This is a genomic window from Pseudomonas sp. GW458-11-26-14-LB4 (assembly GCF_059423925.1).
The window spans coordinates 173015-230685 of sequence record NZ_JBWKYU010000006.1; the positions used below are offsets into that span (position 1 = coordinate 173015).

At 61.0% G+C, this 57671-nt stretch carries 45 protein-coding genes and 1 riboswitch (2 of these 46 running past the window's edge); of the genes, 14 read left to right on the forward strand and 31 right to left on the reverse strand.

Annotation, left to right across the window (positions count from 1 at the left end):
- Nucleotides 1–565, forward strand: partial view of an RsiV family protein gene (locus AC07XZ_RS10300; protein WP_085701039.1) — the 3' portion only. 182 nt of this gene lie to the left of the window's left edge; 565 of the gene's 747 nt are visible here — the last part of the coding sequence; its start codon lies off the left edge, out of view; the stop codon is at nucleotides 563–565.
- Here the strand turns inward: AC07XZ_RS10300 and cytX are convergent.
- Together cytX and thiC are read right to left on the reverse strand one after the other, a co-directional pair.
- Complete coding sequence (cytX, locus tag AC07XZ_RS10305; RefSeq protein ID WP_102686801.1) at nucleotides 534–1826, reverse strand: putative hydroxymethylpyrimidine transporter CytX; 1293 nt, start codon at nucleotides 1824–1826, stop codon at nucleotides 534–536. The genes AC07XZ_RS10300 and cytX overlap by 32 nt on opposite strands.
- Before the next feature lie 108 nt (nucleotides 1827–1934).
- Entirely contained in the window at nucleotides 1935–3824 is a 1890-nt protein-coding gene (thiC, locus tag AC07XZ_RS10310; RefSeq protein WP_011332157.1) for a phosphomethylpyrimidine synthase ThiC, read from the reverse strand.
- A 146-nt stretch (nucleotides 3825–3970) separates the two neighbouring features.
- Nucleotides 3971–4076, reverse strand: a riboswitch (TPP riboswitch).
- A 196-nt stretch (nucleotides 4077–4272) separates the two neighbouring features.
- On the opposite strand from thiC, the gene AC07XZ_RS10315 reads away from it, so the two are divergent.
- Complete coding sequence (locus AC07XZ_RS10315; protein ID WP_102686802.1) at nucleotides 4273–5706, forward strand: TolC family outer membrane protein; 1434 nt, start codon at nucleotides 4273–4275, stop codon at nucleotides 5704–5706.
- A 30-nt stretch (nucleotides 5707–5736) separates the two neighbouring features.
- On the opposite strand, the gene waaA is transcribed toward AC07XZ_RS10315, so the two are convergent.
- Both waaA and AC07XZ_RS10325 read right to left on the reverse strand, forming a co-directional pair.
- Nucleotides 5737–7017 (reverse strand): lipid IV(A) 3-deoxy-D-manno-octulosonic acid transferase, encoded by a 1281-nt coding sequence (gene waaA, locus AC07XZ_RS10320; protein ID WP_102686803.1) that lies wholly within the window; start codon nucleotides 7015–7017, stop codon nucleotides 5737–5739.
- Between the two features lie 11 nt (nucleotides 7018–7028).
- A complete protein-coding gene (locus tag AC07XZ_RS10325) occupies nucleotides 7029–7931 on the reverse strand; it encodes a LysR family transcriptional regulator (protein WP_007952236.1) in 903 nt (300 codons plus the stop codon).
- 102 nt (nucleotides 7932–8033) lie between these two features.
- Here AC07XZ_RS10325 and AC07XZ_RS10330 point away from each other — a divergent pair, with 102 nt between their 5' ends.
- From AC07XZ_RS10330 to AC07XZ_RS10345, 4 genes are all read left to right on the forward strand, one after another.
- On the forward strand, nucleotides 8034–8366 hold the full coding sequence (locus AC07XZ_RS10330; protein ID WP_007952237.1) for a DMT family transporter: 333 nt from the start codon (nucleotides 8034–8036) through the stop codon (nucleotides 8364–8366).
- A 126-nt stretch (nucleotides 8367–8492) separates the two neighbouring features.
- Nucleotides 8493–9668: an NAD(P)/FAD-dependent oxidoreductase gene (locus AC07XZ_RS10335; protein ID WP_102686804.1), complete on the forward strand. Its 1176-nt coding sequence runs from the start codon at nucleotides 8493–8495 to the stop codon at nucleotides 9666–9668.
- Entirely contained in the window at nucleotides 9665–10477 is an 813-nt protein-coding gene (locus AC07XZ_RS10340) for an aldo/keto reductase (protein ID WP_102686805.1), read from the forward strand. The genes AC07XZ_RS10335 and AC07XZ_RS10340 overlap by 4 nt, the downstream gene beginning before the upstream one ends.
- Nucleotides 10478–10508: 31 nt before the next feature.
- Nucleotides 10509–11477, forward strand: coding sequence for a metal ABC transporter ATPase (locus tag AC07XZ_RS10345; RefSeq protein WP_102686806.1), 969 nt, complete (start codon nucleotides 10509–10511; stop codon nucleotides 11475–11477).
- 66 nt (nucleotides 11478–11543) lie between these two features.
- On the opposite strand, the gene hldE is transcribed toward AC07XZ_RS10345, so the two are convergent.
- From hldE to AC07XZ_RS10370, 5 genes are all read right to left on the reverse strand, one after another.
- The gene (gene hldE / locus AC07XZ_RS10350; protein WP_007952241.1) at nucleotides 11544–12968 is read right to left on the reverse strand and encodes a bifunctional D-glycero-beta-D-manno-heptose-7-phosphate kinase/D-glycero-beta-D-manno-heptose 1-phosphate adenylyltransferase HldE; all 1425 of its coding nucleotides are present in this window, start codon (nucleotides 12966–12968) and stop codon (nucleotides 11544–11546) included.
- Between the two features lie 102 nt (nucleotides 12969–13070).
- Complete coding sequence (cysC, locus tag AC07XZ_RS10355; protein ID WP_085746477.1) at nucleotides 13071–13682, reverse strand: adenylyl-sulfate kinase; 612 nt, start codon at nucleotides 13680–13682, stop codon at nucleotides 13071–13073.
- Nucleotides 13675–14379, reverse strand: coding sequence for a sulfotransferase family 2 domain-containing protein (locus tag AC07XZ_RS10360; protein WP_085746476.1), 705 nt, complete (start codon nucleotides 14377–14379; stop codon nucleotides 13675–13677). Before AC07XZ_RS10360 ends, cysC begins: the two co-directional genes overlap by 8 nt.
- Before the next feature lie 189 nt (nucleotides 14380–14568).
- Nucleotides 14569–16374, reverse strand: a complete 1806-nt coding sequence (msbA, locus tag AC07XZ_RS10365; protein WP_085746475.1) for a lipid A export permease/ATP-binding protein MsbA — start codon at nucleotides 16372–16374, stop codon at nucleotides 14569–14571.
- Between the two features lie 15 nt (nucleotides 16375–16389).
- A complete protein-coding gene (locus AC07XZ_RS10370; protein WP_102686807.1) occupies nucleotides 16390–17562 on the reverse strand; it encodes an O-antigen ligase family protein in 1173 nt (390 codons plus the stop codon).
- Between the two features lie 110 nt (nucleotides 17563–17672).
- Here AC07XZ_RS10370 and AC07XZ_RS10375 point away from each other — a divergent pair, with 110 nt between their 5' ends.
- A complete protein-coding gene (locus AC07XZ_RS10375) occupies nucleotides 17673–18278 on the forward strand; it encodes a BUD32 family EKC/KEOPS complex subunit (RefSeq protein ID WP_102686808.1) in 606 nt (201 codons plus the stop codon).
- Here AC07XZ_RS10375 and AC07XZ_RS10380 read toward each other — a convergent pair.
- From AC07XZ_RS10380 to AC07XZ_RS10460, 17 genes are all read right to left on the reverse strand, one after another.
- A complete protein-coding gene (locus tag AC07XZ_RS10380) occupies nucleotides 18273–19364 on the reverse strand; it encodes a glycosyltransferase (RefSeq protein WP_102686809.1) in 1092 nt (363 codons plus the stop codon). The two genes, AC07XZ_RS10375 and AC07XZ_RS10380, sit on opposite strands and share 6 nt — an antisense overlap.
- Nucleotides 19365–19412: 48 nt before the next feature.
- Entirely contained in the window at nucleotides 19413–20174 is a 762-nt protein-coding gene (locus AC07XZ_RS10385) for a hypothetical protein (RefSeq protein ID WP_085746471.1), read from the reverse strand.
- A gap of 55 nt (nucleotides 20175–20229) precedes the next feature.
- Nucleotides 20230–21186, reverse strand: coding sequence for a glycosyltransferase family protein (locus AC07XZ_RS10390; RefSeq protein ID WP_102686810.1), 957 nt, complete (start codon nucleotides 21184–21186; stop codon nucleotides 20230–20232).
- Nucleotides 21187–21270: 84 nt separating this feature from the next.
- Nucleotides 21271–22671, reverse strand: a complete 1401-nt coding sequence (locus tag AC07XZ_RS10395; protein ID WP_102686811.1) for a PIG-L family deacetylase — start codon at nucleotides 22669–22671, stop codon at nucleotides 21271–21273.
- 8 nt (nucleotides 22672–22679) lie between these two features.
- Nucleotides 22680–23576: an antimicrobial resistance protein Mig-14 gene (locus AC07XZ_RS10400; RefSeq protein WP_102686812.1), complete on the reverse strand. Its 897-nt coding sequence runs from the start codon at nucleotides 23574–23576 to the stop codon at nucleotides 22680–22682.
- Nucleotides 23576–24706: a glycosyltransferase gene (locus AC07XZ_RS10405; RefSeq protein ID WP_102686813.1), complete on the reverse strand. Its 1131-nt coding sequence runs from the start codon at nucleotides 24704–24706 to the stop codon at nucleotides 23576–23578. The genes AC07XZ_RS10400 and AC07XZ_RS10405 overlap by 1 nt, the downstream gene beginning before the upstream one ends.
- The gene (locus AC07XZ_RS10410; RefSeq protein ID WP_007952261.1) at nucleotides 24690–26447 is read right to left on the reverse strand and encodes a carbamoyltransferase family protein; all 1758 of its coding nucleotides are present in this window, start codon (nucleotides 26445–26447) and stop codon (nucleotides 24690–24692) included. The genes AC07XZ_RS10405 and AC07XZ_RS10410 overlap by 17 nt, the downstream gene beginning before the upstream one ends.
- A 172-nt stretch (nucleotides 26448–26619) precedes the next feature.
- Nucleotides 26620–26955, reverse strand: a complete 336-nt coding sequence (locus AC07XZ_RS10415) for a YceK/YidQ family lipoprotein (protein ID WP_085746466.1) — start codon at nucleotides 26953–26955, stop codon at nucleotides 26620–26622.
- A gap of 159 nt (nucleotides 26956–27114) precedes the next feature.
- Entirely contained in the window at nucleotides 27115–28566 is a 1452-nt protein-coding gene (locus tag AC07XZ_RS10420; RefSeq protein WP_102686814.1) for a lipopolysaccharide kinase InaA family protein, read from the reverse strand.
- The gene (locus AC07XZ_RS10425) at nucleotides 28566–29318 is read right to left on the reverse strand and encodes a lipopolysaccharide kinase InaA family protein (protein ID WP_102686815.1); all 753 of its coding nucleotides are present in this window, start codon (nucleotides 29316–29318) and stop codon (nucleotides 28566–28568) included. Before AC07XZ_RS10425 ends, AC07XZ_RS10420 begins: the two co-directional genes overlap by 1 nt.
- Nucleotides 29315–30049 (reverse strand): lipopolysaccharide kinase InaA family protein, encoded by a 735-nt coding sequence (locus AC07XZ_RS10430; RefSeq protein ID WP_085746463.1) that lies wholly within the window; start codon nucleotides 30047–30049, stop codon nucleotides 29315–29317. The genes AC07XZ_RS10425 and AC07XZ_RS10430 overlap by 4 nt, the downstream gene beginning before the upstream one ends.
- Entirely contained in the window at nucleotides 30049–30855 is an 807-nt protein-coding gene (gene rfaP, locus AC07XZ_RS10435) for a lipopolysaccharide core heptose(I) kinase RfaP (protein WP_085608461.1), read from the reverse strand. Before rfaP ends, AC07XZ_RS10430 begins: the two co-directional genes overlap by 1 nt.
- Nucleotides 30856–31977, reverse strand: a complete 1122-nt coding sequence (locus AC07XZ_RS10440) for a glycosyltransferase family 4 protein (protein WP_102686816.1) — start codon at nucleotides 31975–31977, stop codon at nucleotides 30856–30858.
- Nucleotides 31977–33038 carry a lipopolysaccharide heptosyltransferase I gene (gene waaC / locus AC07XZ_RS10445; RefSeq protein WP_074689605.1) on the reverse strand — a complete coding sequence of 354 codons (1062 nt, stop codon included), beginning with the start codon at nucleotides 33036–33038 and terminating at the stop codon, nucleotides 31977–31979. Before waaC ends, AC07XZ_RS10440 begins: the two co-directional genes overlap by 1 nt.
- 1 nt (nucleotide 33039) lies before the next feature.
- Nucleotides 33040–34074 (reverse strand): lipopolysaccharide heptosyltransferase II, encoded by a 1035-nt coding sequence (gene waaF, locus AC07XZ_RS10450; protein WP_039766536.1) that lies wholly within the window; start codon nucleotides 34072–34074, stop codon nucleotides 33040–33042.
- Nucleotides 34075–34124: 50 nt separating this feature from the next.
- On the reverse strand, nucleotides 34125–37064 hold the full coding sequence (gene glnE, locus AC07XZ_RS10455) for a bifunctional [glutamate--ammonia ligase]-adenylyl-L-tyrosine phosphorylase/[glutamate--ammonia-ligase] adenylyltransferase (protein WP_085746459.1): 2940 nt from the start codon (nucleotides 37062–37064) through the stop codon (nucleotides 34125–34127).
- The gene (locus tag AC07XZ_RS10460; protein ID WP_255261909.1) at nucleotides 37061–37186 is read right to left on the reverse strand and encodes a hypothetical protein; all 126 of its coding nucleotides are present in this window, start codon (nucleotides 37184–37186) and stop codon (nucleotides 37061–37063) included. Before AC07XZ_RS10460 ends, glnE begins: the two co-directional genes overlap by 4 nt.
- Before the next feature lie 262 nt (nucleotides 37187–37448).
- Here AC07XZ_RS10460 and aceE point away from each other — a divergent pair, with 262 nt between their 5' ends.
- From aceE to msrA, 5 genes are all read left to right on the forward strand, one after another.
- The gene (gene aceE, locus AC07XZ_RS10465; protein ID WP_011332129.1) at nucleotides 37449–40094 is read left to right on the forward strand and encodes a pyruvate dehydrogenase (acetyl-transferring), homodimeric type; all 2646 of its coding nucleotides are present in this window, start codon (nucleotides 37449–37451) and stop codon (nucleotides 40092–40094) included.
- An 11-nt stretch (nucleotides 40095–40105) separates the two neighbouring features.
- Nucleotides 40106–42073, forward strand: a complete 1968-nt coding sequence (gene aceF, locus AC07XZ_RS10470; RefSeq protein ID WP_102686817.1) for a dihydrolipoyllysine-residue acetyltransferase — start codon at nucleotides 40106–40108, stop codon at nucleotides 42071–42073.
- Between the two features lie 278 nt (nucleotides 42074–42351).
- Nucleotides 42352–43749, forward strand: a complete 1398-nt coding sequence (locus AC07XZ_RS10475; protein ID WP_102686818.1) for an alkaline phosphatase D family protein — start codon at nucleotides 42352–42354, stop codon at nucleotides 43747–43749.
- Between the two features lie 239 nt (nucleotides 43750–43988).
- Nucleotides 43989–46685, forward strand: coding sequence for a putative bifunctional diguanylate cyclase/phosphodiesterase (locus AC07XZ_RS10480; protein ID WP_102686819.1), 2697 nt, complete (start codon nucleotides 43989–43991; stop codon nucleotides 46683–46685).
- A gap of 105 nt (nucleotides 46686–46790) precedes the next feature.
- On the forward strand, nucleotides 46791–47456 hold the full coding sequence (msrA, locus tag AC07XZ_RS10485) for a peptide-methionine (S)-S-oxide reductase MsrA (protein WP_074689601.1): 666 nt from the start codon (nucleotides 46791–46793) through the stop codon (nucleotides 47454–47456).
- 51 nt (nucleotides 47457–47507) lie between these two features.
- On the opposite strand, the gene AC07XZ_RS10490 is transcribed toward msrA, so the two are convergent.
- On the reverse strand, nucleotides 47508–48347 hold the full coding sequence (locus tag AC07XZ_RS10490; RefSeq protein WP_085746455.1) for a 23S rRNA (adenine(2030)-N(6))-methyltransferase RlmJ: 840 nt from the start codon (nucleotides 48345–48347) through the stop codon (nucleotides 47508–47510).
- Nucleotides 48348–48469: 122 nt separating this feature from the next.
- Here AC07XZ_RS10490 and AC07XZ_RS10495 point away from each other — a divergent pair, with 122 nt between their 5' ends.
- Nucleotides 48470–48883: a hypothetical protein gene (locus AC07XZ_RS10495; protein WP_102686820.1), complete on the forward strand. Its 414-nt coding sequence runs from the start codon at nucleotides 48470–48472 to the stop codon at nucleotides 48881–48883.
- Nucleotides 48884–49168: 285 nt separating this feature from the next.
- Here the strand turns inward: AC07XZ_RS10495 and AC07XZ_RS10500 are convergent, their stop codons facing one another.
- The 4 genes from AC07XZ_RS10500 to putP form a co-directional block, all read right to left on the reverse strand.
- A complete protein-coding gene (locus AC07XZ_RS10500; RefSeq protein WP_102686821.1) occupies nucleotides 49169–49486 on the reverse strand; it encodes a hypothetical protein in 318 nt (105 codons plus the stop codon).
- A 329-nt stretch (nucleotides 49487–49815) separates the two neighbouring features.
- A complete protein-coding gene (locus AC07XZ_RS10505; RefSeq protein ID WP_102686822.1) occupies nucleotides 49816–50568 on the reverse strand; it encodes a DUF4123 domain-containing protein in 753 nt (250 codons plus the stop codon).
- Entirely contained in the window at nucleotides 50513–52528 is a 2016-nt protein-coding gene (locus tag AC07XZ_RS10510) for a type VI secretion system Vgr family protein (protein ID WP_102686823.1), read from the reverse strand. The genes AC07XZ_RS10505 and AC07XZ_RS10510 overlap by 56 nt, the downstream gene beginning before the upstream one ends.
- A 227-nt stretch (nucleotides 52529–52755) precedes the next feature.
- Entirely contained in the window at nucleotides 52756–54240 is a 1485-nt protein-coding gene (gene putP, locus AC07XZ_RS10515; protein ID WP_085746450.1) for a sodium/proline symporter PutP, read from the reverse strand.
- A 456-nt stretch (nucleotides 54241–54696) separates the two neighbouring features.
- On the opposite strand from putP, the gene putA reads away from it, so the two are divergent.
- On the forward strand, nucleotides 54697–57671 hold the 5' portion of the coding sequence (putA, locus tag AC07XZ_RS10520; protein ID WP_102686824.1) for a trifunctional transcriptional regulator/proline dehydrogenase/L-glutamate gamma-semialdehyde dehydrogenase. It continues 979 nt past the right edge of the window; the window shows 2975 of its 3954 coding nt (coding positions 1–2975); the start codon lies at nucleotides 54697–54699; its stop codon lies off the right edge, out of view.

Genomic DNA, 57671 nt, shown 5'->3' on the forward strand with positions numbered 1-57671 from the left:
GGCAGAACCGGCGCTGGACGGCATCATCGAAAAACGCCTGCTGCAGATGACCCGCACCGCACCGAACGCCCCCGTAGCGCCGACGCTGGCAGCGTATCGCGAGCAGTTCCTGGCCAACGCCGGCCCGCGCAACAGCAGCTATTTGCAGGCGAAAGTACGCGAGCAGCATGACGGTCTGGTGATCATCGAAACGTCGAGCTACCTGGACACCGGCGGCGCCCACGGTACGCCGGGCCGCGGTTTCATCAACTATTCGCGTCAGCAGCACAAGGTACTGACCCTGGCGGATATGTTGCTGCCAGGTCAGGAAGAGGCATTCTGGAAAGCCGCGCAAGTGGCGCACAACAGCTGGCTGATCAGCACCAAGCTCGATCAGGAACCGGAGTTCGTGAAGAGCTGGCCATTCGTTAAAACCCCGAACGTGGCGCTGACCTACGGCGGCGTGATCCTCAAGTACGACGTGACCACCATCGCGCCTTATGCGCTGGGCCACGTCGAACTGAAGATCCCTTACCCGCGCCTGAACGGCATTCTCAAGCCCGAGCTGTTTCCCGGCCGTAACTGAAAGCCCGACCGAGCACCAGTTGCAGCAGCCCTGCCAGCACCAGCGCCGGCAGGGTCGCGCCGACATCCGGATACAGATTGGCCAGCAAGTGATAGGTGCTGATGCCACCCAGCCAGGCCAATAGTGCCGGCCAGCGCAACGCGGCCGACGCCACCTGGGCACTGCGCTTGCGCAGGATGAAGTGATCCACCAGCACCACGCCGAACAGCGGCGCGAACACCGAACCGATCAGCAGCAGGAAGTTCTGGTACTGCGCCAATGGCGCGAGCAAGGCGATCAGGGTGCAGATCACACCGATGGCCAACGCCAGATGCTCGACTTTCAGACGCAACAGAATCCCGCTGGAAACCGCTGCCGAGTGAATGTCGGCGAAAGCGTTTTCCGACTCGTCCAGCAGAATCAGCAGCAGCGGAATCCCGAGGCCTGCACCGGCCAGCGCCAACAGCAGCGCGTTGACTTCACCGCTCGGCGCGAAGGCCAGGGTGTAGGCGACGCCGAGGCTCATCAGCCAGAAGTTGCCGATGAAGAAACCGATCGCCGTACCGCCGAACACGTTCTTCGCCTTCTTGCCGAAACGCGAGTAGTCGGCAATCAGTGGCAGCCACGACAGCGGCATCGCAATCGCAATGTCGAAGCCCACGGCGAGCGACATCGAGCCATCCCCGGCCTGTGCCCACAAGGCGGCAAGATCGGCCTTGGCGAACAGGTTCCAGGTCAGCCAGATGCACGCGGCCAGAATCAGCCAGATGCCCCATTTGCGCAGGATCTTGCGCACGAACGTCAACGGCCCGCTGATCGCGAGCAAGGTCGCCAATGCACCGAAGCACAGCGTCCACAGCATCGGACTGGCCCACAGCGAGCCTTCGCTGAACGCACGGGTGCCGAGCAGGCTGGCCGCATCGCGCATGACGATGATTTCGAACGAGCCCCATCCGATCAATTGCAGCAGGTTGAGCAACGCCGGCAGGCTCGCGCCTTTGCTGCCGAGGCTGAGTTTCAGCGCAGCCATCGACGACAGGCCGGTGTCGCTGCCGATCACGCCGACGGCAGCCAGCAACAGGACACCGACCAGGGTGCCGAGGAAGATCGCCAGCAGCGATCCCGACAGGCCCAGCCCCGGCGCCAGCAGCGCACCGGTCTGCAAGACCATCAGGCCGATGCCGAGGGAAAACCATAGGGAAAACAGATCGCGACCGCCGAACACACGCTGATTGGCGGGCACGGCGAGGTCGGGGGAATAAGTACCGGGTTGAATGCTCAAGGACGTTTCTCACAGAGAAGCAGAAAAAAGCTGCAAGCTGCAAGCTACAAGTCAGAAGCGATATGCGGACTGCTTCTCCTCTTGTAGCTTGTAGCTTGCCGCTCGTGGCTAGACTTTCTTGTACAGCTGACTGCCTTCCTTCTTGAACCGCTCGGCCTGTTCCGCCAGGCCCTGGGCGACGTCCACGTCGACCGCGTCGATCCGCTGGTTGGCCGCGTATTCGCGGACTTCCTGAGTGATCTTCATCGAGCAGAATTTCGGCCCGCACATCGAACAGAAATGCGCGACCTTCGCCGAGTCCTTCGGCAGGGTTTCATCGTGATACGAACGGGCGGTGTCCGGGTCCAGACCGAGGTTGAACTGGTCTTCCCAGCGGAATTCGAAACGCGCCTTGCTCAAGGCGTTGTCGCGGATCTGCGCGCCCGGATGTCCCTTGGCCAGGTCCGCGGCGTGAGCGGCGATCTTGTAGGTGATGATCCCGGTCTTCACGTCATCCTTGTTCGGCAGACCCAGGTGCTCCTTCGGCGTCACGTAGCAGAGCATCGCGCAACCGAACCAGCCGATCATCGCCGCACCGATACCCGAGGTGATGTGGTCGTAACCCGGTGCGATGTCGGTGGTCAGCGGGCCAAGGGTGTAGAACGGCGCCTCGTCGCAGCATTCCAGCTGCTTGTCCATGTTCTCTTTGATCAACTGCATCGGCACGTGGCCCGGGCCTTCGATCATGCATTGCACGTCGTGCTTCCAGGCGATCTTGGTCAGCTCGCCGAGGGTTTCCAGTTCGCCGAATTGCGCTTCGTCGTTGGCGTCGGCAATCGAGCCCGGACGCAGGCCGTCGCCCAGCGAGAAGCTGACGTCGTAGGCCTTCATGATTTCGCAGATTTCGTCGAAGTGGGTGTAGAGGAAGTTCTCTTTGTGGTGCGCCAGGCACCACTTGGCCATGATCGAACCGCCACGGGACACGATGCCGGTGACGCGTTTGGCGGTCAGCGGCACGTAGCGCAGCAGCACGCCGGCGTGGATGGTGAAGTAGTCGACGCCCTGCTCGGCCTGCTCGATCAGCGTGTCGCGGAATAGCTCCCAGGTCAGGTCTTCGGCGACGCCGTTGACCTTTTCCAGCGCCTGATAAATCGGCACGGTGCCGATCGGAACCGGCGAGTTGCGGATGATCCACTCGCGGGTTTCGTGGATGTGCTTGCCGGTGGACAAGTCCATCACCGTATCCGAACCCCAGCGAATGCCCCAGGTCAGTTTCGCCACTTCTTCTTCGATGGACGAACCCAGCGCGCTGTTGCCGATGTTGCCGTTGATCTTCACCAGGAAGTTACGGCCGATGATCATCGGTTCCAGTTCGACGTGGTTGATGTTGGCCGGAATGATCGCGCGACCACGGGCGATTTCTTCGCGAACGAATTCAGGGGTGATTTCTTTCGGAATGCTCGCGCCGAAGCTGTGGCCGGCGTGCTGCTGCTTCAACAGACCGGCAGCGCGGGCCTCTTGCAACTTCATGTTTTCGCGGATGGCAACGTATTCCATCTCGGCGGTGATGATGCCTTTGCGGGCGTAGTGCATCTGGCTGACGTTGGCCCCGGCCTTGGCGCGGCGCGGGTTGTTGACGTGGGCGAAGCGCAGCTTGGTCAGCTCCGGATCGGCCAGACGCTCCTGGCCGAAGTTCGAGCTCAGGCCTGGCAGGCGCTCGGTGTCGCCACGGTCGTCGATCCACGCCGAACGCACGTCGCCCAGACCTTTGCGCACGTCGATCACCACATTCGGATCGGTGTACGGGCCGGAGGTGTCGTAGACGGTGACCGGCGCGTTGATTTCGCCGCCGAAGTCGGTCGGGGTCACATCGAGGGTGATTTCGCGCATCGGCACGCGGATGTCCGGGCGGGAGCCCTGAACGTAGACTTTTTGCGAACGGGTGAACGGTTGAACCGACTGCTCGTCGACCTTGGCCGAGTCACTCAGGTTGATCGCGTTTTTAGATTTTGTAGTCATCACGGGCTCTCCAGACAGCATCCAGGCAGTGGATTGTCGGAGCAGAACCTGAAAGGCACGGACGCACCAGGACTGGTGCTGTGCATCGTCGTCGAGCGTTCGATTGTCGAACAATATCCCGGACGAAGCACAAGAGGACTCGCCGGGTGACGAGAAATCTTGTTCCCTACGCAGGCGCTAACCTGATCAGGTTCAACGGGATCCGAAATTATTCGATCTCAGCCTCATAGCAAGGCACCCCGACAAGAACCCGGCCAGTCTAGACACAACCGGCAAAGAACGCCAACACCGCGGTAAACACCATGATGAATGGCGCAATTGGCAGATTGTTGCCTGCCGCCTGCGCTACTACACTCGCTACGCCATGCTGCGCCTTGACGCTGCATGGGCCGCGCCTTACCTTTGGCGCCCGGATTACTTCCATAATATTCATGCTAGGGATCGCCTCATGCTGCGCAAACTCTCACTGGCTGTCGCCGTGTCTTGTGCGTCCACCGCAACGGCCTGGGCAGCAGAAGCGCCTTTATCGACCAGGACCGATCTGGTCAGCGTCTATCAGGAAGCCGTCGACAACAACGCCGACCTGGCCGCTGCCCGCGCCCAGTACGGTGCGCAGAAAGAAGTGGTGCCCCAGGCCCGCGCCGGGCTACTGCCGAACCTGTCCGGCGGCGCTGAAGTCGCCAACGTGCGCACTTCGATCGACCAGCCCTCGGCCATCGCCAATCGCAGCGCGCACTCCTATCAGGCGACGCTGGCGCAACCGCTGTTCCGCGCCGACCGCTGGTTCCAGTACCAGGCCGCCAAGGACGTCAACGAGCAGGCCGCGCTGCAACTTTCGGCCACCGAGCAGAACCTGATCCTGCAAACCGCCGAAAGCTACTTCAACGTGCTGCGCAGCCAGGACAACCTGGCCTCGACCAAGGCCGAGGAAGCCGCGTTCAAGCGCCAGCTCGACCAGTCCAACGAGCGCTTCGATGTGGGTCTGTCGGACAAGACCGACGTGCTGCAATCGCAAGCCAGTTATGACACAGCACGGGCCAACCGGATCGTCGCCCAGCGTCAGGTCGATGATGCGTTCGAAGCGCTGATCACCCTGACCAACCGCCAGTACAACTCGATCCAGGGCATCGTCCACACGTTGCCGATCCTGCCGCCGGCGCCGAACGACGCCAAGGCCTGGGTCGATACCGCCGCAAAACAGAACCTCAATCTGCTGGCCAGCAACTATGCGGTCAGCTCCGCCGAACAGACTTTGAAACAGCGCAAGGCCGGCCACCTGCCGACCCTCGACGCTGTGGCGAAGTACGAGAAAGGCGACAACGATTCGTTTGGCTTCAGCAACCCGAATGCTTTCGGCACGCCGTATGGCGGCAACGTCGAACAACGCACCCTGGCGTTGCAGGTGAACATTCCGATCTACAGCGGCGGCCTCACCAGCTCCCAGGTGCGCCAGTCTTACGCGCAACTGGATCAGACCGAACAGCAACGTGAAGGCCTGCGCCGGCAGATCGTCGAGAACACCCGCAACCTGCACCGCGCGGTGAACACCGACGTCGAGCAGGTGCAGGCGCGCCGGCAGTCGATCATCTCCAACCAGAGTGCGGTGGAAGCCACGGAAATCGGTTACCAGGTGGGGACGCGCAACATCGTCGACGTGCTCGACGCCCAGCGTCAGCTCTACACTTCGGTACGCAACTACAACAACACTCGCTACGACTACATCCTCGACAATCTGCGGCTGAAGCAGGCGGCGGGGACGTTGAACCCGGGTGATTTGCAGGATCTGACGCGTTATCTGAAAGCCGACTACAACCCGGACAAGGACTTCCTGCCGCCGGATCTGGCCAAGGCTGCGGAAGCGCAGCTCAAGGCCCGGCCTTAAACAAAAAACGCAGCCCTGAGGCTGCGTTTTTTATGGACGGTCGATCAACCTTCCCAGGCCATCGAGCAAGCGTTGCAACGCGCCCTGATTGCGGCGCATCACGCTCAGCCCGGCTTCCGCCATGCGCTGTGCGTCGCGCGGCAACTCGAACAGACGCTGCACTTCTGTCGCCAGACCTTCGGCATCATCCACTTCGGCCAAGGCTCCGGCGCTGCGCAGTTGCGCGGCGATGTCAAGGAAGTTGAACAGGTGCGGGCCGCTGATCACCGGTTTCGCCAGCGCTGCCGGTTCCAGCAGATTGTGGCCGCCGTTGGGCACCAGGCTGCCGCCGACAAACGCGCTATCGGCCAGGGCGTAGAGAAACAGCAATTCGCCCATGGTGTCGCCGAGCAGCACCGACGTTGCAGCATCGACGCTCGCGCCGGTCGAACGACGCACCGTGGCAAAGCCTTCACGCTGGCACAACTCGAACACCGAGTTGAAACGCTCGGGGTGACGCGGCACCAGAATCAGCAGCGCATCGGGATGGTTGGCCAGCAAACGACGGTGAGCGTTCAGCACCACCTCGTCTTCGCCTTCATGGGTGCTGGCGGCGATCCATACCGGTCGCTCCAGCGCCTGCCATTGGCCGCGCAGTTGAGCAGCGCGTTGCAGCAGTTGCGGGTCGATGGTCAGGTCGAACTTGATCGAACCGGTGACTTCGACCGTCTCCGGGCGCGCACCGAGATCGCGGAAGCGCTGGGCTTCGGCCTCGGTCTGCACGGCGAACAGGCTCATCTCGGCGAGCATCGGCGCGGTCAGTTTGCTGAATCGGCCATAGCCTTTGGCCGAACGTTCGGACAGGCGCCCGTTGGCCAGCGCCACCGGAATCCTGCGTTTGGCGCATTGGTGAATGTGGTTGGGCCACAGTTCGGTTTCCATGATCACCGCCAGTTTCGGCTGCACGCGATCCAGAAAACGCGCCGCCGCGCAGGGCAAGTCATACGGCAAATAGCAGTGCTGGATGCGCGGCTCGTTGGCGAACAACGCGTGAATGCGCTCCGAGCCGGTCGGGGTCATGCAAGTCACGGTGATCGGCAGCTGTGGATAACGTTGCAGCAGTGCACGGATCATCGGCGCGGCGGCGATGCTCTCGCCCACCGACACGGCGTGAACCCAGATGCCGCCCGGTTGCAGGCTCGGCATGCCGTAGGAGAATCGTTCGCCAATCCGCTTGGCATACGCCGGCGCCTTGCGCGAGCGCAGCCACAGCCGAATCGCCACCAATGGCAGCCCCAGATAAAACAGCGCGGTGTAGAGAGTTCTATTCATGGCGGCGGAGTTTATCGGCTTTTGCCGCCGATCGCCCGCAGGTGTATGGCAAATCGCTCCGCCAGCCAACGGGCGGCTGGCCCGAGGGGTTCGTCGCGGCGCCAGACCAGCTCCACCACCAGCGCCGGCGGCGTCCATTCGCTGTCGAGTTCCACCATCAGGCCCTGATACGCCGAGTACTGCACCACGTGACGCGGCAGCCAGGCCCAACCGAGATCGCGCACCAGCCATTCGGCCATCACGTAGAAACTGTCGGCACGCCAGACCTGCGGACTGGCCGGTTCGCTGCCGGGATAGACGCTGGTCTGAGTCGACATCAGCAATTGCCGATGCTGAGCCAGTTGCTGGCAGTTGACCCGTGACTGCGCCGCCAGCGGATGATTGACCCCGCAGACGGTGACCATTTCCACACTGCCCAGCACCCGGCGCTCCAGCGCTTCGGGGATTTCGTCGTGATAGAACAGCAATCCGAGATCGGCACGGCGCTCCACCAGTTTGCGCGAAACCTCGCCTTGGGCGGCGCTGGTCAGTTGCACCTCAAGACTGGGAAACTGCTCGGCCAGCGCGCCGAAGCTTTCCACCAGCGCCTGATAAGGCATCGCTTCGTCCTGGGCTACCCGCAGTTGCGCTTCCTGCCCGCGCATCATGGCCACGGCCCGACCGTTCAGGCGCTCGCACTGACGCAACACTTCACGCGCCTCTTCAAGCAAGGCTTCACCCGTTTCGGTAAGACTCGGCTGGCGACCACTGCTACGCTCGAACAGACTGACACCGAGATCGTCCTCGAGCATGGCAATCGCGCTGCTGATCGCCGACTGCGCCTTGCGTTGCTGACGCGCCACGGCGGAAAACGAACGCTGTTCGGCCACCGCGACGAACACCCGCAACTGCTCCAGATTCCACTGCATGCTCATCGGCCAACCCATCTTGCAAACAGATAGGTAATGACTTTACCCCATCTGGGGAGTCACTAGAATGCCGCCTCAGAAAGCAACGCTACACACGAGGATTTGAACATGAACGCTTACGTCTACCTGGCCATCGCCATCTGTGCCGAAGTGATCGCAACCGTTTCGATGAAAGCCGTCAAAGGCTTCAGCACGCCATTGCCACTGGTGCTGGTCATCGTCGGCTACGCCATCGCGTTCTGGATGCTGACCCTGGTGGTGCGCAGCGTGCCGGTGGGCGTGGCCTACGCGGTGTGGGCCGGCATGGGCATCGTGATGGTCAGCGTCGCGGCGCTGTTCATCTACGGGCAAAAGCTGGATATCCCGGCGATGCTCGGGATGGCGCTGATCGTGCTCGGCGTGGTGGTGATTCAGCTGTTCTCGAAAACGGCCGGCCATTGATCCTGACCTGAGCCCTTGCAGGCAATTGCGCCGGCAAGGGCTGCCCTCCCTCCATTGATCATCGACAAATCCCCTTTTCCCCGAGTCTGTATACTGCGCCCTCGTCTTGAACACTGAGGTCGTTGCATGCCATCTCCAATTTCCACCGACGTGCTGATTGTCGGCGCGGGTGTCGCCGGTCTCTGGCTGAACGCGCGCCTGCGTCGCCAGGGTTTCTCGACCGTGCTGGTGGAAAGCGCCAGCCTCGGCGGCGGGCAGAGTGTGAAGTCCCAGGGCATCATTCACGGCGGCGCCAAGTACGCGCTGCACGGTGCACTGACCGGCGCCTCGGAAGCCATCGCCGACATGCCGCGCCGCTGGCGTGAAGCCCTGGCCGGCAACGGTGAACTGGACCTGACCGGCGTGCGCCTGCTGTCCGAAGCCCATTACCTGTGGTCGCCGGGCACCCTCGCTGGCAATCTGACCAGTTTCTTCGCCAGCAAAGCGGTGCGTGGCCGGGTCGATCAGGTCAAGGGCGATCAACTGCCGGCGGCCCTGCAAGACAAGCGTTTCAAGGGCAAGGTCTACCGCCTCGCCGAACTGGTGATCGACGTGCCGAGCCTGATCCAGCGTCTGGCCGACCTGTCGGGTGACGGTCTGCTCGCCGGCCAGACCATCGAGCCGCTGCTGGAAAGCGGCGTGCTGGTTGGCCTGAAAGTCGACGGCCGTGAGATCCGTGCCCAGCGCATCGTCCTCAGCGCCGGTGCCGGTACCGCCGACCTGCTGACTGCTTTGGGCCTGACTCATCCGGCCATGCAACGCCGGCCGCTGCACATGATCATCGCGAAAGGCCCGGGCCTGAAGCCGCTGTACGCGCACTGCCTCGGTGGCGGCACCAAGCCGCGCATCACCGTGACCACCCACCCGGCCGCTGACGGCCAGTGGGTCTGGTATCTGGGCGGCGACATTGCCGAGTCCGAAGGCGTGGCCCGTGAGCCGGCCGAACAGATCGCCACCGCTAAAAAAGAACTTGGCCAGTTGTTGCCATGGATCGACCTGAGCACCGTGCAATGGGCGACCCTGCGCGTCGATCGCGCCGAACCGCTGCAAACCGGTCTTACCCGTCCAGACAACGCCTTCCTCGCTGAAGAAGGTCGCCTGCTGGTCGGCTGGCCAACCAAACTGGCCCTGGCGCCAGACTTCGCTGACCGCGTGATCGCGTCCCTCGAACGCGACGGCATCCAGCCAAGCCACCCGGCTCCGCTGCCCGAGCTGCCAAAACCACCGATGGGTGTTCCCGCCTGGGAGCAACTGCTGCCATGAGCCTGCCGACCCTGCACGATCTGCATCGCCCACTGGGCAGCACCGGCCTGCTGGTTTCGCCACTGGGCCTGGGCACCGTCAAACTCGGCCGCGACCAGGGCGTGAAATACCCCAACGGCTTCCAGATTCCCGACGACGACGCCGCGCGCATGTTGCTCAAGCAGGCGCGGGAGCTGGGCATCAACCTGATCGACACCGCACCGGCCTATGGCCGCAGCGAGGAACGTCTCGGCCCGTTGCTGCGCGGTCAGCGTCAGGACTGGGTGATCGTCAGCAAGGTCGGCGAAGAATTTGTCGACGGCCAGTCGACCCACGACTTCAGCGCCGCTCACACTCGGATGTCGGTGGAGCGCACCCTGCAACGTCTTGAAACCGATTTTATCGACCTGGTGCTGGTGCACTCCGACGGTAACGATCTGGCGATCCTCAACGACAGCGAAGTCTACGCAACCCTCGCGGCACTCAAGGCCGAGGGCAAGATTCGCGGCTTCGGCTTTTCCGGCAAAACCGTCGACGGTGGCCTCAAAGCACTGGAGCAAGGCGACTGTGCGATGGTCACCTACAATTTGAACGAACAAAACGAGAAGGCGGTCATTGACTATGCTGCTGCCCACGGCAAAGCCATTCTGGTGAAAAAGGCACTGGCCAGCGGTCATGTGTGCCTGAGTCCCGGCGTGGATCCGGTGCGAGCCAGCTTCGAGTTGCTGTTCGCCCAGCCCGGCGTGGCCAGTGCCATTGTCGGGACAATCAATCCGCTGCACCTCGCCCATAACGTTGCGACCGTTGCCCAGGTCCTTCGTGGTCACTGACGCCGCCTCGCGGCCTTAAGCAGGAGCCGACATGCCGCGTACGCTCATCAGAAAGAACCCGAGCAACTTCAAGACGCTGCCGCTGTTCGTCGAAGCCACGTCGGAAGGCCTGACCTACCAGAGCGTCGGCATGCCGCTGAATTTCGCCCAGACCCTGCAGCGACGCAAACCGGTCAACGTGGCTGACGCCGAGCGGTTTGCGCTGGAGCTGGCCAACCTCGGCGTCTCGGTGCGCCTGACGCTGCACTGGCAGAATCGCGATTACTGGGTGCTGGTGCGCCAGCGTCGGCAGGATCGCGGCGATGTGGTGCTCAAGCTGATTTCCGGTTACGTGCCGGCCCATGAGCTGAACATTCCGCTGCACACAGCGATCCAGGAGATCGCCGAAGAATGCCTGCTGGAAACCCCGGAAGGCTGGCTCGGCGGGCGCTTCAATGACACCTGGCTGCCGGCGCCGTATGCCTCGGCGCTGCATTATCGCGAGGCTCTGCCCTTTCGCCTGACGCCGCTGTCCGGTTCGGCACGGCCGGTGCGCTGCGCCAATCTGCAATTGCTTGAACGGCCGCGGGCCTACGTGCATTTGCCGACCGCGTCCCTGCAATTGATCTACGACCTGCGGCTGGACGTGCCCAAGGAAGCCAAGAACCTCAGCCTGTTCCATGTCGATGAACGGCTGGAAGGCGATCAACTGGTCGCCCGACTCGACCGCAAGCGCCCCGATCTGTACTTGATGCCGTTGCAGGACGGCGAACCGCTGCCCGAGCTGTACACGCTGAAGAAAGGTCAGTTGTACCCGGCGGGCACTCGCGGTCTGTACCTGGCGGAAAGTTTCGCCCGGCAGGACGGCTGGCTGGTGCGCGACGAGCGTATTCGCTGGAAGGACTGGCTGCGCCAGCAGGGTCTGACCCCACCGCCCAAGGACACCGGGCTGGCGCGCTTGCGCGGCAAGGCCAAGCAACTGCTGAAGAAGATCGTGCCACGCAAGAAAGTGAACTCCTGAACGGCAAAAGACCGCGCCTGCGAGTGACTCCGGAGAGTCATCACAGGCGCGGTCTTTATGTTTGCATCACTCGGATTTGCGGATTTTTTCCACAATCGCCGTGGTCGAGCTGTTTTCCACCAGCCCCAGCACTTTAACGGTGCCGCCGTAGGCTTTGACGATATCCGCGCCGACAACCTGGTCGATGCCGTAATCGCCGCCCTTCACCAGCACGTCCGGCTTGACCTCGCGCAGCAGGTTTTCCGGGGTGCCCTCAGCGAAGCTGATCACCCAGTCCACCGCGCCGAGACCGGCGAGAACCGCCATGCGCCGGTCAACGCTGTTGATCGGACGGCCCGGCCCTTTCAGGCGGCTGACCGAAGCATCGTCGTTGATCGCGACGATCAGGCGATCGCCCTGGGCCCGCGCCTGCTCGAGGTAGGTCACGTGGCCGGCGTGCAGGATGTCGAAGCAGCCGTTGGTGAACACGATTTTCTCGTTGTGCGCACGGGCATCGGCGACTGCCAGCAGCAGTTGCTCCAGACCCAGCACGCCACGCTCGGAACCTTCTTCACGCTGAATGGCGCGACGCAGTTCCGGGGCGCTGATCGCCGCGGTACCCAACTTGCCGACCACGATGCCCGCCGCCAGATTGGCCAGCGCCACCGCGTGCGGCAGTTCTTCGCCAGCGGCAATTGCGGCCGCCAGGGTGGAAATCACTGTGTCGCCGGCACCGGTCACGTCGAACACTTCACGGGCCCGAGCCGGCAGGTGCAGCGCCGGATGATCCGGACGCAACAGGGTCATGCCGTGTTCGCCACGGGTCACCAGCAGCGCGCCGAGATCCAGGTCGTGCATCAGCGTTGCGCCTTTGGTCACCAGCTCGTGCTCATCGGCGCAACCGCCGACGATGGCTTCGAACTCGCTGAGGTTCGGGGTGATCAGGCTCGCGCCACGGTAAATCGAGAAATCTTTGCCCTTCGGGTCGGCCAGCACCGGAATGCCTTTGGCACGGGCGGCCTGGATCAGCGCCTGATGGTTTTTCAGGGCGCCCTTGCCGTAGTCGGACAGCACCAGCACCTTGATGCCTTCGAGCAGATCGTCGACCTGCGCGCCGAGGGCCAGTGCGTCGGTGGCGAACGGTTCTTCGAAGTCGATACGCAGCAATTGCTGGTGCCGGCTCATGACCCGTAGCTTGACGATGGTCGGCTGATGCGCGATGCGCTGGAACAAGGCTCGCACGCCCGCACCCTTGAGGCTGTTGCTCAGGCTGTCGGCGGCTTCGTCGTCACCGGTCACACCGACCAGCGACGCCGGCGCACCCAGCGCGGCAATGTTCAAGGCAACGTTAGCGGCACCGCCCGGGCGGTCTTCGATTTGCTCGACTTTAACGACAGGAACCGGCGCCTCAGGGGAAATCCGTGAGGTACCACCATGCCAGTAACGGTCGAGCATGACATCGCCGACCACCAAGACAGGGGCTTGATCGAATCGCGGCATGGACAACTTCATGGAGCAACCCACATACAAAATGAACAGGGGCGCGATATTAACACAGGGTTGGCGAAGGCTTGTGCGGCGGCTGCAACAGGATGAAACAGCTGGCTTTTTTGCTCATTTTTTAAGCAGAAAAGCCGCCAGCAGCTCGCAGGCTTCTCTCGGCTCGACCGTTTCCGTATCGATCCGGCATTCCGCCGCCGAGGGTTCTTCGTAAGGGCTGTCGATACCCGTGAACTGCTTGATCCGGCCCTCTCGCACGGCCTGGTACAGACCTTTCGGGTCCCGGCGCTCACACACCTTCAGCGACGTGCTCACATGCACTTCGATAAAGTCGCCCTCGGCAAACAGTTGCCGCGCAGCGTCCCGCTCGGCCCGAAACGGCGAGATCGCCGCGACGATGACGATCAGGCCGGCGTCAACCATCAGCCGGGCCACTTCAGCCATGCGCCGGATATTTTCCCGACGACTCGCATCGTCCATTCCCAGGTCCCGGCACAAACCGTTGCGCACGTTATCGCCGTCGAGCAAAAACGTGTGCAGGCCGAATTCATGCAAATGCACTTCCAGGGTGTTGGCCAACGTCGATTTGCCGGCACCGGACAATCCGGTCAGCCACAGGCAGCGAGGATGCTGGGCCTTGAGCGCGGCTCTGTCCCGAGCAGACAGCGTGAAGCTGTATGGGCGAATGGCCGATGCGGTCGCCAGACCGGGCAACACTTCATTCATAACCGAGCAACTCATAGTCACGTTGATAGACCCGACGTACCAGACGCCGGGTTCGCAAGGTACAGAACTCTCGCGCCTTGGTCGGCTGGCGCAGCACGGAAACGTTGACGTGTGGCAGCTGACACACCATCCCCAACTGCTCGCAGACAATCTGAAAATCCCGCTCCAGGTGCTCCTGATAGCCGATGAAATCCATGGCCAGATGGCCCAGCGAGTCGGTCAAAAAATCGCTCTGTGCGGCAAAATGCAGTTGTCGCGAGATCGTCTCCGTATGCAGCCAGCGGGCAATGAAATCGTCGAAGTCCCGGTACTGCCGAACCAGTTGCTGCGCGGCATGATCACGCCCGCTCAACGTATTGCCGTGGAGAAACGCATAAGCCGAATACGCCCGCTCCAGAGGATCTCGTACGAAAGCAAACTTGTACGCAGCGGCATACTGCTCGGGAAACTGCTGCTCGTACCAGTACAGCGGCAGGTGACCCGGAGTCCTGCCGTTGAACATCGCCGTACAGATACTGCTGCCGGCGCATTTGGGCACGTGGATAAACAGACAGGAACGCTGCGCGAACGATGGGGGGTAGTGCCGATTCGCAGACATCGACTTGTTCACGACCTGACGGTCCACGACTGACAGTCGATCCAGCAGAAATTGCCGCTGTGCCTTGGGCAACAGCTTCCAGAGATAACGTTGCAGCATCGCAGTACCCACGCGAAAGGGATGGCCCTCTCGATTGAAGTCAAAGTTCGTTCGAGAACCTTAACAAGCGTGTTACCGGGATTTATTCAAGTTTGGTCAAGAAGCGTAAAGAAACGGATACATATCTCGGAAGCGCATTGCACGCCCCGAAGGGCGACAGGATGGGGCAGTCCCATCCTGTCGTCGGGATCAGGCGATGTCTTCAGCCGGAGCATCCAGGCCCATCGCATGCAGACGCGAGTAGTAGCCGTTCTGCGCCAGCAACTGTGCGTGGGTGCCACGTTCGACAATCTGGCCCTGATCCATCACCAGAATCAGATCGGCCTTCTCGATCGTCGAGAGGCGATGAGCGATGACCAGCGTGGTGCGGCCCTTCATGACGTGATCCAGCGCTGCCTGAATGTGCCGCTCGGATTCGGTATCCAGTGCCGATGTCGCCTCATCGAGAATCAGCAGCGGTGCATTCTTCAACAACGCCCGTGCTATCGCCAGGCGCTGACGCTGACCGCCGGACAGCAACACGCCATTTTCCCCGACCTGGGTGTCCAGGCCTTCGGGCATTTGCGAGATGAAGTCCATTGCGTAGGCGTCGGTAGCGGCCTTTTCGATATCGGCCCGGGGAGCACCGGCCAAGTCGCCGTAGGCGATGTTGTTGGCAATCGTGTCGTTGAACAGGGTCACATGCTGGGTGACCTGTGCAACGTGGCGACGCAGGTTGCGCAATCGGTAATCTTCGATCTCGACGTCATCGAGCAGAATCTCCCCGATATCGTGATGATAGAAACGCGGAATCAGGCTGGCGAGAGTCGACTTGCCGCTACCGGAGCGACCCACCAGTGCGATCATCTGGCCTGGCGCCGCACTGAAGTTGATGTTCTTCAGCACTTCGCGCTCGGTGCCCGGGTAAGTGAAACTGAGGTTGCGTACCTGCAGATGGCCGCTGACCCGGTCACGCTCCACCGTACCGTTATCCACTTCAGGTTCTACGTCCAGTTGCTCGAAAATGCTTTCGGCACCGGCAACCCCTTTCTGGATGGTCGAACTGACCTCCGACAACTGCCGGATCGGCTTGGGCAGCAGACCCGCGGCCGTGATGTACGCCACCAGATCACCGGCCGTGGCATCGCCACGCAGGAACAGCACCAGGAACATCAGCACGGCCATGGCGCTGTAGATCACCAGCTGCAGCATGGGCGTGTAGACCGCTCCGGTCTTGGTCATGCGCAATTGCTTGTCGGTGTTGCTCTGGCTGGCGGCGGCAAAGCGGCGCTCTTCATAGCTCTCGCCACCAAAACTGCGCACCACGCGATAGCCCTGGATGGTTTCGGAAGCCACGTGAGTCACGTCGCCCATGGCCACCTGGATCTTCTTGCTCTGCTTGCGGAATTTCTTGCTGGTACTCCCCACCATTAAGGCAATCAACGGAAGGATCGCCAGCATGACGAGGGTCAGCTTCCAGTTCATCCAGAGCAGATAGGCGAACAGAAACACCACCGTCAGGCCTTCACGGATAACCACCTTGATGGCATCGGTGGCGGCACCGGTCACCATGGTCACGTTGAACGTGATGCGCGAAATCAGATGCCCTGAATTATGGGTGTCGAAATAACGATTGGGCAGCACCAGCAGTTTGTTGAACAACTCGATGCGCAGGTCATGCACCAGTCCCAGCGATACTTTCGCCAGATAAAAGTTGCCGAGAAACGACCCCAGCCCCTGCCAGGCAGCGATCAGAATGATCAGCAGCGGCACGGCCATCAACAACTGCAGGTCCTTGAGATAAGGAACATTGGGAAAGAGCACCGCTTCGGGATTGCTCAGGCCATCGACAAAATATTTGAGTATTCCCGCCAGCATTGGCTGGGTGGAGGCAAAAATCACGAAGCCCACGATACTCAGAAGGAAAAGGCCGATATAGGGCTTTACGTACCCCAACAGCCGAAAGTAGATCTTCAGGCTGGAATCCTGTTCCGCTTTGGGCGGTACGTCACTCATCGTAGGGCTCACTGATTAGGAAGAACGCGAAATTTTATCACAGGCACCGGGATTGGCCCGAGCCCATACCAAAACACTGGCCAGACCAATAGGCAACCAGCTTACAAACCACTCGGCCCTTGGGGTTCCGGTCAGGCTGGCGGCGTCGAATTGCATGGCCAGGCTCGAGAACAGCCAAATGCCAATGATGCCCCGCCCGTAGAGGGTTTCCCGGGCTTTCCATGCCTGGCACAAGACGGCAATCCAGATTGCACACCACAACAGCAAGCCTGGCAGGCCCAGCTCGATAGCGACATGGGTGAACAGATTATGGGCATGGTCAAAATACATGCCCGAAGCAAACACTTTGTAGTCGCCACCAAGACCCAGCCCACGCAGGGGGTGCTCGGCGATCATTTGCAGGCAGGCCATCAGAATCTGCGGCCGGTAGGAAACGCCGCGCGCCATGACCAACGGCTCGAACAACACGAAAGCCAGCATGGCGACAACCAACGCGCACGCCGCAATTGCACGGCTGCGGCGGTCACCGCACCAGATCGGCATGGCAAGCAGCGTGAGAAACAATGCCAATGCGGCGCCGCGACTCTGGCTGAGCAGTACGAACATGCCCAGAAACGTCATCGCGATGACCCAGACAATCTGCATCCGCCCGGTTTGTGTTGGCCACAGAACAAGCCATACCGCCGCCAGGCCGATGACATAGCCCCCGAGGATCGGATGGGCCAACTCGCCCAGGCCTTCCACGCGCGCCATCAGGACATTGCCATCGAGAAGGTAGAATTTGACGATAGCCGCGATTGCCGTGGCCGCCAGCCCGATGCCACCCCATTGCATGATGCGAATCACACGGTCGGGTCTGCCATTGGCGAAAACCGGAAAGAACAGAAGAAAAACCACGATATACAGCAACCGCTTGGCCTCGCGCCCGCTGTCCGCGGCGTTCGTCCATGAAAGACTGATCAAAGACCAGGCCAGAAGCCCGAGCATCGGCAGCCAGATCCAGCGCTGTTCATGAAACATCTCCCTGAGCCGGGCCCGTGCAGACCAGGAAAAGACCAGCGCAGGTATCCAGAGCAATACGACCAGGCCTTGCTGATAGGCTTTGTTGGTAGGCGCAATGGCAATGGCTAACAGAAACCACAACAGACCTGTCGACATCCATGCTTTCGCCCAACGTGTTTCTTGCATCAAACTGCTCCTGATAGAGTTCACCCACCCAGCCCGGCATGGTTAAAGCTGAAACTTTTCGGCATCATTGCCCGCCACAGCGCCCCGTTCTTCCCACAAGGCTTTTCACGATGCAATTTTCCCGGCTGCCAGAGGCCACTTTGAATCAAATGATTGACGGTGCCAGAATCCTGGAGGCCGATAGCTACGGGCCGAAAGTCTACCTGTTGCAGGATGGGAATATTCTGAAACTGTTCCGCCGCAAACGGTTTTTTTCATCCGCACTGTGGCGCCCCTACTCGAAACGCTTCATCGATAACGCCGTCGGACTGCAAAAACTGGGCGTTCCAACCCTTCAGGTCCTGCAGCTTTATAAACTGCAAGCTCCTGGCATGACAGCTGTGCTCTACCAGCCATTGCCGGGAGAGACCTTGCGCCAGATTGCCAGCAAGGATGGTTTTTCGTGGCAGCAGGCATTGCCAGACCTGGCCGGTCTGATCCGCAATCTTCATGAATCGGGAATCTATTTTCGTTCGCTGCACTTGGGCAACATTGTGGTGACGCCCGACAACTGCATGGGCCTGATCGATGTAGCAGACTTGCGTTTTTTGCGGGCGCCGTTGCCCCGGTATCTGGTCAAGCGCAACCTGCAGCATTTCGCTCGCTATATTGAACGCGAGAAGCTGAACGAAACCTTTCCGATGCACGCACTGGAAAAGGCCGTAATGCCTTCATGAAAGCAGGTCGTGGGCAGCCTGGCTGAAATCGAGCCAGGCCTGGTCAGGCGCCAGCGCCTGATATTGCTCGGCGGCGACTGTTTCGGCCGATGCGCTGAACGCCCTCAGGATCGCGTCACGCCAGGCGGCCACATCCTGAACGGGGGCATACCAGCCGGTATCGGCCAACTGTTCGCGAAACACCTCCAGCTCACTGGATAAAACCGGAACACCCGCCATGACGGCTTCCTGCATGATCAGCCCCAGGCCTTCATTCAGCGACGGCATGGCAACCCAATCGAATGCCCGGTAAAGCTGAGCCGCATCATCCAGATGCCCCGGCAGCAAGACCTTGCCACGCAATTGCAACTCATCGATCCGCGCCTCCAGCACAGCGCGCCCCGTGCCTTCACCGAGAATCACCAACTGCAGATCAGGTCGCTGAAGCAAGGCTTCGGCGAAAGCGTCGAGCAGGCAACCAAACCCCTTGCCCGCGACCAGTCGCCCAACAGCTCCCAATACCGGTTTGTCCAGCGCAAGACCCAATCGCGCTCGCGCCTGCTCCCGAGGGAGAAGGTCGGCACGAAACGCCAGAGGATCGAAAGCGCTGCGCAACGTCATGACCTGAATCTGCAAGTCCTGACACAACGACGCCGCGAGGGTGTTCGAGACTGCAACCAGCGTCAGTTGCGAGGAGGGAATTCGTTTGAAGAGCGCGCGATCCACAGGATGAAGCCGCGTCGAACCATGAAAGACCACCACCGCACGAACGTCGGGCATGGCTTCGATGACAGGCAGCAATGTACGTGCTACGCCAAGGCCATCGAGGAGCACCACGCGTGCACCGCTGTTTTTGAGGGCTTTGTGAAATCTGGAACGCATCCAGGGCCTCGTCAGCCGCCAGAAATGCCGCCCTTTCAACCGGGCGGAGGACAGCCCCCACTCCGTCACTTCGCCAACGCTCAGCCCACCTTCGCAGGCGCGGCCTTGAAGCAACCAGGTTTGAACCGGCTCCGACGAAGCGGCCCGAGACAGGATCTGTTGATGCACCTTATGAGTTGAGGCAAACGGAGCACCCCCGGCCCACATGACGTTGAGAATACTCATAGGGAACGAAGCCAATACCTGGGTTTCTGGAAAAAAGCTGCGGTGCATTTAATTGATGAACCAGCCAATACAGACTCCCAACAGCAAAGACAATACGAACTTTATCTGTTCGCGACGACTGCGGCGCGCCTTGCGCTGACGCTCGACAGCCGTTTGCACATGCAGACCGAAACCCGTGTGCATGACGGCGTCCGCTTCCAGCGTCATGGCCGTCAGATTCAAGTCTGCGTAGCGAATGGACAGCGCCTTCTCCCCACTGAATCCGGCAAAAGGTGCGCACAAGCGGTATTCCTTCATCCGGCGCAAGCCAGGATTCAGCGAAAAGCCCTGCCACTCAGGCTTGTCGGACACCAACGGGTAACAAGCTACCCCGCCGACGATCTCCCGCGTCTCCAGCCGAATGTAAGGACTGTGCACCCGCAAGTCATGATTATAGCTACGCAGCCAGACCTGCAGAATTTCCGGGCGCAGGTCGAGAATGGTCCTGGAGTCTTCCACAAATCCCGGGCGATAGAATTCCCAGTCGTCTTCGCAATGGAAGACATAGGGTGTGGTGACATGTGCGTAAGCCAAGTCGATTGATGCCAGCTGCCCCAGCTTCGGGCGATTGATGAATACGGTGCAATGCTCCTTCCAATGAGCAGGAATCACAGCGTGCACACCTTCATCCCCCGCATCCTCCGTGATGAACACTTCACGGATGGGAGCGGTATTGAACCGGTCGAAGCTCTCAAGCGTTATCTTGAGCAGATCCATTCGACCACAGCTGGTGACCACCAGGGTGATGTCACTTTCTTGAGTAAATTGCACCGGAATCTCAATTAGGTAAAAGTCGCCAGCAATATCGATTGCCGGGTAGTGCTTGTCAAATGCCCAGCTTCAGACGCACCTTTTCCAGAAGGCTCAGCGGCGCACGAGCCCGCAGTTCTGGCTTAAGTTCCTCGACGATACGTTGGCCGATTCGTGCAAAGCTGAACTGACTGACCGCGAGCTCGCGACCGTTGCGCGCAATTCGCGGCGCCAGTTCCGGATCGCTGCGCAATACGGCCAGCTTCTCCTGAAGCTGTGCGATGTCCTTGTAGAACACCACGTTGTGCATGTCCTTCAACCCCAGGGCCTGACTTTCCTCTGCCCCCTGATCAAACGCCAGCAATACACAACCGCAGGCCATCGCTTCGAAATTCTTGATCATGAATTCGCCCATGCCAACGTCGGCGCTGACAAAAAAGCGGATCCGGTTGAGCGTGTCGCGGTATTCCTCTCCGGACTTCGTGCGGGTAACCACCAGAGGCTCGACGCGCCCCAACTCGTCGAGCAAGGCTTTGCGACCGCTGTAGGCAACACTGTTGGTGCTACCCACGAAAGCCAGCTCGATATCCCGCTCGCGCCCCTGATCTTCAAGTTGTGACTGGTCGTAGCCCTTGGGCACGAAGACGGCGTCGAAGCCCTCCTGACGAAGGCGCTCAGTGACCACGAAGCCGGAGCTGATCACCCGCGCCCACGGCAAGCGGCGGTAATGCGCGCTGAACTTGCCGGTGTATTTGCACGGAATGTAATTCTGGTAGGCATCGTGTTCCAGAATCACCAGATTGGGGATCGTGCGGATAAATCCGACCTGACGGATTTCCTGCTTGAAACGAAGGAAAAACACGATGCGGTCATATTGCGTAACGTCGACTTCGCGCCGGAAATAGCGACGCAGATTGCGCTGTTCATCGCTGCTCAGCCACCGCAAATCGCACTCGCAATGTGCCGCAACACCTTCGTACAAGCGATCCAGAATCGCCCGCTGATCTTTCTGCACCAGAAATAAAACTTTCATCGTCTTCCTTGCCGCGACAGGCAAACAGAGCAACGCCTGAAGGTCTTTCCGCTCGAAAGCGGACGTACTTCAGGCCCGTACCATCTATAAACGCCAGAACAGTTCATGGCGTCGTACAGCCTTGCGGAAAAATTCGTTTTCACCGTAGGGCGAGCCCGCACGCCCCGCAAGCAGGCGCTGCAGGCCGCGCCGCAGGCGACGCTTGAACGGAGCCGGTGGTTGCAGGTCGTGCATCATGCCCAAGGCCATGGCTTTGTCACGTTGCTGCGAGAGCGTCAACGGCACGCACAATGGCTGCATCGGTTGCGACGAGTCGAATGTCGGCGGCAGGGCGATACCTTGCCCGCTATCACCCATCGGCCAGCGATCGTTATCGTGCAGGTGGTTGGCGTAGCCGAGCAGGACCGGTTGCCAGTCAAGACCACGCAAGACTTCCAGCACGGCGTCCTGGGCGCAGATGTGATCGGGATGCGGATCGAGCGTCGGATGCGGCAGCACGATTACATCCGGGCGCGCGCGGGACAGCACGTCACGCAGGTCGGCCAGCAGATTGTTCCAGGTCGGCGCGCCATCGGCATCACCGGGCAAGGCAAACGGATTCAGCTGACGAAACATCCGTGTATCACTCAAATCAGCTTCCCGCGAACCCACCGGCTGATTCGGCGCAGCCTGCATCGCCGCCAGTTGCAGGCAGAAATACCCGAGCTGCACGCAGTGCTCCTGCGGTACGCCGGCCCAGCGCGGTACGGCAAGACTGTCCCAGGCACGCAGGCGCCCCTTTAGCCGCGCCGCCTCGACCTTGTTCAGGCCCATCTGTTGATAATGTTCGGCTTCGATCTCGCCGGCGGTCAGCGTCACGATCCAGGCTTCACTGGCCTGGCTGTACAGACCGTAGGCGGCGAGTTCGGCATCGTCGGCGTGAGGGGCGATGACCATCACCCGCTGCTGGCGGTAGTCCGGCTGCTCCAGTGCCCACAGCACCGGCTCGCCGGAGACCCGGCAAAAGCGCCCGCGCAGACGCAACTGGCCTTGCGACAAGGCCTGCGCCTGCCCGCTGAGGTTCAGATAACGCAGACCGTTGACGCCACGTTCGAACGTCTGCGCATCGGGATGGGTGCCCCCGGCCAACTCGACCCGAGGATCGAAGAAGCGTCCCAGAAAGCTGCTTTTGACCTTCACCGCGAGGATCAGCGTAGCGTCGTCCATCAGCATCACGCCTTCGTCGAGGCGCAATTGCTCGCCGTTCAAATGCACTTTTGGCTGCGGGGTAAACGGCGGAAAGCTGTATTGGTAATCGTCTTTCGGCGAATAGAACAGGTGATCGGCGAACCACGCTTCGTGGGCGATCCAGCCAACCACTGCCAGCACCAGCGGCAACCACCAGGCCACCAGCACACCGAGAGCGATCAACACGACCAGTGCGATCAACAGGCCGATGCGTTTATTGCGCCGGTGGCGCTTGAGCAATTGCTGTTTGCGACTCATGGGCTGACTCATACGGTGAAGACCGGCACAGGATTGCACCAGCGATCCTTGTATTCACGGTCGGCACGACCGAAGGAAAAGCGCAGCGGCTTGTCCAGTGCCCGCGCATGCTCCCAGGCACTTTGCGTATTGAGGAAACTCAGGACGCTGCCGGGGCTGAATTCGCGGGTTTCGGGGTCGACGCCGCCGTTGATGTATTCGACGCTGATCCATTCCGGGGCTTCAACGCGATACACCAGTTGAATGGCAATCGGCGCGTCGTTGAGGAAGATCACCGAGCCGATCAACAATTCGCGCAGCAATTCGATGACTTCGGCCATGCGTGCCGCGCCAGTGGCCGGAAAACCCCAGCGACGCTGAAACAAGTCGCAGTAGATTGCTGCCAGTTCCGCACTCGAGAAGTCGCTGACCGGCCGCACCACACCGCCCGCCTCTTCCAGCAGGCGCAGTTCACGGCGCTGGTTGTAGCGAAACTTCTTCGACAGTTCTTCGGGGGTACGGGCCATGGCCAGTTGTTCGGTCTGCACCTTGAGGCCGCTGAAGCGGTTTTCGTTGAGCGCCGACAGGTAGCGTCCGCGATGGCGCAGCGGGGCCTGGGCATCGACGGCGGCCGGCAGGATCAGCTCGGCGTTGCCGAGGTCGAACAAGCCTTTCTTGCCGTTGCGCTTGAGCACGTCCTTGGACAAGGCCAGGTCGCGGCCCCAGGTCGGGATCGCGGCTTTGACGTCGCCCCGCTGCTCCCAGGCCAGATAACGCACCGGGATGCCGGCCAGATCCGCCAGACGCTCGACCACCATGGGATGAGTCGCGACGCTGCCGCCGAAACGCTGCCAGGCCTGTGCATAAGTTGAGGCGTCAACGGGCGACCAGCCACGTTCGCGCCAGCCTTGAAATCGGTTGAGCATCAGCCCCTCGGTGCCAGATCGGTAACTTGCGGCAAATGCCAGAAGGTGTCGCGTACAGCTCGGTCGGAGAAGCGCTCGCGCAGACGATCGACCATCATTTCGGCGCATTGACGACGCTGCTGCTCGTCCATGCCGGCCAGATGTTTCAGACCCTGGGCCAGATGCTCGGCGTCACCCAGCGGGAACAGAATGCCCACGCCTTCGACCACTTCCTTCGCCCCGCCACACGCCGTGGCCAGCAACGGCACGCCGGCGGCCATGGCCTCCAGCAGCACCATGCCAAACGGTTCGTGGTCGGAACTCAAGGCAAACACATCGAATGCGCGGAAGTAATTGCGCGCGTCCGGCACCTGGCCGAGGAACAACACGCGATCACCGATGCCCAGTTCACGGGCCAGTTCCTTGAGGTCTTGTTCCAGACGCCCTTTGCCGAGAATCACCAGTTGGCTGTTGGCCGGCAGACCGGGCAATGCCGCGGCAAAACCGTGCAGCAGCGTGGCCTGGTCCTTGTCCGGGTGCAGGCGACCGACGTTGCCGACAATGAAGGCATCCGCCGACAGACCGAGGGTCTCGCGAGCTTCACGGGCCGACACCTGACTCATCTGCAACGCCGAGACATCGATGCGGTTGTAGAGGGTCTGGATGCGCGCCGCCGGCCATTTCGGCAGGCAACGGCGCATGTCGTCGCGCACTGCATCGGACACGCCGAGCAGGCTCAGACGCCTGCGGAAAATCTGCGCAAAGAGTTTGCGCGAGCCGCGTTTGTAATCGCCAAACGCGTGATGCACGCCAATCACCGGCAGCGAAGTGCCGAGCAACGCGATGTAGATCGGCTTGAAGCGATGGGCGATGCAGAAACTGAAATTGCGTGAAGCGGCGATCTTGCGCAGATCGCCGATGGCGCCCAGCTTCAGGCCACGAATGGCCTTGGAGCTGTATTCCATGAACAACACTTCAGCGGAGGCGCAGGCTGCGGCCACCTCGCTATCGGCGGCCCCGGTCAGAAAGACCGTGGTGACCCGATAACGGGTGCCCGCAAACAGGCTGGCGTATTGCCGTGCGCAGTCGAGGAACGGCCCGTCATAGCCGTGACAGAACTGCAGCACATGGCGTTCAGCCGAGCGTGTCATAAGCGTTTGCGCCTTCTTTGACCACCAGGATGTCTTCCATGATCAGGTATTGCAGATCCGAGCCGAAGAACATGTTCAGGGCGTCGGTCGGCGAGCAGATCATCGGTTCACCACGGCGGTTGAGCGAAGTGTTCAGGGACACGCCGTTGCCGGTCAGCACTTCCAGCGCCTTCATCATGTCGTAGTAGCGCGGGTTGTATTCGCGCTTGAGCACCTGGGCCCGGGAAGTACCGTCTTCGTGGACGACTTCCGGCACGCGTGTCTTCCACTCTTCAGCCACTTCGAAGGTGAAGGTCATGAACGGCGCCGGGTGATCGATCTTGATCATCTGTGGCGCAACGGTGTCGAGCATCGACGGGCAGAAAGGCCTCCAGCGCTCGCGGAACTTGATCTGGTGGTTGATGCGGTCAGCCACGCCAGCCACGCTCGGGCAACCGATGATCGAACGACCACCCAGTGCGCGCGGACCGAACTCCATGCGGCCCTGGAACCAGGCCACCGGGTTGCCATCGACCATGATTTTGGCGATCTGCTCCGGCATGTTGTCGAGCTTGCGCCAGGTCGGCTTGTTCTCGTGACGGGCGCACGCGGCGATCACGTCTTCATTGCTGTACGACGGGCCGAGGTAGACGTGTTCCATCTTCTCGACCGGCACGCCACGGGCGTTGGACACATAGGCCGCTGCGCCGACTGCAGTGCCGGCATCGCCGGAGGCAGGCTGTACGAACAGTTCCTTGACGTCGTCGCGGGCGATGATTTTCTGGTTGAGCTTGACGTTCAACGCACAGCCGCCGGCGTAGGCCAGCTTGCCGGTTTCCTTGAGCACGTCGCCCAGGTAGTAGTCGATCATCTGCAACGCGATTTTTTCGAACAGTGCCTGAATGCTGGCGGCGTAGTGGATGTACGGCTCGTCGGCGATGTCGCCTTCGCGCTTCGGACCCAGCCACTCGATCAGCTTCGGCGAGAAGTAGTAACCCTTGCCCTTCTCTTTATAGCGACGCAGGCCGATCACGTTGGCGTAGTCGGTGTTGATCACCAGCTCGCCGTTTTCGAACGAAGCCAGGCGCGAGAAATCGTATTTGCTGGCGTCGCCGTACGGCGCCATGCCCATGACCTTGAACTCACCGTCGAGCATGTCGAAACCGAGGAACTCGGTGATCGCGCCGTACAGGCCGCCGAGGGAGTCCGGATCGAAGAATTCCTTGATCTTGTGGATCTTGCCGTTTTCGCCATAACCGAAGAAGGTCGTGGCGTACTCGCCCTTGCCGTCGATGCCGAGGATCGCGGTTTTCTCTTTGAAACCCGAGCAGTGGTAGGCGCTGGAGGCGTGGGCCAGGTGGTGTTCAACCGGTTCGATCTTGATTTTCTTCGGATCGAAGCCCAGTTGCTCCAGGCACCAGACGATCTTGTTGCGATAGCGCTTGTAGCGACGGTTGCCCATCAGGATAGCGTCGAGTGCGCGGTCCGGGGCGTACCAGTAACGCTTGGCGTACTGCCAGCGAGCCTTGCCGAAAATGCTGATCGGGGCGAACGGAATCGCGACCACGTCAACGTCGGAAGGCTTGATGCCTGCCTGCTCCAGGCAGAACTTCGCCGATTCGTAGGGCATGCGGTTCTTTGCATGTTTATCGCGTACGAAGCGCTCTTCCTCAGCCGCCGCGACCAGCTTGCCGTCGATGTACAAGGCTGCGGAAGGATCATGGCTAAGGGCGCCGGACAGGCCAAGAATCGTCAATGCCACAGGGGTCTAGCCTCTTTAGTCTGCATTCAGGCGCGATGCGCCTTGAAAAATGATGTGCCCTCGCACCGGGCGAGAGACAGCTAAAGGGCGGGATTATAGCGTAAACGTGGCGGGAATGACCCTGTGCGAATTGCCCCATGTCTTTCAACCTACTGAACCCTTGTCCATCGGCCTATCCACGGCCTGGTCGCCAATAAACACTGATATTCCCGTCCACCGTCTGGCGATAGATCGTGTACGGCAGAAAAGCCGTATCGAACACACCGGACAGGGTCAGATCGAGCAGGACAACCGGCACCAGAATGCCGGTAGGATCGGGCGGCGCGTGCAGCAGGCAGAAATCGTGGGCGAGTCCGCTGTAGATACGCGGAATCGACTGACAGTAAGTCTTCTGTTTACGCAGGCCGCGCGTGGCGTCTTCATCGTCCTGCAGCACCGTAACGGCGGTGCCGCAGCCGGACAGTGCCAGGGAAAATGCGCCGATAGTTATAGCGTTTTTGATGCTCAAGATTTGCCCTCCGGGAACGTCGGGGCAAACTAGCATCGGGGTTTTGCGAGGGGCAGTTCATGGGTTCCGGGAAGGCCGTAGGACAAGTCACAAGGATTTGTCGCCACATGCCTCACCCGGATCCAACTGCAGAAATGTCTTACGCGCTGGCGAAAACAATCACGCGGTGCCCGCTACATCTTTGGGCAACCGCTGATCAATCACCTGATACAGCGCGCTGCTCTCAGGCCAGTTGCGCATGAAGCGCGCACGATCCAGGGCATAGGCCGGAGCGAAGCTGCCCAACGAGCCGTGCTGACACATCGAATCCAGATCTATCAGCGCCCAGCGATCTTCCTGCCAGAACAGGTTATGCCCCTTGAAGTCGCCATGGCTGATGCGCTCGGCGATCAACCGCGCAAACAGCTGATCCAGCGCCTGCAACTCGCTTTCCGGCGCCGCACCGCTTTCAACGTACGGCGCAAAGCGCTCGATGATGTCCGGCCCGGCCAGATGTTCGGTGATCAGATAGGCCTTGCTGCGCAGCCAGAGAAAACGGGTTTCCAGCACCGCCAACGGTTTTGGCGTGGCGATGCCGAGGAAGGCCAGACGATTGCCTTCGCGCCAGGAATGCCAGGCGCGGCTTGGACGCCAGAAGCGCTTGAGCCAATGGGCAAAATTCTTGATGTTGTAACGCTTGATCACCAGAGGACGCCCGGCAACCTCGACCTTGCCGACACTGGCCGCGCCGCCGGTCTTGTACAGATGGCCCTGATCGAGCAAGGCATCGGCCTGCTCCAGCACCGGCAACATCGCGGGCTCTTCCTCACGACGAATCGAGCGCAGACCGAACGCGCCGCGCTTGACGCTGAACAGCGTGCACTCACGACCGACCTTGATCAGGTAATCCTTCAAGCGCCAGGCGCGCACCTTGTCGATCTGCTTTTGCAAGGCTTCCAGCGGCAGCGCGTGTTCGCTGTTGCTCAGCAGGTAATACACCAACAATTCTTCGGTGAACGGCTCGAGCGACTTGGGCAACTGGGCGAAGAACACTCCGAGGTTTTCCAGCACTTTCTGCCGGGACAACGGCTGGCCGGCGTTTTCCGCACAGATACCTGCGCCATCGATCAGATACAGCTGACCGCCGTGGCGCAGCAGGTTGTCCAGGTGCAGGTCTTCCTGCCACAGGCCTTTGCCGTGCAATTGACCGATGGCGCCAAGCGCTTCGGCCAGCACCGCCGATTGTTCGTCGGCCAGCACCGGCAAGGATTCGACTTTGTTCCAGGCATCGCCGAGGCTTTCGGCGCCTTCGAGGAATTCAAACAGCAGCCAGCCACCCTCGCCGTCCTTCAGGCCGTCGGCCAGCAGCAACGGTGTGGTCATGCCCTGGGCGGCGAGCAGTTTCACACCTTCCAGTTCACGCTGAAAATGCCGCGCTGCCTTGTTGCCGACCAGCAATTTGGCCAGCACCGGACGCCCGCGCCACACACCGGCACCAACGTAACGCTGCCCCGGCAACACCCGCAGCAGACTGAGCAACTGCAAATCGGCAACGCCCGCCGCATCCGCGAGCGAAACCGTCAACGGCAGACTCGGCGTGCGCCCGGCATTTTTCAAGTCGGACAACTGCATCAGCGGGTCTCCTTGCGACTGCGCCGCGCGGTCAGCCGCGTGATCCAGCTGTCGACCAGCGAACTGTCCGTCGATTGATCGAGATACGCCGCCAGCAGCTCACGCAATTGCGCCTCGCTCCACTCCGGCGCACGGCGCAGCAGCGGTTCCAGATCCTTGACCCGGTCACGCATGCCGAACAGCAACGGGCGGGTCTTTTCCAGGTCGATCAACTGCGCCTGATAGCCATCGCTCTCGGCGCGCAGGAAAATGTGTTTTGGATAAAAGCAGCCGTGCACCTGACGCATACCGTGCAGATGACGCGCCAACAGGCCGCAAGCCTTGAGAATCGCCGACTGCTGCGCGGCATCGAGATCCGACCAGCGCTGCAACAGCGAATCGAGATCATCCCAGCCCTCCAGCGCGCGGGTCAGCAGGATCGCACGGACTTCACCGTTGACCTTGCGCTCACCGAAGAACGCCGCCTGCAACGCCGGAATGCCCAGCTTGTTGTAACGACTGATATTGCGAAATTCCCGGGCGAAGGTCGGCTCGCCGAATGGCGCGTGCAAGGTGCGAGTCAGGTAATTGCACTGGCGCTTGAGGTAATAGCCATGCCCTTCCAGCTCCAGACGAAACACGCTGCTCCAGCCGCCGCCATCGGTGTTGGGCTCATCCACGGCGTCGAGTTGCTTGGACCACAGCGCATCGAACGTGCCGAGACCGTGGCGCTCCAGCAGCGCACGATCTTCAGCGGCCAGAAAATCAGTCATTCGCGTCCCTCGAAAAATCTCACCACGTGGCGAATCCGTTGCTTGTCGGCGGCATTGAGCCGTTCACGTCGGCGATATTGCAGGTAAAAGCGCAGGCGCTGGGTGTTCGACAGGTGATACTTGGCCACCTTGTCGAGACAGGCCAGATCCTTGGTGATCCGGTACTTGAGCCAGAAGCCGCGCCAGAAATCGCCGTTCGGGCAATCGATCAGAAACAGCTGCGCCTGATCGTCGATCAGCAGGTTGCGCCACTTCAGATCGTTATGAGTGAAGCGATGGTCGTGCATGACACGCGTGTAACCAGCCAGTTGCCGGCTGACGCCGTCGACCCAGGCGCGATCCTTGAGCTTGGGATCGTTGCGTTCGGCCAGTGCCGACAGGTCTTCGGTGCGCGGTAGCTCACGGGTGATCATCGCCCCGCGATCGTAGGCCATGCCGTTGCGCTCCAGGCCCCACGCCACCACTTCGGCGGTGGGAATGCCCCACTTGGCGAAGCGCTTGAGGTTCTGCCATTCCATCTTCACCCGGGGTTTGCCCAGATAACGCCGCAGACCCTTGCCGGCACCGCTGTAGCGCTTGACGTAATAGTTGACGCCATTGAGCTGCACGCGAATGACTTCGGACAATGGATCGCGAGTCAGGCGCTCGCCCTGAAGGGCAAATACCGCTTCGAGGCTACCGAAATGCTGCGCAAGTTCACTGTACTCAGGCTCCAGATTCCAACCCGCCATCAGAGCGCATCCCCGTAACGCTGTTTGCGCGCATAGAGTTTGTTGGCCTTGCCTTCGAGCCAGCTCAGCAACGGCGCTTCTTCGGCCAGGATCTGGCGCAGCGGTTGCTGGAAGTAGCCTTTGAGGAAACGCAGCTTGTCGCGGCGGGTCAGGCCGATATCCAGCGCGGAAAAGTACAGCGCCGCCAGATCCTTGTTGCGCCAGCGCTGGGTGATCGCCGGGCGGGTCTGGGCGCGGTGCAGATCGATCACCGAGAGTTTGAAATCCTCCGGGGTCACCGGTTTGTCGGTATGCAGCAGGAAGTGGCAGATGTAGCAGTCGCGGTGGTTGACCCCGGCGCGGTGCATCATGCCGGTCATGCGCGCGACCTCGGCGATCAGCGCCCGCTTGAGTTTCGGCTGCGGCGGTTGCTTGACCCAGTCGATGCTGAAGTCTTCGAGACTGATGGTCGGCGCCAGCTCTTCGGTGACGATGAACGAATGCTGATCCGCCGGGTTGCTGCCCTTCTCGCCGTATGCGACGGCGGTCATGGTCGGCACGCCGACTTCCTGCAAACGCTGGATGGCTTTCCACTCCTGGCCCGCACCGAGTACCGGCAGCTTGGCGGTCAGCAGGTTCTTGAAGATCTCGCCCCAACCGATACCGCGGTGGATCTTGACGAAAAAGCCATTGCCGTCGACTTCCGTGCGCAACGTCCGGCGGGCTTCCAGCTCGCGGTACACCTCGCCCTGCAAGCCTTCGACTTCCACGAACGCATCGCGGCCAGCCCACAGGCTCTTGAACGGTTCAGCCAGCATCAACTTCATTTAAGCGTGCTCCGCCAGAATCACATCGGCCGCGTGCTGCGGCATGCTGTAGAGGTCGGCCGTCTCGGCGAAGGCCAGACCGTTGCGGCTCCAGGCCGCCCGTACAGCGTCGTCGTTCAACATGTCAGTCAGGTATTGCGTCAGTTGCGCCTGATCGAACGGCTCGTCCAGCACTCGCCCGGCGTCGGCCTCGGCGATGTAATGGGCATAACCGCAGACCGCGCTCACCAGTACCGGCAACCCGGCGACCAGCGCCTCAAGCAGCACCGTACCGGTGTTTTCGTTGTACGCCGGGTGGATCAGCAGATCGGCGCCGAGCAGGAAACGCGGGATATCACTGCGCCCCTTGAGGAACGTCACGTTGTCGCCCAGGCCCAGCGTCGCACTCTGCATCTGGAACAATTTGGGGTCATCCTGGCCGATTACAAACAGCCGGGTGCGTTTCTTCAGCTCGGCAGGCAATGCGGCCAGCGCTTTCAGGCTGCGATCGACGCCCTTGGTCTTGAACCCGGAACCGATCTGCACCAGCAGCAGTTCGTCGTCCTTCAGATTGAATTCGGCGCGGAAACCGGCGCGAATCTGGTCGGCATCCGCCGGACGGCGGCGATCCTGGGCGATGCCAGGCGGCAGCAGGTGGAAGCGCTCAAGTGGCGTGTCGTAATACTTGATGAACAGCGGCTGCTGCACTTCGGAAATCATCAGCACTTCGGTCTTCGCGTCTTTGGCGAACACTGCGCGCTCGTACTCGGCGAAGTGGCGGTAGCGGCCCCAGCGGCGGTACAGCGAATGGCGCAGGTTCTGCGCCTTGTCTTCGAAGCAGCCGTCGGCGGCGTAGTAGACGTCCAGCCCCGGCATCTTGTTGAAGCCGATCAGGCGATCCACCGGGCGCCTGGCCAGGTCCGCTTCCATCCACGCGCTGAGCTTTTCGTTGCGCCGGTGATTGAAGAACGCCTTGACCGGCGCCACCAGCACTTCGAAACCGGGCGGCACGTCGCCTTCCCAGATCAGGGTGTAGACGCGGATCTGGTGCCCGCGCTTCTGGCATTCGAGGGCGATGCGCATGAAGTCGCGCTGCAAACCGCCGAACGGAAAATATTTGTACAGGACAAAAGCCAATTGCATCAGCGCAGCTCCTCAGCCATCAACAACGTGCTCAGTCGGCTGGCAACACGCTCGGGATTCAGACGCGTGAAGCACAGGGGCCACTCGCGTTTCAGGTCAAACTGACGGGCATCCTGCGCGGTCGGTTGATACGTACATTTCTTTTGCAGGCACGGCGCACACGGGAAATCGCTGCCGAGGTGAATCTGCAGCTTGCCGTAGGCGCCGGTCAGGCCCGGATTGGTCGGGCCGAACAGGGAAATCGTCGGCACATCCAGTGCCGCAGCCAGATGGCCGAGACCGGTGTCCACCGCGACGCAGGCCTGGGCGCCGGCGAGCACCTTGCCGACCCCGGCCAGGTTCAGCTTCGGCAGCACTTCGGCGTGTTTGAAACCGGCGGCGATGCGCTCGGCCCGGGCCTTCTCCAGCGGGTTGCCCCACGGCAGCTTGATCCCGACGCCGAGGTAGCCGACCCGCTCGGTCAGCTCGCGCCAGTAGGCTTCCGGCCAGTGTTTGGTGTCCCAAGTGGTGCCGTGGAGGAACACCACGTAGGCATTCTTGCGCGGCAACTCGACCAGACGCTCGACATTGAGGCCGTAATCGCCCAGACCTTTGGGCAAGTCATAGCCCAAGGCGATAGCGAACAACTGGCGCACACGCTCGACAGCGTGCTGCCCACGGGCCACCGCCAGTTTGCGATCATAAAAACGCGCGGCGATCGGCTCGCGGGCCGAGCCCTTGTCCAGACCGGCCACCGGCGCTTTGACGTAGCGGGTCAGCCAGGCGCTTTTCAGCAGGCCTTGAGCGTCGATCACCAGGTCATATTTGTTCGCCCGAACGGATTGCTTGAAGCGTTTCCACTCGCCGCTGGTGATGGTTTTCCAGATGTTCTTGCGCCAGCGGCGGATCGCCACCGGAATCACTTTGCCTACGGCCGGGTGCCAGGTCGGAATCTCGGCGAAGCCTTCTTCCACCACCCAGTCGAACTTGATCCCGGGAATCGCCCGGGCGGCGTCGGTCAGCGCCGGCAACGCGTGAATCACGTCGCCCAGCGATGAAGTCTTGATCAGCAATACCCGCAAGTTAATGAACCTCGACCACAGAGCCCTGCAAACGCTGCAAGGCATCGTTGACTGCGTCCGGCATCAGCTGGCGCAGGCAGTTGTAATGGCCGAAACGGCAGGTGCGGTCGAAACAAGGGCTGCAATCGAGGCCCAAACGGACGATTTCCACGTGCTCGGCCAGCGGCGGGGTGAAACCCGGCGAGGTCGACCCGTAGACCGCAACCAACGGGCGATTCAATGCAGCGGCCACGTGCATCAGGCCGGAATCGTTGGAGACCACCGAATCGGCGCAGGACATCAGGTCGATGGCCTCGGCCAGCGAGGTGCCGCCGCTGAGGTTCACGGACTCTTCACGCAGGCCCGGAATCAGCCGCGCGCGAATGTCTTCACCCACCGCGTGATCGTTCTTCGAACCGAACAGCCAGACCTGCCAGCCTTCGCGAATCCGCGCCTCGGCAACCTTGGCGTAATGCTCCGACGGCCAGCGTTTGGCCTCACCGAATTCGGCGCCGGGGCACAGCACCAGCACCGGGCGATCGAGGGTCAGACCGAACTTGGCCAATGCGGCCTCGCGGGTCACCGGATCGATCTGCAGACTCGGGCGCGGATAAGGTTTCGGCAGCTCGGCGTTCGGCTCGTAGGCCAGCGCCATGAAACGCTCGATCATCAGCGGATAACGTTCTTTATCCAGCGTGCGCACGTCATTGAGCAGGCCGTAGCGGAATTCGCCGCGCCAGCCGGTGCGTTTCGGGATGCCGGCGAAGAACGGCACCAGCGCCGACTTCAGCGAGTTCGGCAACAGGATCGCCTGGTCGTACTGACCGGCCAGGGATTTGCCGATCCGCCGACGGGTTGCCAGCTCCAGCGCGCCGTGGCCGAGCGGGAAGCTCAAGGCCTTGCGCACTTCGGGCATGCGTTCGAGGATCGGCCGGCTCCACTCGGGGGCCAGCACGTCGATTTCGCACTGCGGGTGGCGCTGCTTGAGACACTGAAACAGTGTCTGCGCCATCACCATGTCACCGACCCAACTGGGCCCAACGATCAGAATATTCATGTGGTTTCCATAAACGAACCGGGGAGGCTTTACGCCTCCCCGCTCGAGAATCAGCTTAGCCCCAGCTCACGCCAGATCCGCATCACCTGCCGCCGTTCGTCTGCGAACTGATCGCCCGGTATCACCCCGGCGTCCTTCTGCAAGGCCTGCCGGTGGGCGGCGGAACGATAGGCCTTGTAGGCCTCGCGCAACAGGCTGGCGTCTTCGGCCGGCATCAGCCCTTCGTGCTCCAGCTCTTCCAGAATGCGGATATTGTCCGTCCAGCGCAGCAACGGCGGGTGGGTTTGCGACCACGCCAGAGCCGCGTATTGCACCATAAATTCAATATCGACGATACCTCCGGCGTCCTGCTTGAGGTCGAACGGCGCCGTGGCCTCGAAGGCATTCGCCCCGGTACCGGCGGCAGTGCTCTTGCTGCCGAGGTTGTCGCGCATCTTGGCGCGCATCTCGCTCACTTCCTGTTGCAGTTTCGCCAGATCCCGCACTTTGCCCAGCACTTGGGCCCGGACGTTCTCGAACGCCTGGCCGACATCCTTGCTGCCCACCAGCACCCGCGCCCGCACCAGCGCCTGATGTTCCCAGGTCCAGGCTTCATTTTCCTGATAGCGCGCAAACGCGCCGAGCGAACTGACCAGCAGCCCGGATGCTCCGGAAGGACGCAGGCGCATGTCCACTTCGTACAGCTGACCGGAGTTGGTCTGTGCCGTCAGCAAGTGAATGATCCGCTGGCCGAGCCGGGTGAAGAACTGCGTGCCATCGATGGGTTTCGGGCCATCGGTTTCGGCCTGCTGATCGCCATCGTGGATGAACACCAGGTCCAGATCCGAACCATGCCCCAACTCGATCCCGCCGACTTTCCCGTAACCGACAATGATGAAGCCGGGATCGCACAGCGTGCCATCGGTGCGCAGCGGCGTGCCGTACTTGGCCACGGTCTGGCGCCAGGCCAGGGCCAGCACTTGCTCAAGAATCGCTTCGGCCAGCCAGGTCAGGTAATCGCTGACTTTCATCAACGGCAGGCTGCCGGCGATTTCCGAGGCGGCAACACGCAAGCGGTGCGCCAGTTTGAAATGGCGCAGCGCTTCCATCTGTTGTTCGAGGTCGTCTTCCGGGATCCGCGTCAGGCGCTCGCGCAACTCGGCGGCCAGTTCCGGCGCCAGCGGCGGCTTGAACAGCCGGCCTTCGTTGAGCAATTCATCAAGCAGCAACGGGAAGCGGGTGATCTGCTCGGCGATCCACGGACTGGCGGCGCACAGCGTCAGCAAACGCCGCAGCGCGCCGGGGTTTTCCGTCAGCAGCACCAAATAAGCCGAGCGCCGGGCTACCGCTTCGACCAGCGGCAACACCCGCTCGAGCACCAGATCGGGATTTTCATGCTCCACCGCCTGGGCGAGCAGGCGCGGAATAAAGGCATCGAGACGCTCGCGCCCCAGACGCTGCATCGCCCGCAACTGCGGACTGGCGCGCAGGCTCGCCAGTGCCTTCAGGGCCTTGGTCGCGTCGGCGAAACCGCCCTCCTCCAGCTGGCGACAGGCCGCTTCTTCGTCTTGAGCCTCTTCCCACAGCGGCAGCCATTCACCGCCGACCACCACTTCGCTCTCGACGCCTTCGTCCTCATCGGGATCGGCGATCACTTGCGCAAAGTGCCAAGCTACCCGGCCGCGCCAGAACATCAGCTTCTCGTGGAACGCCTCCCAGTCGGCGAAACCGAGCATGAACGCGATACGCGCCTGATCCTGAGCGCTGTCCGGCAGCATCTGGGTCTGGCGGTCGGCAATCGCCTGGATCGCATGTTCGGTGTAACGCAGGAATTCGTAACCTTCGCGCAGTTCGCTGATCACCGCCGGCGGCAGATAGCCCTGCCCTTCAAGCGTGCTCAACACCTTTAATAGAGGGCGCTGTTGCAGACTCAGGTCGCGACCGCCGTGAATCAGTTGAAAGGCCTGGGCGATGAACTCGACTTCACGGATACCGCCGGAGCCCAGCTTGATGTTGTCGGCCATGCCCTTGCGCCGCACTTCCTGCTGGATCAGTTGCTTCATGGTGCGCAGCGCTTCGATCGCCGAGAAGTCCAGATAGCGCCGGTAAACGAACGGTCGCAGCATTTCCTGCAACTGCTCGCCCGCCACCTGATCGCCGGCCACCACCCGCGACTTGATCATCGCGTAGCGTTCCCAGTCGCGGCCCTGATCCTGGTAATACTGCTCCAGCGCATTGAAGCTCAGCACCAGCGCGCCGGACGAGCCGTACGGGCGCAGGCGCATGTCGACGCGGAATACAAAACCGTCGACGGTGATCGGGTCGAGTGCCTTGATCAGACGCTGGCCGAGGCGGATGAAAAATTCCTGGTTGTCCAGCGGGCGCTTCACGCCGACGGTTTCGCCGCCCTCGGGGTAAGCGAAGATCAGGTCGATGTCCGAAGACAGGTTCAGCTCGACCGCGCCGAGCTTGCCCATGCCGAGGATGACCATCTGCTGCGGTTCGCCGCTGCGCCGGCCGGTCGGTGTGCCGAACTGGTCGCAATGGCGGCGGTACAACCATTGATAGGCCTGATCGATGCTGGCGTCGGCCATGTCCGAGAGATCGCGGCAGGTCTGCACCAGATCGGCCTGGCGGTTGAGGTCGCGCCAGATGATCCGCACCTGATGCCGGGTGCGCTGGCGACGCAGGGCTCGGCCCAGTTCATCTTCGGTCTGGGCGAGGCTGACGGCGGCGGCGATCTGCGCGCACAACTCACCTTTGGCGAACGGCCGGTCCAGCTCACCGGACTGCACCAGCGACAACAACATCAAAGGGTCACGAACGCTCTGTTCAATGACGAAATCGCTGGCGGCGCTGACGCGGGCGAACTGCGCCCAGCGTTCCGGCGTCCAGGTGGAGAAGCCAAGATCATCTTCAAGTCCGGCGACGGCCGCACGGAACGACTGCTCCGATCGGCTGACCAACGGCAGGAGAATGGCGGGCAGTTCGGCAAGCGCGGGCAGGGTCATGGTCTATCCTTGATCGGCGTGTAAATGGCCGCTTGTAGTGATGATTGAAAAACCGCTACGCGAAGGACTGTCGAACAAAAGTGAGAAATAGCTGAAATTTCTTTTTCTTTGGCAGCCAGCATCAAACTTTCACCTTTTTCGGATGGCTAAAGACCAACCTTAACGATTATTCTCACAACGCAGTCGGAGGCCACAAGCCTTTCATCTGTAGTTTTACTACTCGTCTATACATTCGAAAGGCTGAAATGCCGGATGATTTGTAGTAAAACTACACGCCGCCGGAACAACCTGTCGGCAATCCAAGAATTTTAAATCGTCTGCCCACAAGGCCAGTCGCAAACTCAGGCAACCGATTCTGGAAGCCTTTCCGCCCTGGAGCAAGCCATGCAAGACCTCGATCCCGTCGAAACCCAGGAATGGCTGGACGCCCTGGAATCGGTTCTCGACAAAGAAGGCGAAGACCGTGCTCACTATCTGATGACCCGTATGGGTGAACTGGCGACCCGCAGCGGTTCGCAGCTCCCTTACGCCATCACCACGCCTTACCGCAACACGATCCCCGTTACCCACGAAGCACGCATGCCTGGCGACCTGTTCATGGAACGCCGCATTCGCTCGCTGGTACGCTGGAACGCGATGGCCATGGTAATGCGTACGAACCTGAAAGATTCTGACCTGGGTGGTCACATCTCCAGCTTCGCTTCCAGTGCGACCCTGTACGACATCGGCTTCAACTACTTCTTCCAGGCCCCGACCGACGAACACGGCGGCGACCTGATCTACTTCCAGGGCCACACCTCGCCAGGCGTTTACGCCCGTGCATTCATGGAAGGCCGCATCACCGAAGACCAGATGAACAACTTCCGCCAGGAAGTCGACGGTCAGGGCCTGTCGTCCTACCCGCACCCTTGGCTGATGCCTGACTTCTGGCAGTTCCCGACCGTTTCGATGGGCCTGGGCCCGATCCAGGCGATCTACCAGGCTCGCTTCATGAAGTACCTGGAACACCGCGGTTTCATCCAGCCGGGCAAACAGAAAGTCTGGTGCTTCCTGGGCGACGGCGAGTGCGACGAACCGGAATCCCTGGGCGCCATTTCCCTGGCCGGCCGCGAGAAGCTGGACAACCTGATCTTCGTCATCAACTGCAACCTGCAGCGCCTCGACGGCCCGGTTCGCGGCAACGGCAAGATCATCCAGGAACTCGAAGGCGTGTTCCGCGGTGCTCAGTGGAACGTGACCAAAGTTATCTGGGGCCGTTTCTGGGATCCACTGCTGGCAAAAGACGTCGACGGCATCCTGCAACGTCGCATGGACGAAGTCATCGACGGCGAGTACCAGAACTACAAAGCCAAAGACGGCGCGTTCGTTCGTGAACACTTCTTCAACACGCCAGAACTCAAGGCGATGGTTGCTGATCTGTCCGACGACGAGATCTGGAAACTCAACCGTGGCGGCCACGACCCGTACAAGGTCTACGCGGCGTACCACGAAGCGGTCAACCACAAAGAACAACCGACCGTCATCCTGGCCAAGACCATCAAGGGTTACGGTACCGGTGCGGGCGAAGCGAAGAACACCGCGCACAACACCAAGAAAGTCGACGTCGACAGCCTGAAGCTGTTCCGCGACCGCTTCGACATCCCGGTGAAAGACGAAGAGCTGGAAAACCTGCCGTTCTTCAAGCCGGAGCCAAACAGCGCCGAAGCCCGTTACCTGGCCGAGCGTCGTGCCGCACTGGGCGGTTTCGTTCCTCAGCGTCGCGCACAAAGTTTCAGCGTACCGACCCCGGACCTGGACACCCTCAAGGCGATCCTCGACGGTTCCGGCGACCGTGAAATTTCCACCACCATGGCCTTCGTGCGGATCCTCGCGCAACTGGTCAAGGACAAGGAAATCGGCCCGCGCATCGTTCCGATCATCCCGGACGAAGCCCGTACCTTCGGTATGGAAGGCATGTTCCGTCAGCTGGGCATCTACTCGTCCGTCGGTCAGCTCTACGAGCCAGTCGATAAAGACCAGGTGATGTTCTACAAGGAAGACCAGAAAGGTCAGATCCTTGAAGAAGGCATCAACGAAGCAGGCGCCATGAGCTCCTTCATCGCCGCCGGTACTTCGTACTCCAGCCACAACCAGCCAATGCTGCCGTTCTACATCTTCTACTCGATGTTCGGCTTCCAGCGTATCGGCGATCTGGCATGGGCCGCTGGCGACAGCCGTACCCGTGGCTTCCTGATCGGCGGCACCGCCGGCCGTACCACCCTGAACGGTGAAGGCCTGCAGCACGAAGACGGTCACAGCCACCTGCTGGCTGCCACCATCCCGAACTGCCGCACCTACGATCCGACCTACGGCTACGAGCTGGCGGTGATCATTCAGGACGGCATGAAGAAGATGACCGAAGAGCAACAGGACATCTTCTATTACATCACCGTGATGAACGAGTCCTACCAGCAGCCAGCCATGCCGGCCGGTGCCGAAGAAGGCATCAAGAAAGGCATGTACCTGCTCGAAGAAGACACCCGCGACGCGGCGCACCACGTACAGCTGATGGGCTCCGGCACCATCCTGCGTGAAGTCCGTGAAGCGGCGAAGATCCTGCGTGAAGAGTTCAACATCGGCGCCGATGTGTGGAGCGTCACCAGCTTCAACGAACTGCGTCGCGACGGCCTGGCCGTAGAGCGCAGCAACCGTCTGAAACCTGGCCAGAAGCCTAAGCGCAGCTACGTCGAAGAATGCCTGAGCGGCCGTAAGGGTCCGGTCATCGCGTCTACCGACTACATGAAACTGTTCGCCGAGCAGATCCGTCAGTGGGTACCGTCCAAGGAATTCAAAGTCCTGGGCACCGACGGTTTCGGCCGCAGCGACAGCCGCAAGAAACTGCGTCATTTCTTCGAAGTCGACCGTCATTTCGTGGTGTTGGCAGCCCTGGAAGCACTGGCTGACCGTGGTGATATCGAACCTAAAGTCGTGGCCGAGGCCATTACCAAGTTCGGCATCGACCCGGAAAAACGCAACCCACTGGACTGCTGAGGAGAAACTCTGTGAGCGAACTCATTCGCGTACCTGACATCGGCAGCGGTGAAGGTGAAGTAATCGAACTGTTTGTGAAGGTCGGCGACCGTATCGAAGCCGACCAGAGCATCCTGACCCTGGAATCGGACAAGGCCAGCATGGAAGTGCCGGCCCCGAAAGCCGGCGTCATCAAGAGCCTGAAAGTGAAGCTGGGCGATCGCCTGAAAGAAGGCGACGAACTGCTGGAACTGGAAGTCGAGGGTGCCGCAGCTGCGGCCCCTGCTCCGGCTGCTGCGCCTGCCGCCAAGGCTGAAGCTGCACCGGCAGCCGCTCCTGCACCGGCTGCTCCAGCTGCTGCCCCTGCTGCCGCTTCGGTTCAGCAAGTGCACGTGCCGGACATCGGTTCGTCGGGCAAGGCCCAGATCATCGAGATCCAGGTCAAGGTCGGCGACACCGTCGAGGCTGATCAGTCGCTGATCACCCTGGAATCCGACAAGGCGAGCATGGAAATCCCGTCGCCTGCCGCTGGCGTGGTCAAGGCCATCAGCGTCAAGTTGAACGACGAAGTCGGCACCGGCGACCTGATCCTGGATCTGGAAGTGGCGGGTGCTGCGGCCCCTGCTGCTGCCGCTCCGGCCCAGGCTGCTGCTCCGGCCGCTGCGGCTGCACCAGCACCGGCCGCCGCGCCAGCTGCACCGGTTGCCGACAGCGTTCAGGACATCCACGTTCCGGACATCGGTTCGGCCGGCAAGGCCAAGATCATCGAAGTGCTGGTCAAGGCTGGCGACAGCGTTGAAGCCGACCAGTCGCTGATCACCCTGGAATCCGACAAGGCGAGCATGGAAATCCCGTCGCCTGCCGCTGGCGTGGTGGAAAGCGTTTCCATCAAGCTGGACGACGAAGTCGGCACCGGCGACCTGATCCTCAAGCTGAAAGTCAAAGGTGCCGCTCCAGCTGCTGCCCCGGCTCCAGCTGCCGCTGCTGCTCCGAGCGCTCCGGCGCCGGCCGCTGCTGCTGCTCCGGCTGCCGCTGCACCTGCTGCTGCCGCTCCGGTTGCTGCGCCAGCCAAGCCAGGCGCCAAAGTTCACGCCGGCCCTGCCGTGCGTCAACTGGCTCGCGAATTCGGCGTCGAGCTGAGCGCTGTCGGCGCCAGCGGTCCGCACGGTCGCATCCTGAAAGAAGACGTGCAGGTTTACGTCAAAGCCATGATGCAGAAGGCCAAGGAAGCACCGGCCGCTGCCGCTGGCGCAACCGGTGGCGCGGGCATCCCGCCGATTCCGGTCGTCGACTTCAGCCGTTTCGGCGAAATCGAAGAAGTGCCGATGACCCGCCTGATGCAGGTCGGTGCTGCCAACCTGCACCGCAGCTGGCTGAACGTGCCGCACGTAACGCAATTCGACTCGGCGGATATCACCGAGCTGGAAGCGTTCCGCACCGCACAGAAAGCTGTCGCAGAGAAGGCCGGCGTCAAGCTGACCATCCTGCCGCTGCTGCTCAAGTCCTGCGCGCACCTGCTCAAGGAACTGCCGGACTTCAACAGCTCGCTGGCACCAAGCGGCAAGGCGATCATCCGCAAGAAATACGTGAACATCGGCTTCGCCGTCGACACCCCGGATGGCCTGCTCGTACCGGTCATCAAGAACGTCGACCAGAAGAGCCTGCTGCAACTGGCCGCCGAGGCCGCTTCCCTGGCTGAAAAAGCCCGGACCAAGAAGCTCTCGTCGGACGAGATGCAAGGCGCCTGCTTCACCATTTCCAGCCTCGGCCACATTGGCGGCACCGGCTTCACGCCAATCGTCAACGCGCCGGAAGTGGCGATCCTCGGTGTTTCCAAGGCAACCATCCAGCCAGTCTGGGACGGCAAAGCCTTCCAGCCGAAACTGATGCTGCCACTGTCGCTGTCCTACGATCACCGTGTGATCAACGGCGCCGCTGCTGCACGCTTCACCAAGCGTCTGAGCGACCTGCTGGCGGACATCCGCACCATCCTGCTGTAAAGCGCTCGGCCCTCCGGCAACGGAGGGCCGACCGCGTTCCACGTTTTCGAGCGCCACACGCTCGTACCTCAACCCCGTCAGTTTGGCGGGGCTTTTTTTTGCCTGAAATAACTGTCGCCCGAACTTTTCCCACAACTTGCGCTGATATAAGCCACGACTCGAGTCCACTTCCTGTCGATATTTTTCAGCAACAGGCAACTAACCTTGGCGCATCAAAGTTGCACCAACCAGCCGGGTAACTTTATCAATCACCAACACTTATTCGAATGGACTCGAACATGCTGAAACCTACTGTCGGCCCGATCATTGGCTACACGACAACTAATCAGGTGCGGATCTTTATTCGCGGCGGACTGCAGCATAACGCTGCCGTATTTGCCGGCATTCGCTATCGGATATTGGATTCGAAACAATGGCAGACGGGCCAGTTTGTAAAACTGGATTCAACCCGCGACATGACTGAAGTGCTGGTGCTCGATCATTTGCAGGACGACACCGACTACGAATACCAGACCGGCTGGTTCAGCCCGATGAGTCCCGTCCACAGTGTGGATAGCGTGGCGGAGTTACCGCTGCAATGGCCACGGGAAACGTATCGCCTGCGCACCCGCAGCCATCAGCCCTTGCAGCCGCGCGCTTATATCCTCGGTTCCTGCCGCTACTTGCGCATGACCGCCGGCATCCCGGTTCTTCCGCATCTGGGCGACCGGATTTTCGCGTCGATCAGTCAATTGATCGAAGGCGCACAACCGGCGATCAGCGCCATCATGATGTGTGGCGATCAAATCTACGCTGATGATTTGAACCTGTTCGCACCGGATCGCGACTATGAAGAGTTCATCGCAAAGTATCGTACGGCGTTTTCCCTGCCCAATATTCGACGACTGATGTCGGAGACTTCGACTTACATGATTCTAGATGATCATGAAATAGAAGATAACTGGCCAATGAACGCCAACGAGTCCGATGAAATACTGTTCAGCAATGCGATGAAGGCTTACGAACTCTATCAAGTCAGTCATAGCCCGGCTTACTCCGCAACAACTAACGGCACAATCGACCGTACTTCACTGAAACACTACTGGTATCAATTCAGCGACGGCGATATCGAATGGTTTGTAACGGACAGTCGAACTCGCCGCAACTTGTCGGCCGAGAACCGCCGCATCCTCGATGAAGAACAGGAACAAGCCTTGTGCAATTGGCTGGTGAAGAGCCCGGCGAGGGTCAAGTTCGTGGTCACCAGTGTCATGTTCTACCCCGACCGCAAAATGAACGGCGATGATGCCTGGGCAGGCTTCCCCGAACAGCGCCTGCGCCTGCTGGAAACCATCCGCTGGCATCGGCTCAGGAACGTCGTGTTCATTTCCGGCGATGTGCATGGCTCGCTGACCAGTCGCCTGAGCCACAGCGAAGACCCGGACTTCGAGGTACACACCGTCGTATCTTCGCCGCTGAGCAACAGCAAATTGCTGCCCTACGCCACCGCCGCGACCTTCATGCTCGACCAGCCGCTGGCGCAGACCGAGGCAGGCGAATACCGGCACGAACTGACCAGCCAAGTCATCAGCCAGGACAACTTTGCGCACATGGTGGTCGAGGCCGGACGGATCCAGGTCAACTATCACGACCGGGATGGCAGGCACCTGCAATCCATCGATATTCCGCTGCGATGAAATCCAGCGGCACGACCGTTCCGGATGGCCGAAGGCTCTGGAACGGCCATCTCCGCGCTTAATAGCATTAGTTTCCGGCAAGTGCTGGAGAAATGTTCACTGCAGCCGACATATTCTTATAGCACTTGGCCTTCATGTCTCTTGTCAGTCGGTGCCGCAATGATGCAACCTTGCCGCAGGCAACAGTAAAGAGGGCGAGAGCCCGGCGCGTTCAGCAAATTTCCAAGCGAGTTCCCTTCATGAAGAGCCAACCCGATGCCGCCAGCCGTATGGTGGCCGAGGTAGTGACGCAGTTGCCTGTGCCCTCGCGGCTCGGCATGCTGCGTTTCGAGCGCCTGAATGAAGCCAGCTGGGCGATGCTGTTTCTCGATCCCAACTGTGAACGCCAGTTCGGCCAGCCCGCCGTCGAGCTCTGCGCCCTGGTCGGCTCGCCCTACGCCAGCCTGATGGAGCCCGAAGCGCGCTATCAACTGCATGATGCGATCCAGCAACAACTCGGCCAAAGCCCGCATTACCTGGTGCGCTATACCCTGCACACCGCCGCCGGCGCGTTGAGCATTCTTGAACTCGGTGAAGCCTACAAACAGCACAACCGCCACTTGCTGCGCGGTTACCTGCTGGCGGTCGACGATGTATTCGACGAAGCGCCGACGTTGCCCTCCGTCGATCTGGAAACCCAGAATTCACGCCTGCAAATCGCCCTTGAACTCAACCAGCGTGCCCAGCAGGAACAGCTGCAACATCTGGAGCGGGTGCGCGCCCAGCAGGACCTGATCCTGCTGCTGGCCCGCCAGCGTTACAGCAGCCAGAACTCCCTGCAAGAAGCCGCCGAACTGATTACCCGCTGCGCCTGCGATATCTACGAAATCGACTGCGCCAGTCTGTGGAACCTTGAAGGCCAGAAGCTGGTGCCGATCTCGGCGTACCACCGCGCCACCCAGGAATACATCCTGCCGGAGGTCATCGACGTCAGCGGCTTCCCCGATTACATGGACGCGTTGCACGGCAGCCGCGCCATCGACGCGCACAACGCGATGCGCGACCCGCGTACCCGGGAAATGGCCGAAGCCCTGCGCCCGCGTGACGTCAACGCCATGCTCGACGCCAGCATCCGCGTCGACGGCCAAGTGGTCGGCGTGCTGTGCCTGGAGCAGACCGGCGTCACCCGCGCCTGGCAGTCCGACGAAATCGCTTTTGCCGGTGAACTGGCCGACCAGTTCGCCCAGGTCATCAACAATCACAACCGCCGCACCGCCACCAGCGCGCTGCACCTGTTCCAGCGTGCGGTCGAGCAAAGCGCCAACGCCTTTTTGCTGGTCAACTGCGACGGCGTGGTCGAGTACGTCAACCCGAGCTTCACCGCGATCACCCAGTACACCACCGAGGAAGTCCACGGCCAGCGCCTCTCGGAATTGCCAGCCCTGGAAAACTTAAGCGAGCTGCTGTTCGACGCGCCGTCGGCGCTGGCCAAGAGCAACAGTTGGCAGGGCGAATTCAAGAGCCGCCGCAAGAACCTCGAACCCTACTGGGGCCAGTTGTCGATCTCCAAGGTCTACGGCGACAACCGTGAGCTGACGCACTACATCGGCATCTACGAAGACATCACCCAGACCAAACTGGCGCAGCAGCGCATCGAGCGCCTGGCCTACACCGACAACCTGACCAACCTCGGCAACCGGCCTGCATTTATCCGCAATCTGGATGAACGCTTCGCCCGGGATAGCGATACCCCGATCAGCCTGCTGCTGGTGGACATCGACAACTTCAAGCGGATCAACGACAGCCTCGGCCACCAGACCGGCGACAAACTGTTGATCAGCCTGGCCCGGCGCCTGCGTAACAGCCTGAGCCCGAGCGGCAGTCTGGCGCGGTTCGCCAGTAACGAGTTCGCAGTGTTGCTCGACGACACAGACCTTGCCACCGGGCAGCAGATCGCCAACCAATTGCTGGCGACTCTGGATAAACCGATGTTCGTCGACAACCAGTTGATCAGCGTCACCGGCTCCGTGGGCCTGGCCTGCGCGCCGCTGCACGGTCGCGACCCGCAGACCCTGATGCGCAACGCCGGCCTCGCTCTGCACAAGGCCAAGGCCAACGGCAAACATCAGGTTCAGGTGTTCACTGAAGCACTGAACGCCGAGGCCAGCTACAAACTGTTCGTCGAGAACAACCTGCGCCGGGCCCTGACCCAGAACGAGCTGGACGTGTTCTATCAGCCGAAGCTGTGCCTGCGCAGCGGTCGTCTGCTGGGCATGGAAGCGCTGCTGCGCTGGAACCACCCGGAACGCGGCATGATCCGCCCGGACCAGTTCATCAGCGTCGCCGAGGAAACCGGTCTGATCATTCCGATCGGCAAATGGATCGCCCGCCAGGCCTGCCGCATGAGCAAGGCGCTGACCGCCGCCGGCATGGGCAATCTGCAGGTGGCGATCAACCTGTCGCCCAAGCAGTTCTCCGACCCGGACCTGGTGGCCTCGATCGCCAACATCCTCAAGGAGGAAGCGCTGCCGGCCAATCTGCTGGAACTGGAACTGACCGAAGGCCTGCTGCTGGAAGCGACCGAAGACACCCACTTGCAGCTCGACCAGCTCAAGCGCCTGGGCCTGACCTTGGCGATGGACGACTTCGGCACCGGTTACTCGTCGCTCAGCTACCTGAAAAAATTCCCGATCGACATCATCAAGATCGATCGCAGCTTCATCCATGAAATCCCGGACAACCAGGACGATATGGAAATCACCTCCGCCGTGATCGCCATGGCCCACAACCTGAAACTCAAGGTCGTCGCCGAAGGCATCGAGACTGCCGAGCAACTGGCGTTCCTGCGTCGCCACCGCTGCGACGTCGGCCAGGGCTACCTGTTCGACCGGCCGATTCCGGGCGCCGAGCTGATCCAGGCGCTCAAGCGCTATCCGCGCGGCCCGCTCTGCCTGTAAATCCCAAGACAGTACCCGCACATTTTGCCTAGTGATTAACGGGGCATCATTGGGCACACTGGCGGTCAGACTTTTTACATCCCATCCTGACTGAGAGGAACGATCATGGTTCTGCGCTCGGAAATTCTGGTGAACAAAAACGTGCTACCGACTAAAGAACAAGCTCTGCCTGGCCGCGAAACCCCGATGGCCCTGCCTGAAAAACACTTTGTTTTCACCGAAACGCCGTTGCTGGGCCCGTTCTTTCAGGACGTCGACTTCGCGATTTTCGGCCTGGGCTGCTTCTGGGGTGCCGAGCGCCGCTTCTGGCAGCGTGAAGGCGTGGTCAGCACCGTGGTCGGTTACGCCGGCGGTTACACGCCGAACCCGACCTACGAAGAAGTCTGCTCGGGCCTGACCGGCCACGCTGAAGTGGTGCTGGTGGTGTTCGACAAGGCCAAGGTCAGCTACGAAGAGCTGCTGGCGATGTTCTGGGAATTGCACAACCCGACGCAGGGCATGCGCCAGGGCAATGACATCGGCACCCAGTACCGTTCGGTGATCTACGCGACCCATCCGGAGCAACTGGAGGCAGCGTTGAAGAGCAAAGCTGTTTATCAGGCCGAACTGTCGAAGGCGGGTCTGGGTGAAATCAGCACCGAGATTGAACAGGCGCCGACCGTTTACTTCGCCGAGGCCTATCACCAGCAGTATCTGGCGAAAAATCCGGAAGGCTACTGCGGGATTGGCGGCACGGGTGTTTGCATGCCACCGAGTCTGGCGGGTAACTGACCGCGACCACTGATCGTTCCCACGCTCCGCGTGGGAACGATCGGTCAGTGATCAGCTCTCGGCGATCAACCAATCCATCTGCCACCCACCCTGGGTTTGCCCAAGCTTTTTGGACAGCCACGGCAGTAGCTCACGCAATTCTTCCTCCAGCCCCCACGGCGGATTGGCAATCGCCAGGCCAGAGCCGTTCAGGCTGTTCGGCGTGTCCAGTGGATGCACGAGCAGCTCGACCCGCAGCAGTTTCGGCGCACCGGTGCCGGCCAGATCCTGATAGAAACGACGCAATGCGCGCTGATCCTTCACCGGATACCAGATCGCAGCCACGGTCTGGCGCATCCGGCCAATGGCCTCTTTCATCGACGCCGCACAACGCTGCATTTCATCGAGCTGTTCGAACGGCGGATCAATCAACATCACCGCGCGCTTCTCCTGCACCGGCAGCATCGCGCGGGCAACATGCCAGCCCTCGCCCAGATGCACCTTCACCCGACGATCGCCGGCCATGTTCTCCTTGAGCTGCACGCCGTCTTCAGGGTGCTTCTCGTTGAGCATCACCCGGTCCTGCGGTCGGGTCAGACGCCGCGCCAGCTCCGGCGAGCCCGGGTAATAGCGCAGCTGGCCGTCCGGGTTCATCTCGTGCAGCACCTTCATATAGTCGGCGGTCAGCGCCGGCAGATCCGGCTGATCCCACAACCGCGCGATGCCTTCCAGGTACTCGCCGGTACGGTTGGCCTGATCACCCTGCAGGTCATACAGACCGATGCCGGCGTGGCTGTCGAGATAGGCAAACGGCTGCTCCTTGCGCGACATCAGGGCGATGAGGCGGGTCAAGGTCAGGTGTTTGAACACATCGGCGTGATTGCCGGCATGGAAGGCGTGACGATAATTCATGGCTGCTCCTGCGAGGGCCGTGAAGTTTACCTTTTACCGGGCGGCAAGTCAGGGGTTGGGGGCTGAGTGGGCGTTCCCGGCGCTACACTGGCCGCAACCACCTGACAGGAAGTCTGAAAATCATGTATTGCCGGATCATTGCCCTCCTTTGCCTGCCGGGCTCATTACACGCCTTCGCTGGCGAAGAACACACCGAACAGGCACGCCAGAATCTGAAGAACTACGGTTTGAGCTACTGCATCCTGGCGCCATTCAAAGAACAATCTGCACTGGAAAAAGACATCGGACTGTCCGCCGGAGCCTACTCGTTCATGGGCAAAGGCCTGCACACCATTGTTCAGAATGAGGACACGCTGGAGGTCACGCATGATCCGTATGCTGAGACTGAGAAATACATGGCTGGCGCCTACCTCAAAACATCCTCAACCAGCAAACAGACTAGTAAAAACATAGTGTTCTATTCTTGTCTGGAAATTTATAACTCGCCGGAATTTGACGCTTTCATCAAGTCGCAGGATCAGTATCTGCAAAACTGAAATCTTCTCGCCTGACTAAATGATCTTTCCAAAACGGATGTTGGAAGGATCTTTGGAAAGGGGTGAGTGGGCAGTCTAGCTGTCGGGTACATCCGTGAGAGCCCCCTCACCCTAGCCCTCTCCCGGAGGGAGAGGGGACTGACCGAGGTGATCTTTCGGTTTGCATCGACCTGAAAAATCACCGCGACCTCAGCTTGGCCAAGCGAAGTTCACCACCGAAGTCGCAGGTCGGCGTACATGACCCCTCTACCCCTTGGGAGAGGGCTAGGGTGAGGGGTTGGGGATCTAAGGCCGGTCACGCAACCTGCGGCCAATCACATCCAACACATCACAGCCATCACGCAACGGAATCACGCAGAGCTGGGCGAAGTCGCTGAGGATGACCGAGTCGCACTCGACCGAGCCGCGCATGCACATGTTTTCCAGGACCTGGATTACAGCGCGAATGCGGTAGTTGGCGGCGTCCATCAGGATGTCGAGCGGGGCGTGGGTGTCGATGAACAGGGTGGGCATGTCGTTGCAGTTGCTGGTCAGCGCCATGAGGCGGTTGTTGGGGTGAGGGATGAATGGTTCGTAGGGTGGATCGGGATGAAGTTTGCTCATTTTTGAACCTCTGGTAGTGAAGTGAGCTTCCACCGTTCCCCTCCTACGGATTGGGTGGCAGCCATGCGCGGGGTAGGAGGACTGAGACCAGAGCACTCAGCCACGCCGAAGCGTGCCCGCGCATAACCGCCGCAAAAGATCTTACGGTCGTGCGAAGACTGCCGCAAATCGGGCAACGACGCTTATGCACTGCTCTGGAATCAGGGCTCCTACGCCCTTTCTCCACACTTGCGGAGACAACCAAAGACTATCCCCGCACCACCGCGCCCACCAGTTCACGCAAACCGCCGCAACTCGCAGGAAACGTCCGAAGCCTTTGCCCGGAAATTTCACTCTGATTCGTCCCGCAAGTAGTCCAGCAGTGCCGAAGCCGACGATTCGTCCGACGCTGAAACCGCAAAAAACCTGACAACCTTGCAGCGCAAGACATCGGCGGGGAACGCTTCGAACAACGCCGGTTGCTCCTCGCTCAACCACTGCAAGGCGTTGTTGATCCGGGCATCTTCGCCGAATTGCGCCAGCAGTTTTTCCGGCACCGACCACCAAGGAAACTCTCGACCGGAGACCTGCGCTCTACCCCCTATCTCGACGGCCTGACCGTTGATCAATCCTCGCGTGAGGACCGGTAGTAGTTGCCCGGCATCCACCTCGGACGACTCAAGGATCGGCAACAAATACCGCCCATCCCAAAACCGGAAGAACACCACTTTCCCGTCCGGCATCAGCACCTGGGTCAAACTGCGGAAGTGCTCGACCACCGCCTCAAGCCCCGCTGAAGAAACCGCCAGCCAGCCCCAGTCGCGAGACTCCGTGGTCGCCACCCAATCCAGAAACTCACTGCCCGCGTCGACGATTCCCACGTAGGGCATCACCGCATCCCACTCGGCATAGATCGTTTCCGCCCAGACCGGTTTCGGCATCTGCGCTTTCAGCGGCCAGGCCTTCAGTGGCTCTGCCGCACTGGCGCTACTGAAAATCGCGAACAACTGCTCCGACGGCTTCAGCGGCACATCCTTCAACCATTGTTCAGGCTGCACAGACACCACCCTTGCAGCGCTCGCATTCTTCGCAGAACGGCGCATCACCTTTAAGGCTCATGATTTGCGCCGCAGTCAGAATCACAGCCGGTGCCGCCACCAGTTTTTCCGGCAACCCCGGCACTGTCGGCGCCGCGCTCATCGCCGCCATTGGCGCGCCACCCACCACAATCGGCACGCTGCTGAAGATCCCGCCGGGGCCGATGTTGATCCATTGCCCGCCCGCCTGAATCGTCGCGCTCGCCCCGCCGTCGATCACCACTTGCTGGCCTGCGCTGACGTGGAATTGAGCACTGGCGTTGATCGCCTGATTGCTTACGCGGATGTGCCGGTCGCCGGTCACCGTGAGGTGGTCGTCCTGCTTCACTTCGGTCTGGCGCTGGCCGTGGGTGATGCGCTGCTCATCGGCTTTCAGTTCATGCTTGGCGAGACCGGTCACAACGACGCTGCGCTGGTTATCGACCTGCACCTGCTGATCGTTCAGCACATGCTGCGTCCAGTTTCGCTGGGCCCGCAGGTAGATTTCCTCGGCGCCTTTGCGATCCTCGATGCGCAGTTCGTTGTAGCCCCCACCGCCGGGACTGCTCTGGCTGCGGAAAATACTGCGGGTCTTGTCGGCCGGCAGGTCCAGCGGCACTGGCGTCGCGGCGTTCGGCAGGCAAGCCATGACCAGCGGTTTGTCGGCATCGGAATCGATGAACCCCACCAGCACTTCCATGCCGACTCGCGGTATCAGCACGCTGCCATAACGGTCATGAGCCCAGCCGCTGGCAACCCGCAGCCAGCAACTGGAATGCTCGTTGAGTTCGCCGTCGCGATCCCAGGCCAGTTGCACCTTGACCCGACCGTACTCGTCGCAATGGATTTCACTGTCTTGCGGACCAGTGACCACGGCTGGCTGATAACCGAGCATCCGAGGTTTTTCCGGGCCCATCGGCGGGCGGAAGAACACGTCCCACGGTGTGGCGAGAAAGGTATTACGGTAACCCTGGAATTCGTCACCCTCGCTGGTCACCGATTCCTCCAGCACTTGCGGCTGTCGGCCATGGTGCTCGATTGCGGTCAGCAGCCAGAGGTCATTCAGATCCTGGCGCGGATGCTCGGCCAGTTGCAGGAAATGTCCGCTGACCAAGGCAGATTGATCGCTGCGCCCCTCGGCCTGACGGTAATCGGCGACATGCCGCTCAAGCGTGCGCTGGGCCAGTTGCTTGCCAGTGGCGCGATCGGTGAACTGGCCGGGAAAGTGGTAATCCTCCAGCACCGGGCGCTGGTCGCTTTCCACCCAGCTCTGCAGCGCCAGCCGCGGTTTGGTGAAGTCGTAATCACGCCGGGTGACCACGCTGGTGCGGGTTTCCACTCGAACGGTGAAGCGCTTGATTGCCGGTGCCGATGCAGCCGTGCCGCTGCCCGGCAGGTACAGCGTCGGCTCGGCCAGACGCGGGAACACCGTTTGATCGTCACCGAACACCAACAGATGCCCGTCCGGGCTGTGCTGAAAGTGGAAGTGAATGCCGACTTCGGCACACAGGCGCTGGATGAACGCCAGATCGCTCTCGGCGTACTGCACGCAATACTCACGCGGCGGGTAATCGCTGCCGAGGCGAAATTCGAAGGCGTCGCGCAGGATCGCGTGATCCTTGAGGATCTGCGTCACAATCTGCGGCACGCTTTGATGCTGGAAGATCCGCTGATTGATCCGATGACCCAGATAGGCCAGACGCGGAACGAGGCTGACGTGATAGCGGGTCAGACGCTTGCCGGAATCCCCCTGCCCGACCCGATAGATCTGACCGTGGATACCGGAACCGTCTTCATCAAAACTCAGAAACGCCTGACAGTGCAGCAGGCTTTCCAGATCCAGATCCGGCCGTTCACTGACCAGCTCCAGGTCAAAGCGAAAGGGTTGGCTGATGGCTTCCTTGCCCGTGAACTCAAGGACTTTGAGGTCAAACAGGGCGCCTTCGACGGTCAACGTGAAACGCGGTTGATTGGCAGGCGCGAACATCCGATGTCTCTCTGCAGATTGAGGGCGGGCGATTCTGCATGAGGGGCAAGGGGTGCAGGTTGGGTGACTGAAAAATCAGATTTCCCCTACTTGAAACTTCGATCTCCCCTTCAAGAATTGGCGCATTCGACTACAGACTTTGCCTTCAGAAAAATCGCAGGCAAAAAAAACGGCCCGCTTCCTGGTAGGAAACGGGCCGCTTTCTGGTGAGCCTCAGCTCATTTCCATCACTTGTTCAGATGGAAATCCTTCTCGGCCGCTTCAAAGCGCTGAACCATGCCAGTGCTCGGCTGCCCCATCAGGCTGACGAAGTAGATCGCCAGGCTGGCGAAGATGAAGCCCGGGATGATTTCGTACAGGCCCAGCACTTCGAAATGCTTCCACACGATCACGGTGATCGCGCCGACCAGGATGCCCGCCAGTGCGCCGTCACGGGTCATCTTTTTCCAGATCACCGAGATCAGCACCACAGGACCGAAGGCCGCACCGAAACCAGCCCATGCGTAGGACACCAGACCCAGCACGCGGTTTTCCGGGTTGGCAGCCAGGGCGATAGCGACCAGCGCAACCAGCAGCACCATGGCGCGACCAACCCATACCAGCTCGACTTGCGAAGCGGATTTACGCAGGAAAGCCTTGTAGAAGTCTTCGGTCAGGGCGCTCGAGCACACCAGCAACTGGCAGCTCAGGGTGCTCATTACTGCCGCGAGAATCGCCGACAACAGCACGCCTGCAATCCACGGGTTAAAGAGGATTTTCGCCAGTTCAATGAACACGCGCTCGTGGTTTTCGGTCACTGGACCTGCCACCTCCGGGTGCGCCGAGAAGTAAGCGATACCGAAGAAGCCCACCGCCACGGTGCCGCCCAGGCACAGGATCATCCAGGTCATGGAGATGCGACGGGCGTTGGCGATGGATTTCACCGAATCAGCGGCCATGAAACGCGCCAGGATGTGCGGCTGACCGAAGTAGCCCAGACCCCAACCCATCAGCGAGATGATGCCGATGAAAGTGGTGCCCTTGAGCATGTCGAAGTTGCTCGGGTCCTGCGCTTCGATCGCCAGGAACGTGGTGTCGACGCCGCCGGTGGCCAGCAGCACGATGATCGGCGTCAGCAGCAGGGCGAAGATCATCAGGGTGGCTTGTACGGTGTCGGTCCAGCTCACCGCGAGGAAACCGCCGACGAAGGTGTAGGCGATCGTCGCCGCAGCACCGGCCCACAGCGCCGTCTCGTAGGACATGCCGAAGGTGCTTTCGAACAGACGGGCACCGGCCACGATGCCGGAAGCGCAGTAGATGGTGAAGAACACCAGAATCACGACTGCCGAAATGATGCGCAGCAGACCGCTCTTGTCTTCGAAACGGCTGGAGAAGTAGTCCGGCAGGGTCAGTGCATCGCCGTTGTGCTCGGTCTGAACACGCAGACGACCGGCGACGAACAGCCAGTTCAGGTAGGCACCGACGATCAGGCCGATGGCGATCCAGCTTTCGGACAGGCCAGACATGTAGATGGCGCCCGGCAGGCCCATCAGCAACCAGCCGCTCATGTCGGAAGCGCCGGCGGACAATGCCGTCACCACGCTGCCCAGGCTACGGCCACCGAGAATGTAGTCAGAAAGGTTGTTGGTGGAGCGATAGGCCATGAAGCCGATCAGCACCATTGCTGCGATGTAGATCACGAACGTGATCAGGGTTGGATTGCTTGCGCTCATTACGTACGTGCCCTGGCTTTGTTTTTATGTAGCGGCGGCGGTTGCACCGTTTGCAGACTGACGTCTGACAGACGATTCGCACGGCCGCGCATTTATGACCAATGTTTCCCCAGGAAAGCCATTGGCCGGTGCGTCGGGTTTCCCCGGTTGCACCTTGGGCGCGAATCCTATGCAACAAAGTAAAACAGGTGCAACCAGTTTCTTGAGAATTAGTTGCACCCAGTCGGATTTATCTTACGGAAGTGGCTTTTTGCTCCCTTTTAACGCAGTGACAACACTTTTCTAGAAGCAAAAGCACCAAGCAAGAGCAGCACTTTCGTACCAGAAATTATTTCCTGACGAGCTGCAGAATATTCCGACAAAAAAGGGTTGCACCCGGTTGCACCTGTTTCGGCTCGCGGCTAATCTTGCCGCCAGCTGTTGTCGCGCAACTGCGGCACCTATGAGGATAAAAATATGGCTACCACCACCCTTGGGGTCAAACTTGACGACCCGACCCGCGAGCGCCTGAAGGCCGCCGCAACCTCGATTGATCGCACACCGCACTGGCTGATCAAGCAGGCAATTTTCAATTACCTGGAAAAACTCGAGGGTGGTGCAACCCTGACCGAGCTGAACGGTTTGACCGCCAAGGACGCCGACGACGCGGGCGAAGTCCACACCGATCACGCTCACCAATGCTTCCTCGAATTCGCCGAAAGCATCCTGCCGCAGTCGGTGCTGCGCGCCTCGATCACCGCCGCTTACCGTCGCCCTGAGCCGGAAGTGGTACCGATGCTGATCGAGCAGGCTCGCCTGCCGGCGCCGATGGCCGAAGCCACCAACAAACTCGCCGCAACCATCGCGGAAAAACTGCGTAACCAGAAGAGTGCCGGCGGTCGTGCAGGTATTGTTCAGGGCCTGCTGCAGGAATTCTCCCTGTCGTCCCAGGAAGGCGTGGCGCTGATGTGCCTGGCCGAAGCGCTGCTGCGTATCCCGGACAAGGGCACTCGCGATGCGCTGATCCGCGACAAGATCAGCACCGGCAACTGGCAGCCGCACCTGGGCAACAGCCCGTCGCTGTTCGTCAACGCGGCGACCTGGGGCCTGCTGCTGACCGGCAAACTGGTTTCCACTCACAACGAAGCCGGCCTGACTTCGTCCCTGAGCCGCATCATCGGCAAGAGCGGCGAGCCGATGATCCGCAAGGGCGTCGACATGGCCATGCGCCTGATGGGCGAGCAGTTCGTGACCGGCGAAACCATCGCCGAAGCCCTGGCCAATGCGAGCAAATTCGAAGCCAAAGGCTTCCGCTATTCCTACGACATGCTCGGTGAAGCGGCGCTGACCGAACACGACGCCCAGAAGTACCTGGCCTCGTACGAACAAGCCATTCACTCGATCGGCAAAGCGTCCCACGGCCGTGGGATTTATGAAGGCCCGGGCATCTCGATCAAGCTGTCGGCCCTGCACCCGCGTTACAGCCGCGCCCAGTACGAGCGCGTGATGGACGAGCTGTACCCGCGCCTGCTGTCGCTGACCCTGCTGGCCAAGCAATACGACATCGGCCTGAACATCGACGCCGAAGAAGCCGACCGCCTGGAGCTGTCGCTGGATCTGCTCGAGCGCCTGTGCTTCGAGCCGCAACTGACCGGCTGGAACGGCATCGGTTTCGTGATCCAGGCCTACCAGAAGCGTTGCCCGTACGTGATCGACTACGTGATCGACCTGGCTCGCCGCAGCCGTCATCGCCTGATGATCCGTCTGGTGAAAGGCGCGTACTGGGACAGCGAAATCAAGCGCGCCCAGGTCGAAGGCCTGGAAGGCTATCCGGTCTACACCCGCAAGGTGTACACCGACGTTTCCTACATCGCCTGCGCCCGCAAACTGCTGTCGGTGCCGGAAGTCATCTACCCGCAATTCGCCACGCACAACGCCCACACCCTGTCGGCGATTTATCACATTGCCGGTCAGAACTATTATCCGGGCCAGTACGAGTTCCAGTGCCTGCACGGCATGGGCGAACCGTTGTACGAGCAGGTTGTAGGCAAAGTCTCCGAAGGCAAGCTGAACCGTCCATGCCGTGTGTACGCTCCGGTCGGCACCCACGAAACCCTGCTGGCGTACCTCGTACGTCGTCTGCTGGAAAACGGCGCCAACACCTCGTTCGTCAACCGCATCGCCGACCAGTCGATTTCGATCCAGGAACTGGTGGCTGATCCAGTTGCCCAGATCGAGCAGATGGCGACCGTGGAAGGTGGTTTCGGCCTGCCGCACCCGCGCATTCCGCTGCCGCGTGACCTGTACGGTTCCGAGCGCGCCAACTCCAGCGGCATCGACATGGCCAACGAACATCGTCTGGCTTCGCTGTCCTGTGCCCTGCTGGCGACCGCGCACAACAACTGGAAAGCTGCGCCGATGCTCGGTTGCGCCTCCAGCAACGAAGCGCCGGCACCGGTGCTGAACCCGTCCGATCTGCGTGACGTGGTCGGCCACGTGCAGGAAGCCACGGTCGAAGACGTCGACAACGCAATCCAATGCGCCCTGAACGCCGCACCGATCTGGCAGGCCACCCCGCCGGCCGAACGTGCCGCGATTCTGGAACGCGCCGCTGACTTGATGGAAGGCGAGATCCAGCCGCTGATGGGCCTGCTGGCCCGCGAGGCCGGCAAGACCTTCGCCAACGCCATCGCCGAAGTCCGCGAAGCCGTCGACTTCCTGCGTTACTACGCGGTGCAGGCACGCAACGATTTCAGCAACGACGCCCACCGCCCACTGGGCCCGGTGGTGTGTATCAGCCCTTGGAACTTCCCGCTGGCGATCTTCAGCGGTCAGGTTGCCGCGGCACTGGCCGCCGGTAACCCGGTGCTGGCCAAACCGGCCGAACAGACTCCGCTGGTCGCCGCACAAGCCGTGCGTCTGTTGCTCGAAGCCGGGATTCCGGAAGGCGTGCTGCAACTGCTGCCGGGTCGCGGTGAAACCGTCGGCGCCGGTCTGGTCGGTGATGAGCGCGTCAAAGGCGTGATGTTCACCGGCTCCACCGAAGTAGCGCGTCTGCTGCAACGCAACATCGCCGGTCGCCTCGACAACCAGGGCCGTCCGATTCCGCTGATCGCCGAAACCGGCGGCCAGAACGCGATGATCGTCGACTCTTCGGCACTGACCGAACAGGTGGTGATCGACGTGGTGTCGTCGGCCTTCGACAGCGCCGGTCAGCGTTGCTCGGCCCTGCGCGTCCTGTGCCTGCAGGAAGATTCCGCTGATCGCGTCATCGAAATGCTCAAAGGCGCGATGGCTGAAAGCCGTCTCGGCAACCCGGAGCGCCTGTCCGTGGACATCGGCCCGGTGATCGACGCCGAAGCCAAGGCCGGTATCGAGAAGCACATCCAGGGCATGCGCGACAAAGGTCGCAACGTGTACCAGGTGGCCATCGCCGATACCGAGGAAGTCAA

Coding starts and splice junctions, on each gene's coding strand:
- AC07XZ_RS10315 (WP_102686802.1), top strand. CDS start 4,273: ATGCTGCGCAAACTCTCACTGGCTGTCGCCGTGTCTTGTGCGTCCACC.
- AC07XZ_RS10335 (WP_102686804.1), top strand. CDS start 8,493: ATGCCATCTCCAATTTCCACCGACGTGCTGATTGTCGGCGCGGGTGTC.
- AC07XZ_RS10480 (WP_102686819.1), top strand. CDS start 43,989: ATGAAGAGCCAACCCGATGCCGCCAGCCGTATGGTGGCCGAGGTAGTG.
- AC07XZ_RS10395 (WP_102686811.1), bottom strand. CDS start 22,671: ATGAGTCGCAAACAGCAATTGCTCAAGCGCCACCGGCGCAATAAACGC.
- AC07XZ_RS10360 (WP_085746476.1), bottom strand. CDS start 14,379: ATGCTGCAACGTTATCTCTGGAAGCTGTTGCCCAAGGCACAGCGGCAA.
- AC07XZ_RS10420 (WP_102686814.1), bottom strand. CDS start 28,566: ATGCAGTTGTCCGACTTGAAAAATGCCGGGCGCACGCCGAGTCTGCCG.
- AC07XZ_RS10325 (WP_007952236.1), bottom strand. CDS start 7,931: ATGAGCATGCAGTGGAATCTGGAGCAGTTGCGGGTGTTCGTCGCGGTG.
- AC07XZ_RS10380 (WP_102686809.1), bottom strand. CDS start 19,364: ATGAGTATTCTCAACGTCATGTGGGCCGGGGGTGCTCCGTTTGCCTCA.
- AC07XZ_RS10425 (WP_102686815.1), bottom strand. CDS start 29,318: ATGACTGATTTTCTGGCCGCTGAAGATCGTGCGCTGCTGGAGCGCCAC.
- AC07XZ_RS10370 (WP_102686807.1), bottom strand. CDS start 17,562: ATGCAAGAAACACGTTGGGCGAAAGCATGGATGTCGACAGGTCTGTTG.
- AC07XZ_RS10505 (WP_102686822.1), bottom strand. CDS start 50,568: ATGCGCCGTTCTGCGAAGAATGCGAGCGCTGCAAGGGTGGTGTCTGTG.
- msbA (WP_085746475.1), bottom strand. CDS start 16,374: ATGAGTGACGTACCGCCCAAAGCGGAACAGGATTCCAGCCTGAAGATC.
- glnE (WP_085746459.1), bottom strand. CDS start 37,064: ATGACCCTGCCCGCGCTTGCCGAACTGCCCGCCATTCTCCTGCCGTTG.
- AC07XZ_RS10500 (WP_102686821.1), bottom strand. CDS start 49,486: ATGAGCAAACTTCATCCCGATCCACCCTACGAACCATTCATCCCTCAC.
- AC07XZ_RS10495 (WP_102686820.1), top strand. CDS start 48,470: ATGTATTGCCGGATCATTGCCCTCCTTTGCCTGCCGGGCTCATTACAC.
- AC07XZ_RS10390 (WP_102686810.1), bottom strand. CDS start 21,186: ATGAAAGTTTTATTTCTGGTGCAGAAAGATCAGCGGGCGATTCTGGAT.
- thiC (WP_011332157.1), bottom strand. CDS start 3,824: ATGACTACAAAATCTAAAAACGCGATCAACCTGAGTGACTCGGCCAAG.
- AC07XZ_RS10510 (WP_102686823.1), bottom strand. CDS start 52,528: ATGTTCGCGCCTGCCAATCAACCGCGTTTCACGTTGACCGTCGAAGGC.
- AC07XZ_RS10345 (WP_102686806.1), top strand. CDS start 10,509: ATGCCGCGTACGCTCATCAGAAAGAACCCGAGCAACTTCAAGACGCTG.
- aceE (WP_011332129.1), top strand. CDS start 37,449: ATGCAAGACCTCGATCCCGTCGAAACCCAGGAATGGCTGGACGCCCTG.
- AC07XZ_RS10460 (WP_255261909.1), bottom strand. CDS start 37,186: ATGCTGGCTGCCAAAGAAAAAGAAATTTCAGCTATTTCTCACTTTTGT.
- AC07XZ_RS10330 (WP_007952237.1), top strand. CDS start 8,034: ATGAACGCTTACGTCTACCTGGCCATCGCCATCTGTGCCGAAGTGATC.
- msrA (WP_074689601.1), top strand. CDS start 46,791: ATGGTTCTGCGCTCGGAAATTCTGGTGAACAAAAACGTGCTACCGACT.
- AC07XZ_RS10475 (WP_102686818.1), top strand. CDS start 42,352: ATGCTGAAACCTACTGTCGGCCCGATCATTGGCTACACGACAACTAAT.
- AC07XZ_RS10490 (WP_085746455.1), bottom strand. CDS start 48,347: ATGAATTATCGTCACGCCTTCCATGCCGGCAATCACGCCGATGTGTTC.
- AC07XZ_RS10375 (WP_102686808.1), top strand. CDS start 17,673: ATGCAATTTTCCCGGCTGCCAGAGGCCACTTTGAATCAAATGATTGAC.
- AC07XZ_RS10430 (WP_085746463.1), bottom strand. CDS start 30,049: ATGGCGGGTTGGAATCTGGAGCCTGAGTACAGTGAACTTGCGCAGCAT.
- rfaP (WP_085608461.1), bottom strand. CDS start 30,855: ATGAAGTTGATGCTGGCTGAACCGTTCAAGAGCCTGTGGGCTGGCCGC.
- putP (WP_085746450.1), bottom strand. CDS start 54,240: ATGAGCGCAAGCAATCCAACCCTGATCACGTTCGTGATCTACATCGCA.
- cysC (WP_085746477.1), bottom strand. CDS start 13,682: ATGAATGAAGTGTTGCCCGGTCTGGCGACCGCATCGGCCATTCGCCCA.
- AC07XZ_RS10405 (WP_102686813.1), bottom strand. CDS start 24,706: ATGACACGCTCGGCTGAACGCCATGTGCTGCAGTTCTGTCACGGCTAT.
- waaA (WP_102686803.1), bottom strand. CDS start 7,017: ATGAATAGAACTCTCTACACCGCGCTGTTTTATCTGGGGCTGCCATTG.
- waaF (WP_039766536.1), bottom strand. CDS start 34,074: ATGAATATTCTGATCGTTGGGCCCAGTTGGGTCGGTGACATGGTGATG.
- AC07XZ_RS10340 (WP_102686805.1), top strand. CDS start 9,665: ATGAGCCTGCCGACCCTGCACGATCTGCATCGCCCACTGGGCAGCACC.
- AC07XZ_RS10440 (WP_102686816.1), bottom strand. CDS start 31,977: ATGCAATTGGCTTTTGTCCTGTACAAATATTTTCCGTTCGGCGGTTTG.
- AC07XZ_RS10400 (WP_102686812.1), bottom strand. CDS start 23,576: ATGCTCAACCGATTTCAAGGCTGGCGCGAACGTGGCTGGTCGCCCGTT.
- hldE (WP_007952241.1), bottom strand. CDS start 12,968: ATGAAGTTGTCCATGCCGCGATTCGATCAAGCCCCTGTCTTGGTGGTC.